Raw genomic sequence first — 56,507 nt, 5'->3', positions numbered from 1 at the left:
TCCAGTTCCGTCAATTTGGCATCAGTCTGGAGTTCGTTCCGACCGTTCTCAGCAACAATCAGATCAATATCCACGTGAAGCCTGAAGTCAGCGAATTGTCGAAAGAAGGTGAAGTCAGCGTCAACGGGATCTCTGTGCCTGGTCTCTCCACTCGGCGTGCCAGTACCGTCGTCGAGCTTGCCAGTGGTCAAAGCTTTGCAATTGGAGGGCTCATTAGGCGCAATTTCGACACCGACATTGGTGCCTTTCCTTGGTTAGGCGATGTGCCGATCTTAGGCGCGCTGTTTCGCTCATCGTCATTTCAGAAGCAGGAGACGGAGCTGGTCATTGTTGTAACGCCCTATATCGTGCGACCAGCATCGAATCCGGGCAAGATAATCGCCCCCACCGACCGTATCGGACCGCCCTCGGATGCAGGCCGCACTTTGACAAACACATTGGCAAATTCGCGGCGAGGCCGCGTCCCTTCCCCCACGGCAGTACCCGGCGCGGCCGGCGGTGCATTATCGAATGAGGACCGAGAATGATCTTACGACAGCTGTGCTGTTTGATCGCTATTGGCGTAGCCTTGGACGGATGCACAAATCGTGCTTCGATATCTTCTGAGCCGCCCGAGCAAGCAATCGAAGTGGCGCAGAAGACCAGTGTCTTGTCGCTACAAGGTCTTCGTTGCGCCGAGAGATATCGGCTGCGGAATTTCATTGCGAATGCAAGTCGCGGTCGGCGGGATGCCCTCCATCTCGACGTCACTGGCTCACCCCGGCTCATTGCTCAAGTGGCGCATGAGGCCCGCGCAATGGGCGTTGCCCCTTATAATATTCACTTAGCCGCCTCCCCCGTCGATCTACCCGCCCATTTCGGGGTACGGATCGAGGCAATTATCTACGAAGCATATCCTCCCGTTTGCCGGTCGCTTTCGATCGTCGGCCCTTCAACTGACGATAATTCCTTTGACCCGACGCTGGGCTGCTCGATCCGGAATAATCTCGGAGTCATGATCAACGATCCTGGCGACTTGCTGGGGAATAGTGCTGTCATGCCAACCAGTGGTGATCGTGCGGTGCGTCCCCTTATCGCTCGTGGGATCTCCACACCGGGCAACGGCAGCAAATCGGAAGATGCAATTCATGACACGGCTCCGCCAGAGTCCCCATGAGCGGCTCACGAGCCCATACTCGCAGCAAGACATGCAGTGTTGGCTGATATTCTGGTCACTAGGTTCGCGATAAGGACCAGCCACTTCTGTGATTACTGCGCCGCTTGTCGATCAAATTCTGTATTTGACCAGGATCCTCCGCATCAGCCTTGCGCGAAGTTAGACCAGGCCGGCAGCAAAGACTGCCTTTGCGACCCGCTCAAAACACGCAATCGGAACGGCCCTCCCCATCGTCGCCTTTTGGATCAGCTCACGCGCTAAAACATGGTCCTGGACAATACTCAGATGCAGGGCCCGCGCCTCTTCAAGCAGCCGCGAAGCAAGTTCGCCCTCAGCGCGGCATACCAACACTGGCACTCCGGTCTCGCCGCGAACGTAGCGCAGCCCGATCACCGTCGCGGGCCCCGTCAGTATCAATGTGGCTCGACGAATGCCGATCGGGGATTCGCTTGCCGCCTCGCGACGGATCCGGCGGTGTTCGCCCTTGATCTGCGGATTGCCCTCCTGTTCCTTGGATTCGCGCTTCGCTTCGCTCTCTGTCATGCGCATGTCGCGCAAAAATAGCCAGCGCTGAATGAGCAGATCAGCCAAGCCGCCGATCAGAAAAGCCCCGGCCGCAATCTCGATCAGGACTTTGAGCTCTTGAAAGACGAAGCCGAAACATCCCATTCCGCAGACAGGCAAGTATACCAGCGCCTTCCAGCTTGCGATCACAGTAAGAAGAAGGATTGCGCCGAGGCTGAGCACCTTGATGAGCGACTTACCAAGCTCTACAAGCGATCGCTGAGAGAAAAGCCGCTTCAACCCTTTGATGGGATCCAATTTCTCAAGGGTTGGCTTGAGCGGCTCGACAGAAAACGTCGGCCCGCCAGTGGCCACGAAACTGGCCAGAATGGCTGCGGCCGCGGCCGCCCCAATAATTGGGACGACGGCGGTCATGGTGAGTTCGACCAATCCGATCAGCGCCTGCGCGACCGCGCCGTTGAAGGGCTGTTCCTGTAGCTTGTCGATGAGCCGCACCGCTTCATGCCACCCATCTTTGATCGAGCCTGCTCTGAGGCATAGACAGCCGAAACCGGCGCAAATGCTGAGCGCGCTCACGAAGTCGCCGCTGCGCGCGAGCTGCCCTTTCTTACGGGCGTCCCGTAGCTTCTTGGCAGTTGGTGGAAGCTTCTTCTCCTCGCTCGAATCGTTCATTTCAAGAACTTCTCGAGCCACTCCAGTACACCGTTGAACTGGGTGATCTCCGCTCTCATGTATTCGATGAGGTAGACGGTGTAGCTGACCATGATGATGCCAAACGCCGCGTTCTTGATGGTCGGGGAAAGATCGTTCAGCTTGATTTGCGGCGCAAAGCGCCCGAGCAACATGAGCGATACCTCGATCAGGAGCAGCAGAGCCAGCACGGGCCCCGAGACCAGCAGGGTCGTATGCATGATATGATCGAGAAGCGCTACGAATTCCATTGCCCCTTGCTGGGTGAGGGGTGGTAGTAGCCGATCCACGGGCCAGATCAGATAGCTGCCATAGAGGCACCTGACCATCGTCTGCAGACCTCCAGATAGAACGAAAATCGTAACTGCAGCAGTCCCGAGAAAAAGCCCCGTCGCCGAGGCTTGGCTGCGTGTCGCAGGATCGTCCACCTGGCTCGAAATACCGCGCTGGGTGTCGATGATGTCACCAACTGCCTGAATGCTCCATAGTGGTATACTGAGCAGGATGCCGAACAGTAGGCCGATGAATATCTCCTTGAGACCGAGGAGCGCGACTGCGACCATACGAGTGTCCGGATTTAGCATCTGCAGGCTGTCCCTGATATGAGCCAAGCATGGCAGCCCAAGCGCGATCGTCAAGCTTCCGCGGATCATCCCGCTAATGTGCGGCCGCGTGAACACGGGATGCACCAACATAATGCCGAGGGCCCGGGCTGCACCAAGGCCGGCTGCAACAATGAACTCGGTAGCAGTCTGGATCAGAATTTGCGTCTCGGTGAAGGACAAACTATGCATTTGAAGGTTTGTTGATCGTTCGCTTCGGCCAATCGAACCAGCCACGCTCGCCGCGCCATGATGTTAGAATTCAAGAAGGTCGCAGATATTCAGCCGGTTCGCTCCAGACTCTACAGGATGACGCGCCCATGATGTGAAAGGCACATCACTTCGGCCCAACTGCCTCCCATCGCTTCCCCCGCGACGAGACATGGCCAGTTTCAAGGATAGCACCAGCCGACCTCAGGCCCTGCAGGGCCGACAAACCAAGCTCTATTGACCTCTCACGCCGAACGCATCGTTCGAGTGTCTGCCAACCGTCCTAGCCTTCATCGATCTTGACGCCTCGCTTTCCGGTCTCGAGCAGCACTCTTTCGAAGGCGAAATCGACAAGGCCGCTTGCGATCAAAATAGCAGTCTTCCTCTCATGCTACTGAGGCTCGCTTTCGATAAGCTGACGGACTATCTCCTCGTGATTCACACGAGCGATGGCGATGGCGACCCTGTGCCGGACGCTCACCCTTGCGTTCCACTTACCAATACCTCGTGAGAGTTGGGAACTCCGCGAAGATCTGCTGGGCTTGTTCGATAAGTGGCGCGCTCAGCACCGGAGAAAACAGAACAAGCACGGCGACAACAACAAGGAGTTTCACGGTAAGCGGCAAGCTTTGATCCTGCAGCTGCGTTGCCGCCTGGATGATGCCGATACCCAATCCGACGACGAGAGCTGCAATGAGCGGCGGCAGAACCCAAATCATGAACAGGACGAGCGATCGGCTCAGGTGAGTGAGAATACCGGCATCATCCATCTTAACCTCCCCGCGTTGCGTAACTTAAGACTAATCCGTGCATGAGCCGCGACCAGCCGTCGATCGTAACGAACAGAAAGAGCTTGAAAGGGACGGAAATCAGCGTTGGTGAAACCATCGACATTCCCATTGCCATCAAGATCGTAGTTACGATCAGGTCGATCGTGATGAATGGAAGATAGAGAAGGAAGCCGATTTCAAAGGCGCGCTTGAGTTCCGATATCAGAAAGGACGGTATCAGAATCACAAAGTCATCGGCCGTTGTGTTGCTGCGCATTTCCTCCGACCAGACATGTTCTGTCGACGAGAGGAAGAACGAACGCTGCTCCTCATTGGTGAACTTCTTGAGATGGGCGCGCAGCGGCTCGCTCCCTTCCTTGGCAGCGGTCACCCAGTCATCGAACGTTTGATATCGAAGTTGCGGTTCGGTCAGACGATTGTAGGTCTGCTCAAATACTGGAGCGCCAATGAAGACGGTAAGGATCAATGCAGCGCCATACAGAACGATGTTCGGGGGTATCGACTGTGTCCCGAGCGCGTTACGGACCAGGAAGAGAACAACGGAAACCTTTATGAAGGCGGTCGTTGTGACCACCGCGAACGCGAGCAGGCCAAGGCCGACCGTCACCGCGAGAAGCGCAACGATGCTTGGTTGAATGTCACTCATTGACCGCCAACCTGTCGCGTAACCTGACGGCCAGTTTCTCACCGACACGCACGATGTCGCCGCGGCCGATCAATCGACCGTTCGCGAGAATGTCGACCGGACCATCAAGCGGTCGCCCGAGGTCGAACACATATCCTTCGTTGACGTTTCGCAACGTACCTAACGGTATAGGCCAGCGACCGCATTCGAACACAAGCGTGATCTCAATGTTGTCGATGTCGGCTTCCGATGACGGAACCAGCTGCTGTGCTTGAGGTCGTGGCGTCATATGGGCACACTCTAGAGGATGGGGTTGCAGGCGGAACGGCCCCTGCAGGACCAGTCTGGCACCGGCCACCTGAGCCGGAGCCCATAGCTTGTCCGCATTGAGGATGACTATGTGCTGAGCGAAGGGAGTGATGTCCGGCAGTAGCGCGTCGCCGCTCTGTGCTTGACGAAGGAGTGCGATGCTCACGCGAAGCGAGCCGATCGCTATCGCGACCGTGACAGGAAACTCCGGAGAAAGCCTGGGCATTTCCGGCGGCAGTTGGCCAAGCAGCTGGGCTAACACCCGGAATGCAGGGGGAACCCGGCGATCGAGAGACGAGAACAGGAACAGGCGCGCCTTGTCAGTGAGCGGTCCGTAGGCAGTGTCGAATTCTAGATAAGGCCCTTCTGTCCGTGCTTCGTCGATGCGGACAAGTTGTAAATCTCGCGCGAACAAGTCCTCTAGTCGCGTGAGCCACGTTTCAAGCGCGAGCTCGAGAAGGAGCGAACTGGTTGGGTCGGAAGGTAGAGTAAGGCCCTGCTGCACCGTCGAAATCAGTGCCTCGGCAAGCCGACGAGGCAAAGACAAGATCGCCGTTTCGTCCCCGACGCGAACTACGCAGTCAAGCATCGAGACGGCAGATGGCTCTGCATGCCAGACAAGCCGGCTCATGCGCACGAACAGGGGCTTGTCGCCAAGGCGGCTCCGTAGAACTACGCGCGGAGCGGCGACCTCATTGACCCACGAGACTACCTCGTGGGTCAGCGTTAGCGGTGGCTCGAATGGTAAGAGTTCGCCCCGAGCATTTGCCGACCCCATTTCTACAGAACCGCAAGCTGGCGCCGAGATCAGTGAATCAGCCATTAGATCGAATCGCCTACCGCTCGCCCAGGCGAGCCGCACTGATAGCGAAGCAAAACCTCATCGTCGGCCTCGATTTCGGCCGCTGACTCCAAACGAGTATTGGTTGTACTGTGAACATCAGATTCGATCTGTTCCCATTTACGGCGCGCCGCCAAACGCCTGGTCCACAGAGCCCGCGCGTCCACCACTTCCGCCTCGGCCTGCTCTCGAGCGACGCACGCCTCCTCAAGCGCCTGACGTGCCGATGCGATGCCGGCTGCGAGCCGTTCAATGACGATGTGGCGGCGACGATCGAGTTCTGCGACAGACATCGTATCGATGGATGCCAGCTGCAGATAAAGTTCGGCTTCGACGCTTGCGCGATGTTTCTCGGCGCTTGCAAGCGTGTCGGAAGCTCGCTTTACCCGTTCATCGGCGATGCGGCGCTTGCCTTCCCTGTTGGACAACTCCCGAAGCGCACTTCGCTCCCTCATGTCCTTCACGAGCCGCAATTTGGAGGCTTGAACGAGATTCAGGCGGTCAGACGCGACATCCACGTGACGGCCTCCTCAAAACTGGACGGCTCATGCTGCCCTTGGCGCAGGAATGCCCGCAGCTCCTCGATTGAGCCGATCGCCCGGTCCGTTAGCGGATCGCTACCCGGCTTGTACTCACCTACCTTGATCAGGAACTCCGCCTCATTGTAGCGCGAGAGCAGATCGCGGAAGAGGGATGCCGCCTGGCGATGTGACACCGAGACGACCGCATCCATGACTCGACTCCGGCTCAACAACACGTCGATGGCGGGAAAATGCTCTCGCGCCGCAAGCGAGCGCGACAGAATGATATGACCATCGAGAATACCGCGCGTCTCTTCGGCTATTGGATCGCCTGTACCGTCACCTTCGACAAGAACGGTATAGAAAGCCGTGATCGAGCCGCGCTCGCCCATACCGGCGCGTTCCAACAGACCGGGCAGTAGCGCAAATACCGAGGGAGGAAAGCCTCGTCGTGTGGGAGGTTCGCCCGCGGCAAGGCCGATTTCGCGCATCGCGCGGCTAAAGCGCGTCAATGAATCCATCATCAAAACGACGCGCAGTCCTTGATCACGAAAATACTCGGCGAGTGCCGTCGCCGTATGGGCGCATTGCGCCCGCTCCATCGGCGAACGGTCGGATGTCTCAACGACAACGATCGTGCGACCGAGCGCCACGCCAATGTGACGCTCGATGAATTCACGTACCTCACGTCCACGCTCGCCTATTAGCGCGACCACCGTCACGTCGGCGGCAGCTCCCTTTACAATTTGCGACATCAGCGTCGACTTGCCGCAACCGGCGTCTCCATAGATTCCGATTCGCTGGCCTTCACCACACGTCAGAAGTCCATCCAGCACGCGGATGCCGAGCGGAAACGGCTGCTCGATACCGCGCCGCGTCATTGGATTGGGCGCCGCGCCACGCAGCGGGCGAGTGTGCGCCGCCTTTATCGGGCCCTTGCCGTCGAGTGGACGGCCAAAGCTATCGATCACGCGGCCGAGCAAATCGCGACCGACCGATACTTCCTGCATTCGCCCGGTCGGAACCACCTCAGCACGGCTAGATAAGCCCACCATGTCGCCGATTGGCGTGAGTAACACGCCGTCCGGCAGCAGCCCGATCACCTCGGCCTCAAGCGACCATCCCGTGCCATGATCCTGCAACACGCAAATCTCTCCAACACGAGCTCCTGGTAGCACGGCGTGAAGCAACGTGCCGATTGCCCGTTTGACTCGTCCGCGCACGGCACGCGTATCGATCTGCATTGCCGCAGATCGCAGAGACGATAACGCAGCGTGGACGGATTTTTCTCCAGCTGCACCGTGGTCGCTTGATCGTGACACGGTCACGGTTCGCCCATCCGAAAAGACGAGCCAAGTTCGAAACGCAAGGTGCGGAGCTGCGCGGCAAGCCCCACATCGACATTGCCAAACTCGGTCCACAAAACGCACTGGTCCGGCGTCAGCGCTGGATCCGGATCAATTCTGATTTTGGGCCGCCCATCCGTTCCATCAAACGCTGCGAACTCACGGGTCAGTGCATCGGCATTCAATGGAGCCACATGAAGACATACTTCGGCACCGCCACAGTTTTGTTCGATGGCATGGCGAACGCTCCTGATCAGCATCTCGCCCGGATCGAAGGAGCCTAGCAAATCGCTCAAGATCTCAATGACGAGCTGTGGCAACTCCTGTTCCAGAACGGCCTTTCGCCGCGCCAACTCCGAAGCAGCGCGGGCGACGATCCGCGCCATTTCGTCCGAGCCTGCCTTCATGCCCTCGGCGTGGCCACGCATACGCTCGCGCTGATAGGCTTTGCTCGCCCAGCTGCGAGCCTGCTGTAGATACCGCTCTGCCAGTGCGCGCGTCTGTATTGCATCATACCATATGCCGAGTTCCGCGGCCGGTATGAGTGGACCAAGAGGACGTATCTGGGACGCCTCTGGCAACGCTGGGTCAGTGACAATCATGCCGCTGGTGTCTCCGTCGCCAGGTGCTCCATCACCAAAGACAGCAATTGGCTTGCGGCGTTGCGGTGTTCGCTGGCAGGGGTCTCCGCGGCGGACCCGACAGGCAAGCGGAGAATCACGCGCGCACGGTCGAGCTCTGACGCACCTTCGAGCCAAGCGCCAAGACAGGCATATCCATCATGTTCAATCTGCCGCGAAAGTTGCTCAGGATCGACAATCGGTGTGGTCGCGACGGCGCTGCATAAGTGTCGGATGCCGAAGGCATGTGCTTCAGCCCCGATGTGTCCGACCAGAATCGTGAGATCGTGCTTTGATACCAGCTTCAGGACTGAACGTGCATGCCAGACGCTGCCAGTGAGCAAGGCCACCCGACGCGGATCGTGCCCGACTAGAACGTCCCTCCCCCAGCTACTTCCTTTCGCGGCAAGTTCGCTGCCTAGCAGCAATTCGGCCAATCTTTTCTGCAGCCTGTAAGAATTTTGCAACTTTAGCACTGTTGCGGCTGACAGCAGCGCATCAAGATGAGCGGCAAAACGGCTCGGATGGATCAAGGCAGCAAGCTCGCGCAGGCGATCGGAATGCGAGCCGAGTGAATGATTTGGTTCGGCGGACGTCGATACCGACACTGCATTTTTACCTATCTCGCATCGGAGGTTAGCTTTTTGCCGACGGCTTGGACCACCGGCATACTCGAAGCTCCACCGAGATTTGTCAGTTTGCGCAATGATTGACCGAGCTGGCGCCCTCGTGTGCTCAGCAGCACGTAAGCCACAATGCCGAACGCCGCGCCCACGCCTCCGACGCCGATGGCAAGCAAGAAAGGCGCTGACAAGAACTTGGCCGGCTGGGCCGAAGTAGCGGCAGCCGAAGGCGACAGCTCATGCTGAGCCCGCTCAACTGGCACGAACACAACTGCGACCTTGTCGTAGGAGAGCCCTTCGATGCTATTGGCCACGAGCATCTTGATTTGCGGCAGCAAGGCCGAGAGCTTCGCATCGGAGCCGTGACGAATGAAGACTGACGCCGAGGACGGTGTCGAATCCTGTCGCAGAAGATCATTCTTCGGCAGAACAATATGGACACGGGCGGAGAGCACCCCATCGATATCGTTGATCGTGCGCGACAATTCTTCACTTAGGGCGTAGACGTACCGGGCACGCTCCTCAACCGGAGAGGCAACCAAGCCCGCCCCCTTGAACACTTCACCGAGGTTCTTGTAAGGCTGCCGAGGCAACCCCCGATCGTTCAGCATCTCGATCGAAAAGGCGAGCTGCTTTTCTTCGACTTGAATCGTGCTCGTCCCATCCTTAGCGACAACACGGACAGCATCGACGCCTTTGCCAAGGAGAAGCGTCAGCATCTCGTTGGCTTCACGCTCCTGGACTTTAGTGTAGAGATCGGCCTTGCAACCGGCCAGCAACAGCGGCAGCACGAGGAAAACATGAAACCACCTTCCCGCCAGCACGTTGCGACCAACCTCTCTTTGCATCGAAACGTCCATCGAGGTCGCTCAGCCCGCCGATAGCAGCTTGTTCAAGGATGAACTCACTGTGCCGGCACTCTTGGAGATGAGCGAAACCTCAATGACGCTATTGTAAACATCCCGCAAATTCGCCAGCATCACCTCGAAGTTATCCACGCCTTCCGGCATTCCGACGGAATGAACATGCATTTCGTGCGAACGCATGACGGGCTGCGCGGCCGGCCCAAGCTGGAGACTTTTCGCAGGAATAGGTTCGCCACCGATCATCGAAGGGATTTCACCCGAGGGAAATGGTTTGCCCTGGTGCAAGGCAGATAGATTCTGAAGGATGCGATCGCCGACTGCATTTGCCGACGCAACGGCACGCTGAAGTTCCACGGCTTGTGGAGCCAACGCGCCATCGGTCACGGAAGAGGCGACACCTTGATGCAAGGTTACCTGTGCAAGTTTCTGCTGAAACTCGGCCTGCGTCGATGAGCAAGCCCTGGAGAGGCATTCGACAGGGCCGGCGAAGATCGGAGTGACGCCAAACATGAAATCATAGCTCTCACGTGATGCGATTAGCCGCTTATAACCGTGAACGTGCCCAGAACCCTAGACAGGAGAGCTGACGAAAAGCTGACGAGCATCACCAAGATCGTCATCTAAAGACCACGCTTGGTCTCCAGTGTGGAAGAAATTTCGATTTCCGACTTTGGGCGAGTTTCGATGGCTGTTCTCAAGCGCAAATTCCAAGCACACCCACTCGAGCCACGAGGCTACACATCTTGAAGACCATTCTATACGTTTGGGTTTTCATTTCGCTGGGTATCGTTAGGGCCCTCGGCGCTGACCTACATCTGCCATCGACTCTTTATAGCTATACAATCCTGGATCAGGACCTCGCTGCGGCACTCCAGGAGTTCGGCAACAACTTGAATATTCGTGTCAACGTCAGCGCCGAGGTGAAGGGTAGAATTCGGGGGCGGATGCCGGATCTCACTCCGAGAGAGTTTCTCGACCATTTGACCAATCTCTACAATCTTCAATGGTACTACGATGGATTGGTGCTGTACGTATCCGACGCGCGCGAAGTGCAAAGCCGCCTGCTCTCCTTGAATCCGATCACTTTCGATGCATTCAAGGCGGCGCTCGATGCACTTAAGATCTCTGATGAGCGCTATATCCTGAAAGCTGCACCGGGAGATGGCCTCGTCCTCGCGTCTGGTCCACCTCGCTTTGTCGCGCTTGTGGACCAGACGCTCAAGGCCCTGGTGGCGGAGGTGGAGGCGCGGCGAACCCCGATCGTCGAAAAGCCGTCGCACGATACGGTTTTAATGCTGTTTCGCGGATCCTCAAGCGTGGTGGTTCGTGATGGGCGACCAGAGGCCCCTATGTCACCCACCGTGCCGCATCAAGGTGGCGTCGTCCACGCACCGGGCCCAGACCACTGATGACAAGGGTAGCCTACGAGAAAATTCAAAGCGCCTCTGCATCCTTCAGAAAGCTGATCCTGCCAGCATGAGAGCGCGGACGAGTGCCGCAATAGACGTATGTCGGGATGACAGACGATCGAACCGGAAACACTGTGAGCATCATTGTTGACGGTAAGTTGAGTTTCGCTCTTTCGCTCCCCGCGCCCCTTGCGAACAGGTCTCCCAACCTCGAGCCCGTCCGTGATCTGAAATGCGGAACAGGATGGACTTTAACTCGATAAGCCGGGCAGACCCGAGCCTGGCGCCCAACTCCTCCTCATCGCGCCCAGATCCGAGCGACTCTGAGCGCGAACTGTTGGCGCTGCATGAAGGGGCCGATGTAAGCCAGAACCCGATCTGGTAGGAACACGAGGCCGGACCTTTGCACCCCGAGCCATCATTGGGCGCGGCGTTCGCTCGAACTCCCACCAGCTGATTGCTCATTTCCTCGCTGACGGCTGCGACTTCGGCAAGAATCCAGTTTGGCAAGATCGTGAACCTAGGCCAATGGCCAGCCAGCTCGGTCCGAACCATCGCAAGCCGGGGTGTCGTGCCGCGCGGCAATCAGGGCGGAAGCGGCTTCCCAGCCAGATTGACTGTCGTCACGCGCCGAGGGTGCGACGCCAGAACTCGGAGATTTTGCCCTGGGGACGGACGTCGCGCCAAGGACTACTGGGTCTTCACTGGCCAAGCCGCAACGCGATCTCAGGTCGACATGCTAAGAAGCCGGGCCAAGCAAAGCCTCGCCGATGACGACTTTCACTATCCTGGGTGTTCGCCACACAGCAGAATGGCGAGAAGATGGGGTTCTTCGTCTTACACCATGACTGGACCCTGGCTTTTGGCCTGCAGAGTCGAGCGAAGGTAGGTCGAGCGGCCAAAACATAGCTGATAAGGAATAGATGCTGAGCACATTTCAGCTTGAATGCGCTCGAAGCCACCGTCGACCTACACTCAACATGTACGACGATGGCAATAATATTGTGGAATATGCACCGGCAAACGGTATCTGGTCGCGTTACTTCGCCGCGGCAATGGAGCAGATTTCCATAGTCTTGTGGCGGAGACGCCGGCGTAGCCACGCGGTTAACTCCGACATGGGATGTCGGCGGTCCGAGCTTGTCGCGCGAATCGCCGAACGCGACCATCACGGGATAGCAGCCGCGAGTTCTTGATTCCGCCAAAGTGCCGCGTCAGGACACGATCAAGCACCACGAGGCTAACGTACGCACACCATGCGCCGTAGCCGTTGGCTACTCCTGTTTCATTGGCTCGTTGCGAATTCTTCTGAGAGCCGTCAGCTTCTCAAAAGCTAGTCCCCCTACCACAACAGCGTGAACATCTAGACGGCGATGTGCCGACAGATTGTAGCGGAACCAAGCGCGGGGACCCGCTGGGCAACCGGAATGGCTCTTGGACTCCGCCTATCGATCTTCTTGCTCGTTGTCCGTCGCGATTTCCCGCTGCGCCATTGACCGGCTTGTGGTGCAATCTCACATCAGAGGAAGTATAATGTCAGTCAACAACCTATCGCTAACCGCCAGCTCAACGGGAACATTGTCCGGGCTTGCTCCGGGCCTTCCGTCAGCCCGCGAACTCTCAAGCTTCGAGGCGGTTCTGGCCGGTTGCTCCTTGAAAGATACAACCGGCGATCACTCCGCACCGCAGGATACGGAGGCGGCAGAGGCAGCCAAGCAACTGGCGGAGGAGCTCACGCAGGAGACGCGAAATATCTTGCCGCCGGACTTGAGAGCAGCACTGGATGCACTTGGGCAAGCTCCACAGCCCGCCCCGGCTGCGGGTAACGTTGGAATTGCGGCGGCGCCAGTACCAAGCTCAAGGATTACATGGAACAGCGGCACTCTGACTGATACGGAGTTGCAGATTGTGTCGATGTTGAACCGTCACAAAGACAAGTGCCCGCTCGATTGGAAATCCCTTGGAGATTTGGCCAATGATCCCTCCACACCGCCGGATCTCAAGGCGGCGATCGAAGCACTGCAGCAGGACCCGGAACTCTTCTATGCGATAGGGTCGCAAGGCGACGGCCGCTGCGGTGGCAAGATCAAGGCAGATGACCTCTCCAGCTTCTCCGATCATCACTCACAGGTTGCCGTATTCCAGGACCAGCAGGCGCGACGCTACGAGCAGAACTACATTCCATCCGACGGCACCGGAAGCGGTCAGCCATCGGTTATGAGCGAGAATGATGCATTGCGCGAGCTCTATCGGTATTCCGATAACCTGCCCAAGAACCTAAGCCTTGCGGATTTCAAGCAGATCGTCGACGGCGAGGCCAAAACGGGCAAATGTCCGCCGCAGGTTGTCGCAGCCGCGCAATACTTCCTCGATCATTCCAACGAATGGAAACAGTTGTACGGTGGCTCGATAGATAAAGTCCATAAGGAGGACTTCCTGCAGGTTGCCTCATCGTCGATGAACCTTTCGCAGACCGAGCTGGATACGCTGAACACGATCAACAAGAATCAAGCCGCTTTCTTCGGAAAGGGCGACCTCACGCGGGACAAGCTCGCCAGCATGGTCGATGACAAGAGCCTCGCTCCCGAGGTACGAAAGGCGGCCTCACAGCTGCTCTCGGATCCTCTGTTGTTTGGGCTACTGAACAATTCGATCACAGGCTACAAGACCCACCATAAGTTCTTTGATTTCGGCGGCGGTCATACGGTCGATTCCGGCAACATCAGCAATAGCGACTTCACTCACTTCTTCAGTAACATGTCGGCTGCCAACCGCACGGCTCATCAGTTGAGGACGCATGTCGCCAAAACGGCTGCCGATCAGTCCGCTGTCGCAGACATGATGATTGGCGCGGAGGATCAGCCCGATATCAAGTCTTCCAAGAAGAACGGGGGTGCCTTCATGCACGTGCTTGACGACGTGCTCAAGGTGGGCTCGAAGGTGATCGACTGGGCCGCAACGGCGGTTGGTACACTTGGCTTCATTCCAGGCTTGGGTGAATTGGCCGATCTGGCGTCAATGGTGCTCGAGAGCGAGGCGCAAGCAGCAAATCTTCTGCACACGGCCATCACAGGCGGCAACTTGAAACAAGCGCTGGAAGAAGCCGGCCTCAGTCTTGCGGCTCAGGCGGTCAGCTGTATAGCCGGCCCTGAGGTCAAACTGGCCATGCGCGAAGGCTTGGTGAAGCAGGCCATTCAAGAAGCGGCGACAGCCGGCATCAACCTACCGGTTTCGATGGCGCAGTCCTACGCGGAAGATTATTTGAACGACCTGAAGGCTCGCATCGAGTCCGAGCGGACGCAAGCTGCCGGCGTTTACAGCTAGTCGGAGCGACACGCCGTTATCTCGAATCATGGAAAGCTGACGTTGTCGAGACCTTAATCACCGGCGGAAGACGCGGATGGACATGGAATGAAACGGTTACAATGTGAGATGGAGAGCCCGTTCTGCAGTTCGTGCAGACCAGGCCGGAGACTGCCTCACGAGGGTCGGCGCCGGCTCGATACCACGCGAAACCGGACTGATCGATATCGTCGTGAAGAATCACGATTACGTCAGCTTGTCGAAAGCTAATGCATCCACAATGAGGACAGTAGAGATTTGCCTCCATTGGCTTAACTGAAATGACATAGGAGAACCCGATGCGGATTACGAACGCACGCGCCGGTGGGCACGTTGATGCCGACGTGCATACGAATCGTGGCGGTAAAGAAGGGGCACAGGGCAATCATCGCGAATCGCCTGGCGCGCGCACCCCCATCGATAGCGCGGCCAATCCAGCTGGCAACTCGCAGGATGCCGCTTTGCGTCAAGCGTTTAACGTCGCTCTCGGCACCATCGCTGCCCAGATGGCAGGTAGTGAGATGGGCCGTTTTGAGGACGTAATGGCTGAGACAGCCGAGGATTCCTGACGTCGCGCGTTGCGACGTCGGCGAATGGGAGCCGCAATTTGCGGTAACACCCAACAAATAGGAGAAACAACATGACTAATGGTACGGTTGGTGCGTCTCATACCTCGACTGCAGGTGGAGCAGCAGGCATTGTCAATTCTGCAGCTGGTTCCGCTCTTACTGAGGCCACCGGAGAGGCGGCCTTCAATCGGCAACTCGCTGCCCTGACCGCCACCAGCACGAAGGCTGCGGAGAGGGACGTGGAACTGCGCGTCGTTTCAACTGAGCTTTCAGCCGTCAAGAAGGTCGCCGACGAGCGGGTGCAGTAATAGTTGAAGTGGGACGACGCTGTCGTCCCACTTTTCCCGGGTGAGTAATCTGCGAACTCGAAATGAGTCGTACGGCGTTGCCGTGCGGCTCTCTTCGCTCTTCAGGAGGCCGACCGTGAGTGAACAGAATTGCCCCCGTTTCGAAGTGCTGTCGGGACTGTATTGCGGGCTTACGGGCACAGCAGAGGCCGGGCCAATCCTGATTGGCAGCGGCCTCGATGCCGATTTTGTATTTATCGAGCAAGGTCTCGAGCGGCATCACCTGCGCGTCACTCCACATTGCAATGCGATCGAGATCGAGGCTCTTGCCAGCGAAATCCGGGTTGATGGAAGTGAGAACATTTCACCGAATGAGCGCGTTGTCGTCCCTCTTCCCGCCGTCATTCATCCGGGCACGATGTCCATTCGCTGGTCGATAGAAGACTCTCAACCAGTCCGCCGTAGCGACCGCTGGCGTGTATCGATCGTCGCGCTCGCCTTGGTCCTGCTCAGCTCTGTCGCGGCCGGCACAATCTCAAGAATTTTCGCTCGTACCGGCAGCGCCGTGGCGCCCAGCTCCGGCTCCTCCCCTGTCGTGGAAGTTGCGCCACGATCGGCGCTTAACGCAGCTGATGCTCTGACCACGGCTGCAGCTGCCGAACGTCTGCAAGAGGAAGTTGATAGAGCAGGCCTTCTCAACATCAAAGTGGGTTCTGGACCGGGCGTTGTCACCACTAATGGCACCCTTGCGCCCGCCTCTCGCGCGAAATGGGAGGAAGTCCAGAAATGGTTCGACCGCCACAGCAACGGCGCTTATACGCTTGTCAATGCAGTAGCCGTCAGGGAGGAAAAGACGCCGTCGTCCATTGCTGTCCAAGCTGTTTGGCGCGGAAGCGCCCCTTATCTCGTCATTGCTAGGCAAAAGTATTTCGTGGGCGCGCTCTTGAATAATGGATGGACAGTCAATGGGATCGAAGAAGGGCGTGTGCTGCTGAGCCGGAATGGCCAAGTTGCTACTCTGCCTTATTAAAGTTTCAGCCCCGCAGATAAGGAAACTGTCATGACGAGGCTGCCCCAGCATTCTATCGAGCCTGGCACCTCCTTTCAGGCGCCCAATGTCGACGATCATGGACCTTCCATTACCCCGCTCATTCCTCGAGCAAAGAGCCTCGAGATCGGGAACACGGATGCGCATGGAGGCACGAGCCGTTCGCCGGTTTTTCAGGATTCGCTCGCACGAGATCTCCCCGCTGAAGCCGCGATCGAAAGCGAACTGGCGCTCGACCCGATCGACCCAGTTTCGCGCATCAATCCTAGCAGTACGCCCGCTCAGTTAGGTGAGGTGGCGCGTAGCGCGGAACTGGCTTGCCTCAATGGCCCCACTCTCGCTGGCAATCTGATCGCCTTCGTCACGCCCCGCCTACGTCATTCGGACGTTTTGCGCCCAGAGAAACACGGCCCTCTTCTCGAGCGTTTGGTCGATGCGCTATCGAACGCGGCAGAGGGTGCAGCCTCACGCGAAGGGATAGCCCTTCTGCAGCTGGAGCTGCGGAGGTTGATTCTGCTCCGCCAGAATCACAACGGCTTGATCAAAGGTTAGCAATGTCCAATTCGGATGGAGTGCAACAGCTTCCACCTAGTCCACCGTCAAACGTTCCAAAAGCCGGTGAGGCCGTGCTCATCTCCGGGCAGGAGCGTGATTTACTTTGCGCACTTTCCTATGTCCATCTTGCGTGCGGGCAGAGTGCACAGAGCTTGGCCTTGTTGCGCATCGTCGCTCACGATCATTCTCGGGACATCGACCTGCTACGCATGCTGGCCTACGCTCTCATCTCAGAGCGACAGGGTCACGAGGCGCTGGCAGTTTTGGATAGGCTTGACACGCTTGACGACCAGCCGTCTTCGCGACTGCCTTTAATGCTATTGCGCAGTCACGCCCTGCGTCAGGCTGACCGCATGGCCGAGGCGCAATCCACCTTCAAACGCTATGTCTCGTTGCGGGCCAGCAGAGCTTTAATCAAACAACAATAAGGCTCTTCATGGCCAACGTCTTACGCAGTCTCATCATGCGCGCCCCTGCACGCCCGGATTTGATGGTCGCGTTGATGCTTCTTCTGGCGATCGGGATGATGATCATGCCGATCCCCATCGTCGTGATCGACACGCTGATCGGCTTCAACCTGGGCTTTGCCATATTGCTGCTTATGGTCGCGCTGTATCTCAACACCCCACTTGACTTCTCGTCCCTGCCGGGCGTCATCCTGATCTCAACCGTCTTTCGCTTGGCTCTCACCGTCGCGACAACGCGGCTGATTCTCGCTGAAGGCGACGCCGGCAGCATCATCCAAACGTTCGGCCATTTCATCATATCAGGCAACATCGCGGTCGGAATTATCATATTCCTAATCGTGACCATGGTGCAGTTCATGGTTCTTGCCAAGGGCGCCGAACGGGTCGCAGAAGTGTCGGCACGTTTCACGTTGGACGCGCTGCCTGGCAAGCAGATGGCGATAGACGCGGAGCTGCGCAACGGTCATATCGATCAGCACGAAGCTCGCAGCCGGCAAGCCGTACTGCAGCGAGAAAGCCAACTTCACGGCGCCATGGACGGCGCCATGAAATTCGTGAAGGGCGACGCCATCGCCGGGCTCATAGTCATCTGCATCAATATGCTCGGGGGCATCTCGATCGCAATACTCTCCAAGGGAATGTCCCTTGAAGAGGCACTGCATCAATATACGATCCTGACTATAGGTGATGCGCTAATTTCGCAGATCCCGGCTCTTCTGCTGTCAATTACGGCCGCAACTATCGTCACCCGTGTCAACGGTCCTTCCAAACTCAATCTTGGCGCCGATATCGTCAACCAACTTACGGCCAGCACACAAGCGCTACGATTGGCTGCGTGCGTCCTTGTTGTGATAGGGCTCGTCCCCGGTTTCCCTTTTCCTCCGTTCGTCATGCTGGCCGCACTGTTTGCTGCGGCAAGCATCGTCAAGGTCGGCATACACGGCGGCAAGCCCGCTGCCAAGCCGGACGCCGGCATCCGCGGTTCGGCTCCGGCTCAGGCACAAGCTCAGAAGCAGACCGTGCCCGCGGAGGCGCTTCCAATCGCGGTAGTCCTCGCCCCGAATCTGACGCATGCAATCGACAACGACGAGCTTGAGCAACGCATCGCACAGATCTCGGCAATGGTCTCCTCAGATCTTGGAATCACGGTTCCACGCATTCCCACCCAAGTCGACCGACACTTAAATGAATCCCAATTCCGGGTCGACGTTGAGGGAGTGCCGGTTGAAGGCGATTTCGTTGACCCGACGCAACTCGTGCTTAACGATGACGTGACGAACATCGAATTGAGCGGCATCCCCTTTCGGCAAGATTCCGAGGCGAATCGAATCTGGATCGAACAAGGTCACGCAACGGCTCTCAAAGCCGCTGGAATAGGACATCACCATCCGAGCGACATCATCGCCTTGCGCGTCCACGCGGCCTTGACACGCTACGCACAGCGTTTGGTGGGCATTCAGGAGACGCGTCAACTACTCGGCCGGATGGAGCAGGAGTATGCTGACCTGGTAAAGGAGGTGCTGCGCACAACACCGGTGCCCCGGATCGCTGACGTCCTACGTCGCCTATTGGACGAGGGCATCCCCATTCGCAATACCCGTCTGGTCCTGGAGGCGTTAGCAGAATGGAGTGAACGGGAGCAGAACGCCGTGCTGCTCACCGAATATGTTCGCTCCGGTCTGAAACGGCAGATCTGCCATCGCTATGCAAACGCGCACCGTGTGGTGGCCGCCTTTATCATCGAACGTGAGACCGAGGATATCGTGCGTGGTGCGGTGCGCGATACTGCCGTCGGTCCCTACCTGGTGTTAGAGGATTGGCAGAGCGAGAAGCTGCTCTCACAATTCCGCCAGATTCATTCCAGCATCGCGCGGAGCAAGAGCCGGCCGGTTGTTCTGGGTTCAATGGATATCCGGCGCTTCGTGCGCGGCTTTCTTACCCGCAACGCGATCGATCTGCCTGTTTTGTCCTACCAGGATCTCGCCTCGGATTTCATCGTCCAGCCAATCGGATCCGTCCAGCTCACTGCCGCCAAGGACAACGCTTCACCAGGAGAGGCTCGTGACCGATCCCCGCAGGCAGTTAACAGTGCGCAATAGTCGCAAAGAGATAGCATGAGCCCAGATGAGATAAAGGGGTTGACGGCACTTATGTTCGTGGCGTCCTCGGGCGTTTTCAGCCCTCCTCACCTCACTTGCCATCCTACTGCTCGGACGCTGCGCTAGCATCTATAACCCAGGCCCCTCCCCAGAGACGTCAGCACGAGAGCCGTTGAACTCCAAGGAGACTGACGCTGCTACGCGAGAACGCATTGCAACAGCCCTTGGTCAGGAGGCGGACGAGGACGCCTTGCGCGGGCAGCTCCACGACCGTATTCCCTGGTTTCCGATCCGCCTGTGGTAGAGATCTCACAATCTTCATTTGAGACGAAAGTGAAAGACTTCTATGGCCATGGGATACCGGATATCGCCGCAAGACCGCAGAGATACTCGCGTTCAGTGTCGTTGAAAGCCGAACGAGTAGCGGACGTTGCTTACAACCACGGTCGAACGAGGCGTCGACGCGCGTGCCGAGCTCCGCCTGGGGATCTCTCATCTCGGGCAGCAGGGCCACGGGATCGAGCGTGCGATAAAGCTCTCGAAGACGCCGTTTGACGAACTTGCTCAACCTCGCCAGTGCTCGTTGATGGCGCGTGGCTGGCACGTGATAGCGCTTGATCACCTTCGCGCCCTCGCGTCGCTTGTCCTTCAGCTTGAAGGACGGCTGGAAGAAGTTGGTATGTAGCCGAGATGCAGCCTACAAACATTCAAGCACGCGCGTCGTCTCGACACCATCAAAGCGACCGTATCCCACGAGTCGCCGGACGACCGCACCGTTCTTCTGCTCAACGAAAGCCTGATCGTTCTTCTTGTGGGTGCGCGAACGTGTCACCTCGATCTTTCGCGTACGGCACCAGGGCACGACGACGTCGTTCGTAAACGCGCTGTCGTTGTCGAAGTCGGCGCCACGAATGAGCCAGGAAAACAGGTTCTGTGCGCTCTCCATGGCTCGCACGACGAGGCCGCTCTCGCGCGTCACCAGCGGCATGCATTCGGTCCAACCAGTCGCGACGTCGACCATTGTCAACGTTTGAATAAACGAGCCAGCGACAGATGTGCCGCCATGAGCCACCATGTCGACCTCGCAGAACCCCGGCGGCGGATTTGCCAATCGTTGAACGTCCGGATCGGAACTTTCCGCCGTACCGCCGAATAAAAGCCGACCCGCCAGCGCTTACCGCCGGCCGCGTTTTGGCCTCGACCAGCAGGCGATCAATCGTGGCTGCGCTGACGCCGAGCACCAACTCTCGATCCGCCTGGTCGAGCTTGAGCCGGCCATGCCGGTCAAGCGAAGGAAGCAACGTCGGAATCAGTAACCTGAGCCGCTTGCCTCAGATCCGATCCGATGACTCCCACAGAGCCACCGGCGCATCCCTGATAGGGGCACCGCCTGGCCTCCGGCGAAATTGCGACATGGCCGGCAAGCGCCCGGACCGCGTGCTTGCGGTGCCAGCCCGTCACCGCGCAAAGCTCGTCGAGCATGCGCCCCTTATCTGCCCGCCCCGCTGATCGACAGCGCTCTACCACCGCCGCCGTGAGTTCGCGCCGAGCACCCATGCTGATCCATTCTACCATCGGCGACACCGATCCGATTCGGTATCGCCGCCCCAATCCTGACGGTCAGTTCTCCGGTAACATTCTTGATGAGGCAATGCGCTAGTGTCCAGCAATGGCGCGCACGCCGGCAGTCTGCGCTGCATCGCGGCATAGAAACCCTGGCACCAGGGATGCGCATCGATGTTGCCGCTGGGGTCACGCCGGTGCATCGGCGCGAACCGATCGGGGCAGTCGAGAGGGTGTTGCTGATGTCGTTGTGGCGCAGCGCGACGGCGAAGATCGCGGCGAACTGATGGCCTCCGCCTGCTTCGATTGGGAGAAGAGCACATTCGCATGGGTAGTCGAGCATCATCGCAAGCTGCGTCGCACTGAGATGCACAATGCCGTCGCGGGTCGGCAGCCAGGTGAAGCGCCCCTGGTGCAGCCACTTCGTTACCAGCACCATGCCGCTGCCGTCCCATGCCAGAAGTTTCGCTCGGTCCATGCGCTTGCTGCGGAACACGAAGACGTCGCCACAATACGGGTTCGCGCGTAGTGCTTCGCTCACCAGCGCCGACAGCGTGTGCACCGACTTACGAAAGTCGACCGGCTGTGCCGCCAGCACCACTTTTAGGTCGGACCTCAGTGCAATCACCGGATGCCCTCAAGCGCCGACAGCACCGTCGAAAGCGTCGCCAGTTCCACACCCGGCTCGATCCGGATGCGCGCCCCGCTCAGCTCGATCTCGATCACCCCGCAGGCCTTGTCGGGGGCGCGCTGATCTCCTGCGCCGACGAAATACGCTCGTCGGTTGTGCCGCTGCTCTCGGCACCAATTTGGATTGGCACAAAGCTCGGCGCCTTGCCCGCTACCGCTGCCGCAACCTGGCGTCGCCACACCGTGAGCAGCCCGCGGGCAACGCCATTGCGCCGCGCTACCTCGAAGATGTTTACACCTTCCTCAAAGCTCTCCGCCACGATCCGGGCCTTCTCCTCGCCCGTCCATCGTCGCCGCTGACGTTCCCCGGTGATCACCTCGACGCAACGATAGGAATCACCTTCCTGCCTGGCATCAAGCATGGCATTTGCCATCGTTCCACCTCCGCCGATCCGCTCATGCCGGGCTGTATCGCGCGCGCTAGCCGAGGGCTAGCTAGGTGGGGGCCTCACGGCGGTCACAATCTATACGAGTACCAACCCAACATGTCCCTTTTGTACGCTGCGCTATCTTTTTCGACGGCTTGCCCGCTGTCGTCATTCCAAGCGCTGCCGGGGATCTGCATCATACATCGCCACCTGAAGAACAAATTCGGCGCCGATTTCGACAGGTCCACATTCCGACTCTTTGTGATGCCGCGTTCTGCCATTATTCCAGCCGGTTCCTGGCCGCGCCGTATGCCAGCTGCAATCGCAGCGGGATATTGCGGAGAGCCGACCGTCGAAGCATTTCTAAGACGGGTCGGCACGGAGTATCCTCAACCACGCGTGAAAGAAGGGAGGCGTCAGCTGTGGTTGAGAGACGATCTGGACCGAGCTATTGCGCCGGACATCGTGCTGGGCGACCTCGCCGAGGATTTGTGACGTTGGAGCGCCCACTTCCACGCTTCGTGGAGGTACGGCGGCTTGCCCGCGGATCGACCGCATTCTACTTCCGCATCCCCACACATTACAGGAAGCTCGGCTGCCAGATGGCGAATGAGCCACTTGGGACGAGCTACGAAACCGCATGCGGCGGTGATGGCAAAGGCGGACGCGCTGCCACCCTCAATGCCTTGTTCGATGAATGGAACAACCACCGCAGAGGGCAGCCGGGCGACCAGGGGAAGATCGCGCGCTATGGCACGATCGATTGGCTGTTCCGGCAATACAAAACGGAGAAGGCGTATACCGAGAAGGTCTCACCTCGGTCCCGCCCCGATTACGAACGAATCATGCAAATGATCTGCGACACTGTCGATAAGAACGGACGGCGGATTGGCGAACGGCAGATCATGGAAGTTACGCCACGAGCCGCTGATAAGATCTACGATAAAATCATCAACGGCCCGAACGGCATCAGATTGCGGCAGGGAGAAAAGGTCGTCGGCCTCTGCCGAAAGGCGTGGCGGATCATGCGTCGTCTACACCCGGAGTTGTTCGATAAGAAGCATCCGAACCCTTGGGACGATTTCACCCTCAAGAGCCGCACCAAGACCAAGAAGCACGCGGTCACTCGAGAAGAGGTCTATAAATTTGCATGGGGCTGCATCAAAGAAGGGCGGCCTGAACCCGCAGCCGTCGCGGTGATCTGCTTTGAATGGCTGCAACGGCCGGAGAACGTAGTGCATGGGTTTTTGACTTGGCCGGACTACCGCAGCAAGAACTGGCCAAACGCTGTACGCATCGAGCACCACAAGAATAAGGCGCTGGTCTGGCATCCGCTCGAAGAGACTCTCGATGGAGAGACCGTCAAGTTTTATGCCGAAGCGGAGGACGTTTTGAGTCATCTGCCAAAGCTTGGCGTCCCGATGATCATGCGTCGGATCCAAAAGGGTGAACGCAAGGGCGATGCCAAAGTGTGGTCCTACCCTGGCATGGAGAAAGTAGTACAGCAGATGCGCAAGAAGATCGACGGCGTGTCAAAGCTGTTCACGCTTGATTCCTGTCGACACGGCGGCATGACCGAACTCGAGGAAGCGGAGCTGACAGACGGCCAAGGTCGTGCGCTCTCGGGCCACAAGACCGCACAGGCCTATCGCGGCTATGCCAAGGAAACAATGATGCGAGCGTTGGCTGCGACCCGTAAGCGGCATGCACACCTTTTGGCTCAGAAGGAGCTCGATCAGCAGAATGCTGATGGAGCAGCATCAGTTCGGGACGAAATGCAGACCTCCCCAAGTTCAAAGACTAGCGTCCGATCCCAAGGATAGACTTCGCGCCTCGTTGAACGCTGCAAAAGACGGCGGGGTTCTGCAGTTGTCGATCCCGCATGCGACGTCAACGGCAGAGGTCGGAAGCTTGCAACGCGCAGACGGCGTTTGTCCGCTCAATTCGTATTTTGATAAGTTGAGCGACGTTCAACGCGCGACGACTTTCATCTAGCTTCCGGCAAAAAAACGAAACCAGCACAGAATTTCCAAATGGGAGGCAAACGGAATTTCCAAATGCGCGAGAAATTCTGCCTTAGGCAAGGCCATTTTCGCAACAAAATCAGCGCGTTACCTCTGGCTGGGGCGGGAGGGATCGAACCTCCGAATGGCGGAATCAAAATCCGCTGCCTTACCGCTTGGCTACGCCCCAACGCGCCGATCGAGGGCAACGTCGGTCTATAGGGTGCAACAGGCCATTTCAACAGGGCGGCGATCGAAAAGGCAGGAAAGCCGCAGGTTGATGCCGCCGCTCTTTCTATAGGCCGCCGCCGCGGTGGCCGAAACAGACCGCGCGGTGTCCGCTCGGACAGTTGAGAGGCCGCCGGTTTCATGGGAAGACAATTTCCAAACGCCTCGTCGGGAGTAACGCCATGACCTACCGCGCACCGATCAACGATATCCTGCTGTCCCTCAATCACGGCGCAGGGCTCGCCGCCGCCGTCGAGGCCGGCCACTACGGCGACTTCGACGGCGATATCACCGCCGCGGTATTGGAAGAAGCCGGCAAGTTCGCCTCCGATGTGCTGGCGCCGCTGAACAAGGTCGGCGACGAGCACGGCATCAAGCTCGACAACGGCAAGGTGACGACCGCACCGGGCTGGCCCGACGCCTATCAGCGCTGGACCGCGGCCGGATGGAACGCGGTGTCGGGACCGGAAGCGTTCGGCGGCCAGGGCCTACCGCTCGCGATCAACGCCGCCTGCACCGAGATCTGGAGCGCGTCGAATGTCGCGTTCGGCCTCTGCCCCCTGCTGACGCTGTCCGCGATCGAGGCGCTCGATGCCCATGGCAACGACGAACTGAAAAAGATCTATCTCGAGAAGCTCGTCACCGGCGAATGGACCGGCACGATGCAGCTCACCGAGCCCAATGCCGGCTCCGACGTCGGCGCGCTGCGCACCCGCGCCGAACGCGCTGATGACGGCACATACCGCATCAAGGGCACCAAGATCTTCATCACCTATGGCGAGCACGACATGACCGACAACATCGTGCACTTCGTGCTCGCACGATTGCCCGATGCGCCTGCCGGCACCAAGGGCATTTCTCTCTTCCTTGTCCCCAAATTCCTGGTCAATGCCGACGGCTCGCTCGGCGAGCGCAACGACATCCATGCCTCTGGCGTCGAGCACAAGCTCGGCATGCACGCTTCGCCGACCTGCACCATGACCATGGGCGACAAGGGTGGCGCGATCGGCTACCTGATCGGCGAGGAAAATGCGGGCATGCGCTGCATGTTCACGATGATGAACCAGGCGCGCCTCGGCGTCGGCCTCGAGGGCGTCGGCATTGCCGACCGCGCCTATCAGCAGGCGCTGGCCTATGCGCAGGAGCGCCGCCAAGGAAAAGCTATTGGCAAGGCGCTCGGCCACAAGGGCGACGGAATGGATCCGATCATCGTGCATCCCGACGTCAAGCGCATGCTGATGCAGATGCGCAGCATGACGGCGGCGGCGCGCACGATCTGCTACGCCACCGCGGTCGCGCTCGACGTCTCGGTCCGCGCCAAGGACGCCAAGGTCCGTGCCGACGCGGCCGCACGCGGCGCGCTCTTGACCCCGATCGCGAAGGCCTTCTCCACCGATATCGGCAACGAGGTCGCCTATCTCGGCGTCCAGATCCACGGCGGCATGGGCTTCATCGAGGAGACCGGCGCCGCGCAGCATTACCGCGATGCCCGCATCACCTCGATCTACGAAGGTACCAACGGCATCCAGTCGATCGATCTCGTCACCCGCAAGCTCGGCGCCAATGGCGGCGCCTCGGTGTGGGTGCTGCTCGACGAACTCGCCGCCACCATCAAGCAGGTCGAGACCTCCAACGATCCGGCGTTCGGCACCACCGGCGCCAAGCTGCGCGACGCCCACGCCGCGCTCGCGCGCGCCAGCAAATGGCTGCTCGAGCGGCTCGCCGCCGCGCCGAACGAGGCGCTGGCAGGTGCGACGCCCTATCTGCGGCTGTTCGGCGCCACGCTCGGCGGCTGCATGCTTGCCGGCGAGGCGCTGGCCGCCAAGGCCAACGGCGAAGCCGAGCCGCAGCGCTACGTCGCGCTGGCGCGCTTCTTTGCCGAGAACATCGCCGTGCAGGCGCCGTCGCTGGAGAAGACGGTGACCGAGAGCGCCGAAGCGGTGACCGGCGCGGATGCGGTGCTGGCGGGGTAATTCGCCGGCGCCCTCTCCGCCGTCATTGCCATGTCCGCAGCCCGCGTGTTTGGCGCACAGGTTGCGCCTCAACCATCGCCGTCGTCCCTGCGAAAGTGTTTCGCAGGGACGACGCTGAGTGTGTTGCTAGCGATACGATCAATCGAGAAAACGATCATCGCGCATTTTGCCTGGCGCCGAACCGCCAACACCTGTCGGTCACCGTGCACCGGCCGCGAGTGAAGCCGGTAGTAATACGCACGACCCGCTGGTTCGAATGTTCGCAACCAACAGCGCCGTAAGCCTCGCGTCAGCAATCCGTAAGCTTCGTGTAAGCAGATGGCGAAAAACTTTGCACTCGCGCGCATCGACGCAAAATTTCTATGACCCTATCGAGATTCATAGAGGTGCGTAAGCATTGCTTAATGGCTCCATCCTCAAAACTTCTGACAGCACCGGATACCTCCGACCGCTCACGTTTGCCGCAAATCGCTTTGTTGAAACCGATAGTGGAAGATGAAGCTCATGATGCACTCCGGGTTGTATCGCTTCGTCACAGACCGCCGGGGCAACGTTGCAATCATCTTCGCGCTGGCGACAGTGCCGCTGATCTACCTGCTCGGCATGACGACGGACTACACGCAGGCCCTGCGCAAGAAAAATCAGTTGGACGCCGCAGCGGACGCAGCCGCCATTGCAGCCGTCAGACCCGCGATGCTGCTGCAAACGGATTCCACCGCCAAGGCAGCGGCCGCAGCGGTTTTCGCATCGACCGCAAACGCCATGTCAGGCCTGACCTCGGTGCCGTCACCGACAATCAACGTCGTCGACTCCGGGCTCCAGCGTACCGTGACGGTTTCGTATAACGCGGCATCGATCAACAATTTCGGCACCCTGCTCCGCAGCGCGGCCTGGCCAATCAATGGCAGCTCGACGGCGCGTGCAGCAAGCGCCCCCAACATGAATTTCTACCTGGTGCTTGACGACTCGCCTTCCATGGCGATCGGAGCGACCCAGAACGACATCAACAATCTCATATCCTACACGTCCGGTCAGCCGTCGGCCTCGAAGAGCTGCGGCTTCGCCTGCCATGAGACGCATCCCAATCTCGACAGCGGCGCCAATTCTTCGAGCGTCGACAACCTGACCATCGCGCGCAACAAGGGCGTCACCCTGCGTATCGATCTCGTGGTGAACGCCGTCAATCAGCTGCTCGTGTCATGGTCGAACTGCCCACAGACGAGCGTTTCGGGCGGCGTCATGCAATGCATGTCGGCCTTGAACAACACTACCTACAAAGCCGGCCTCTACACCTTCGACTACAACTTCAATACGCTGCAGTCGCCGACCAGTCCGACCACGGCGGGACAGGCCATCTCGAACATTCAGCTGATGACGGTCGACCACCAGAACTGCGTGATCTCGGGAAGCTGCAGCACCGACTATGGCACGGACATCGAGAATGCACTGACCAGCGTCAATGGACTGATGCCCAATCCCGGCCTCGGCAGCAACCAGTCCGGAGATACGCCGCAGGAGGTCGTGTTCCTCATCACCGACGGCGTCGACGACAAGATCATCTCGATGAGCTCGTCCTGCAACGCCAACGCGACCTTGCAGACGGTGGGTTCGAACTACCGATGCCAGCAACCGCTCGACCCATCGATGTGCACGACGATCAAGAACCGGGGGATTCGAATTGCGATTCTCTACACGGAGTATCTGCAACTTCCATCCGACAGCTGGTACATGAGTCACATTTCCCAGTTCAACAACCCATCCTCGTCAAGCGGCCAGATCGCGCAAAACCTGCAAGCATGCGCTTCGCCGGGGCTGTTCTCCGACGTTCAAACCGGCGGCGACATCTCGGCGGCATTGACGGCCCTGTTCATCAAGGTCGCCTCAAGCACCGCCAGCCTGACGCAGTAGGAGCAGCGCGGTGGCCCGGTTGAAACTCCGATCGACAAGACAAACTCGCTCCGGCGCCTTCGTCAGGGATTGCCGGGGCGTCACGGCCGTCGAGTTTGCGCTGATCGCGCCGGCCTTCATCGCCCTCCTTGTCGCGATCCTGCAGACGTTCCTCGTCTTCTTTGCGCAGGAAATGCTCGAATCGGTGGTGCAGCAATCGAGCCGGCAAATCCTGACTGGGCAGACGCAATCAGCACAGGCGACACAGGCCGCTTTTCACCAGACCGTCTGCAGCCAGGTCTCTGTGCTGTTCACGTGCAGCAAGATATTCGTCGACGTGCGGGTCGCCACCAGCTGGTCGACCGCCGACACCTCTGCTCTCGTTCCGACGTATGACAGCCAGGGCAACGTCAACAACATGCAATTCAATCCTGGAAACGCGGGAGATATCGTCGTGGTCCGGGTGATGTATTTGTGGCCGGTCTTTGGCGGACCTCTCGGATTCAATCTTTCAAATCAGCCCAACAATACGCGAATGATTCTGGCTACCGCCGCTTTCCAGAACGAGCCGTCCTCCTAGAAGGTGATTTCCATGACCAGCCCGTCATCTCGAATGCGGAAGTTCTGGATCGATACCGAGGCCCTGGCAGCGATCGAGTTCGCCATGGTGTTGCCGTTCATGCTGCTGCTTTATGTCGGCGGCATCGAGCTCGCCAACGGCATGGCCATCAACGTCAAGGTCACCGCGGCTGCCCATTCCGTCGCCGACATGGTCTCGCAGAACACGCAGGTCAGCGCGACCCAGCTGCAGAACATCCTCGGCGCGTCGACGGCGATTCTCGCGCCGTATCCAACGACGAGCAACGGCAGCTCGGTCGCTATGGTGACCGTTTCAGGCATCTCCACCGACAGCAACGGCAATGCGACCGTGCAGTGGAGCGAGTCGTACAATGGAACGAGCTACGGAACGGGACGACCGGTCGGGCAGAAAATCACACTGCCTGCTTCGCTCGCCGGGACCCAGAACTACAATGTCTCGTTCGTCCTGGGCGAAGTGTCGTACGGCTATATGCCCCACCTCGGCTTCACGATCAGCGGGACTCTGACGCTCGCGGACAGCTACTACCTGTTTCCGCGCTGCTCGACCAACAGCCCTGCCAATGCAAACTTTCCGTACTATGACGTCAAGCTGACGGCCTCGACGACTTGTACCTGCATCCAGCATCTACAGCAAAAGACCTGCTAGCCGGCACGTTGGCGTCAGAGCGACCTCTGGCGGCGGTTACCCTCTCCGATACGGCGAGGCCCTGCCGAATCCCAGCCGGCTTCGCGGTCACGGAAGAGCCGATCAAGCCATCGCGGGACTGCTTGGTCAGCGATCCCGGCGGGACGAGCGAAACTCCCCGGGGCCGTCCAGCAAATCACGCTTGCGGGCAGACTGATCGATCCGGCTGGCCGAATGATCCGTCATTGCGTTGATGGCCGCGCCGGCCAGATTCTGCGCACGCTGTCGTCGCTTTTCGTCCTTCGATCGGACATGCCGATCCTGATCCCGCCGACGACAAATTTCATCGGAGAGACGTTCCTGGAGGCATCCGTTGCCTCGATAAGGTCGCTGCTTCATCTCGCACGCTCCCTCCAACGGGATTGCGGTACCGACTAACGCTCCGGCGAGCCGTTTGTTCGTGGTGGCGATTGCCCTGGCGCTGAGAATTTTGGCGCCGTCAGTTTGGGCTTCCTCGGCGGAGCCGCAATCAATCCCTCGCGGATCGCCTGCTTGCGGGCAAGCTTGCGCGCTCGCCGCACGGCCTCGGCCTTCTCTCGAATCCGTTTCTCCGAAGGCTTTTCAAACGATCGGCGGCGCTTCATCTCCCTGAAGACGCCCTCACGCTGCAGCCTCTTCTTCAGAACGCGCAGCGCCTGGTCGATATTGTTGTCCCTGACAAGAACCTGCAAATGGATCACCTCTCGCGGCGCTGGAGCACTTTCGGTTCTGATTGAATCAGAACTGAAGCTCTAGCTTCTCGTTTTGACGCGTTTTCTTCACGCGAACCGTTACCCGCTTCGCTCGAAAACGCTCCGGGTACGTTGAACGAACAAATACGAAAGCCCGCTCTATCGGTGACAGAGCGGGCCGCACTGCCATTCCAGTACATCCGTGAAACGGCAGCCGATCAACAACATGACGAAAGCTTAGCCGCAGTGCTGCAAGCACTGCGTTCTCATCTTCATCCGACGATGTCTTTGGAAAAGGGTCCACGCGGACCGATCTACAAGGCTCAAGGCCAGTCGATTTAACACAAGTATACACTTATCTCAGCTATGCAAGCTGCAATTGCCGAGTCCGGGATATCTCTCGCGGTTCACGCGCACTCGAGATCGTAGCCGGAAGACGATAGCGGGTGACCCGAGCGAGCGCGTGAGCGGTTCCTTGAACCGATATCATTGTTGAGTAGCAAATTCGGACTTCCTGACGCAGAGTGCGGCGCTGCCGGGCGAATTCAGAGCGCGCCGGCACTTGAGAGCCTGGGCAGCTCCCACCGCAACGAGGGAGCCGCAAATGGCAACCCGCTACTATTTCGACATCCGCAACGGCGAGGAACTCTATGCCGACAGGCAGGGCGTCGAGCTGCACGACGAGGAGACCGCCGCTCACGAAGCGATGCAGTCATTACTCAGCATGGCGAAAGACAACCCGCCGTTGGACCAACACAGTCTGTTGGCGTTCGAGGTCCGCACGGACGAAGGGCCATTGTTTCAGGTCAGCCTCAACCGGGGCATAACGCGGCGCTAGAAAGTCAGTCAATCCACTGAGGACCGATATGCCCGCGAACCTCGTCCAGACCTTTCGCGCCTTTGCCTACAACAATGCCTGGGCCAATCATCGCCTGCTTACTGCATGCGCCGGTCTCAGCCAGGCGGAATTCGCCGCGGCGCGCACCGGGTTCTTCCCGAGCCTGCAGGCGACGCTGAACCACATCCATGTCGTCGACCTCTTCTACATCGACGCGCTCGAAGGCGGCTGGCTCGGGCCGAAGGCGTGGGCCAATGAAGTGCCCTACCCGTCAGTCGCCGAACTGAAGCGCGCGCAGCGCGCGATCGACCAGCGATTGATCGTTCACTGCGACGCGCTGACGCCCGAGCGGCTCGACGATGTCGTCAAGGTCAATCGCGACAGCTCCGTGCAGACCGAGCGTCGCGACCGGCTCCTGATGCATCTGTTCCAGCACCAGATCCATCATCGCGGCCAGGCCCACGCGATGCTCTCCGAGACCGCGGTGAAGCCGCCGCAGCTCGACGAATTCTTCTCCGCCGGCGAAGCCCCGTTCCGCGCAGCCGAGTTCACCGAGCTCGGCTGGAGCGAAGCCACTGTGTGGGGCGGTTGAAAGCCAGGTTCTACACAATCGGGTGATCGAGCAGGTTCCCGATTCTGACCGCGGGCCTTGAATACGCCGGTCTCTGCGCTCACCTCTGGTGAAACGTGGGGAACCCTATCAATGCCTTTTGCCAATCATCGGGGCCAGCGCATCCATTACACCGTCGAAGGATCCGGGCCGCTAATCGTGCTGCAGCACGGCCTGCTGCTCGATGCCGCGAGCTGGAAGCAGTGCGGCGTGGTCGATGCGCTTGCCGATCGCTTTCGCGTGGTCTGCGTCGATTCGCTCGGACATGGCCAGAGCGACAAGCCCGCCGATCCGGAACTCTACGATCAGGAGCAGCGTGCCGGCGACATCGTCGCGGTCATCGACGATCTCGGCGGCGAGCGCGCGCATGTGGTCGGGCATTCGATGGGCGGCTGGGTCGCGGTCGGCGTTGCGCGGTTTTTCCCGTCGCGGCTGTCGTCGCTGGCGATCGGCGGCTGGGATTTTCTCACCGGATTGCCGCGCGGCAACGCCGGCCCGCTGACCTATGGCGCATTCATCACCTTCGCCCGCCGCACCGTGCCGGAGCTCGCCGAATGGGTGACGTCCGATCTCGAAGGCGGGGTGCGCGCCTGCTTCAATGCGCTCGGCCAGGTCGACGGCGCCAGGGACGCGGTGCTGTCCTCGCGGGTGCCGGTGCTGCTCTGGAACGGACAGGACGACACCCCGCATGCGCCGATGCAGCGATTTGCCGCGGAGAACGGGCTGTACGCGATGTCGGTCCCCGGCGATCATCTCGGCGCACTGTTGCAGCATGGCGATGCGATCGGCCGCGGCATCGGCTCGTTCGTCGGGCGCGGCTGAGCGGAGCACTGCCAGAGCACTGCATTGCGCCGTTCTCATACGCGCCCACTGCGAAAAGCAACCCGGATCGCTTGGGGCTTGCACGGGATCATGTAGGATAGCGGCACGATGTCCGCCGGCGACGATGCCGGCCGAACCTGGGACCGTTTGATGACCGCGCATGTCATAGTAACCGACGAAGCCGCCACGCGCGTGATCCGGCTGCGCAGGCCCGAGAAGAAGAACGCGATCACCCAGGAGATGTTTCGCGCGATCAGCGATGCGATCGACAAGGCGCAGAACAATCCGAAGATCCGCTGCCTCATCATCACCGGCGGCTCCGGCGTGTTCACCGCGGGCAACGACATCGAGGACCTGCTGGCGCAGGGCACCTCGACCGGCGAGACGCCGCCCGCGTCCGACCTGGTCAAGTTCCTGTATTCACTGGCGCACAATGTGAAGCCGATCATCGCTGCCGTCGACGGCGTCGCGATGGGGATCGGCACCACCATGCTGTTTCACTGCGACTATGTGCTGGCCAGCAAGACCGCGCTGTTCTCGACGCCGTTCTCCAATTTCGGCCTGGTGCCGGAAGGCGCCTCCAGCCTGTTGATGCCGCGCATGATGGGCCACCAGCGCGCCTTCGCGATGCTGGTGATGGGCCGCACCATGTCGGCCGACGACGCCCGCGTCGCCGGCTTCGTCAACACCGTGGTGGCGCCGGGCCATGCCGAGGTCGAGGCCCACAAGGTGGCGCGCGAGATCTGCGCGCTGCCGGCCGAGGCGGTGGCGATCTCGCGGCGCCTGATCAGGCTGCCGCCGGAGGACGTCACCCGCCGCATCGAGCAGGAGAACCATTTGTTCACCGAGCGGATGCGCTCCAAGGAGGCGGTTAGCGCCTTCAAGGCCTTCATGGCGCGCACAAAAGATTGAAACGAAGCGTCGGGATTGAAACGAAGCGTCGCAAAATTGTAGTGGCGTCGCGCCATGATCGTGTGCTCCATGATCGTGGACGCCATGGACAGGTCATGAGACAGCCCCGCCTCACGCTTCGCGCCGCGCTCTGCGCGCTTGGCCTCGCCGCAGCAAGTCCCTGCCTGGCGCAGGGCGCAGCCCCGGTCGACTTGCGCATTCTCGCGATCAACGATTTTCACGGTTACCTGCGGCCGCCGCCGGGCGGCATCCGTATCACCGATCCCGCCGACACCTCCAAGAAGATCATGGTGCCCGCCGGCGGTTCCGAGCGCGTGGCAACCGTCGTCAAGCAGCTGCGCGAAGGACACAAGAACAACATCTTCGTTGCCGCCGGCGACCTGATCGGCGCGAGCCCGTTTCTGTCGGCGATGTTTCACGACGAGCCGACCATCGAGTCGCTCTCGATGATGGGGCTTGCGATCTCCTCGGTCGGCAACCACGAATTCGACGAGGGCAAGGACGAGCTGCTGCGGATGCAGAACGGCGGCTGCCACCCGGTCGACAAATGCCAGGGGCCGCATCCCTTCACCGGCGCGAAATTCCGTTATCTGGCGGCGAGCACCTTCGACAAGACCACCGGCAAGACGGTGTTTCCACCTTACGAGATCAGGGAGTTCGACGGCGTTCCGGTCGCCTTCATCGGGCTCGCGCTGAAGAACACACCGAATTTGGTGTCGCCGGCCGGCGTCGCCAGCCTCGACTTCCGCGACGAGGCCGACACCGTCAATGCGCTGGTCCCCGAGCTGAAGGCGAAGGGCGTCGAGGCGATCGTGGTGCTGATCCACGAAGGCGGCTTTCCGACCGGCGACTACAATGAATGCCCGGGGATCTCCGGCCCGATCGTCGACGTCGTCAAGAAGTTCGATCACGCGGTCGACGTCGTGATCTCCGGCCACACCCACCAGGCCTATGTCTGCGAGATCGACGGACGGCTCGTCACATCAGGCGACAAATACGGCACGCTGGTCACCGCGATCGACCTCCAGCTCGATCCGAAGAGCCATGACGTGATCAGCGCCAAGGCTGACAACACAATCGTAAAGATCAGCGGCACGGCCAAGGACCCGGAGCAGAGCGCGCTCCTGGAATCCTATGACCGGCTGGCCGCACCGATCGCCAACCGTGCGGCAGGCTCGGTCACGGAAACGTTGTCGCGCACGCCCGCTGAAACCGGCGAAAGCCCGCTCGGCGATATCGTCGCCGACGCGCAACTGCGCGCGACCGGCGCGGAGCCGAATGGCGGCGCGGTGATCGCCTTCACCAATCCCGGCGGCGTGCGCACCGACATCGTCAAGCGCGAGGACAGCGCGGTCACCTATGCCGACATCTTCGCCAGCCAGCCGTTCCGTAACCAACTCGTCACGATGACGCTGACCGGCAAGCAGCTCAAGGACGTGCTGGAGCAGCAATGGGCCGACCCGAAGCGGCCGCGCGCCCTGCAGGTCTCGAAGGGCTTTGCCTATGCGTGGGATGCGAGCAAGCCAGACGGCGCGCGCATCGTCGCCGCGCGGATGTCGCTCGACGGCAAGCCGATCGACCCCACCGCGAGCTACCGCGTCACCGTGAACAATTATCTCGCCGAGGGCGGCGACGGCTTCACGGTGTTCAAGGAGGGAACAGCGCAGCAGTTCGGCATCTACGACGTCGATGCGCTCTATGCCTACTTCAAGGCCAACAGCCCGGTCGGCCCGCCGGCCGGAAAGCGGATCGAGCGGATCAATTGAGACTCCGCATATGAAATGCTCCTGTTCCCCCGTCATTGCGAGGAGCGAAGCGACGAAGCAATCCATCCCTCAGCATGCTGGGTGGCCGTGGATTGCTTCGCTTCGCTCGCAATGACGCTGAGGGAGCTCGGCTCCTGGCGGCATTTGGACGGACGGAAACCTAGATAAGTGGGGCCTTTCCGCAGGGCCGGTAACCGCCTACATTAGGGCCTTCCTCGCACGCGCCTCCATTGCGCCGGGAATTTGCATGACACTGCTTCTGACGCACACCGCCTGCCTCAACCATTTGACCCCTCCCGGACATCCCGAACGCCCCGACCGGTTGCGCGCGGTCGCCGAGGTGCTGGCTGAGGATCGCTTCAAGGGACTGGTGCGCGACCTCGCGCCGGAAGGCGACCTCGACACCGTGCTGCTCTGTCACGGCGAGCACTATGTCGGCGAGCTACGCCACATCGCGCCGACCTCGGGCATGATCTATATCGACGGCGACACCTCGATGTCGCCGGGCACCTGGGAAGCCGTGATGCGCGGCGTCGGCGGCGCGGTGGCCGCCACCGATGCGGTGATGGAGGGCAAGCATCAAAACGCCTTCGTCGCGGTGCGGCCGCCCGGGCATCACGCCGAGAAATCGACGCCGATGGGCTTCTGCTTCTTCGACAATGTCGCGATCGCCGCGCGCCACGCGCAGCGCAAATACGGCATCAAGCGCGCCGCGATCATCGACTTCGACGTCCATCACGGCAACGGCACGCAGGATATCTTCTGGGCCGACCCGACCGTGATGTATTGCTCGACGCACCAAATGCCGCTGTTCCCCGGCACCGGCGCTGCCGGTGAGCGTGGCGAGCACGACACCGTCGTCAACGCGCCGCTGGCGCCCGGCGACGGCGGCGCCAAGTTCCGCTCCGCCTTCGAGAACCTGATCCTGCCGCAGCTCGAGAAGTTTTCCCCCGAACTCGTCGTCATCTCGGCCGGCTTCGACGCGCATCACCGCGATCCGCTGGCCTCGATCAACCTGACCGGCGAGGATTTCGGTTGGGTCACGCGCAAGCTGATGGATCTCGCCGACAAGAGCGCCGGCGGCCGCGTCGTCTCCGTGCTGGAGGGCGGCTACGACCTCGAGGGTCTGAAAGAATCGGTGGCATCTCACGTCACCGCATTGATGGGCGCCTGAATACCCGCCACAATACGCCCGCAAAAATTCGATTGATTCTGCGCCGGGGCAAGCATGGCCTGCGACAGGTCATGTTTGGACGACAAGATCAGGTTGCGATCTGATCCACGCAATCGGGAACGCAAAGAATGGCCGAAAACACTCAAGCCGACGTCAAGAAGCTGACCTTTGAACGCGCGATCGAGGAACTCGAATCGATCGTCAAGCGGCTCGAGGACGGCAAGGTCCCGCTTGAGGAATCGGTTACGATCTACGAACGCGGCGAGGCGCTGAAGCGGCGCTGCGAGGAATTGCTGCGCCAGGCCGAAGCCCGCGTCGACAAGATCACCACCGACGCCTCGGGCCAGGCGACCGGCACTGAGCCGCTCGACGTGCAGTAGGGCCCGTTCCGATTCCATCGGAGCGGAATAGGCTCTAGGAGCCCTCGATCGTGCGACACGATGTCCGCCAGGGCGGGCAATTGTTGCTGCGTATTTCCGGCTGCCCAGAATGCCGCGGGGCGCCTGCGGCGATGGAGTGTGGCCGCGAATCAGGCCGATCCGGACCGGCCGGCTGCCGCTAAAATGGCCAAATTGGAACCCGCTTCCGGCCCCAAGCATTGAAAAGTCTCGGTTTTTCAAGATAGCGCACAGGAACCCTGCGCCGCCTATCGGGTTGGCTTTGGTTACGGCTTTGGTGTAATGCTTCCAGTTCTATGGGCATTTGAGGGTGGCGGGCGGCCCGAATTATTCGGGCGGCATGCACCTCAAATGGTTCGACAAAACTGAACCGGGACGGGTGAAGAGCGACCAAGGTGATGCGTATCACGTGGTCCAATCCGGAGTGAATCTAGGCTTACAACCAGGCACGGTCGGCCGGGGCGGCACCCGATGTCTGGCATTCGCTGCGCGATGTGCGCGCCAACCCATCTCGCGTCGGGCGGTTCGTTCCGACAGGCAAAAATTGGAAATTCGCTGTGACCACATTTAGTAAAACGCCGCTTCTTGACACTATTCACACGCCCGATGACCTGCGCAAGTTGAAGGTCGAGCAGGTTCGGCAGGTTGCCGACGAGCTCCGCCAGGAAACCATCGACGCCGTGTCGGTGACCGGCGGCCATTTCGGCGCCGGCCTCGGCGTGGTCGAACTGACCACCGCCATCCACTACACTTTCGACACCCCGCGCGACCGCCTGATCTGGGACGTCGGCCACCAGGCCTATCCGCACAAGATCCTGACCGGGCGCCGCGACCGCATCCGCACCCTGCGCACCGCCGGCGGTCTCTCCGGCTTCACCAAGCGCACCGAGAGCGACTACGATCCGTTCGGCGCCGCGCACTCCTCGACCTCGATTTCGGCCGGCCTCGGCATGGCCGTGGCGCGCGATCTCTCCGGCGGCAAGAACAACGTTATCGCCGTGATCGGTGACGGCGCGATGTCAGCGGGCATGGCCTACGAGGCCATGAACAACGCCGGCGCGATGAACTCGCGCCTGATCGTGATCCTCAACGACAACGACATGTCGATCGCGCCGCCGGTCGGCGCGATGAGCGCCTATCTGTCGCGCCTCTACTCGGGCAAGACCTACCGCTCGCTGCGCGAGGCCGCCAAGCAGATCAACAAGCGCCTGCCGAAGATCCTCGCCAACCGCGCCAACCGCGTCGAGGAATATTCCCGCGGCTTCATGATGGACGGCGGCACGCTGTTCGAGGAGCTCGGCTTCTATTATGTCGGCCCGATCGACGGTCACAACCTCGACCATCTGCTGCCGGTGCTGAAGAACGTCCGCGACATGGAGACCGGGCCGATTCTGGTTCACGTCGTGACCCAGAAGGGCAAGGGCTACGGCCCGGCCGAAGCCTCCGCCGACAAGTACCACGCCGTCGTCAAGTTCGACGTCGCGACCGGCACCCAGGCCAAGGCCAAGCCGAACGCGCCGGCCTACCAGAACGTGTTCGGCCAGAGCCTCGTCAAGGAGGCCGAGAAGGACGACAAGATCGTCGCCATCACCGCGGCGATGCCGTCGGGCACCGGCGTCGACATCTTCAACAAGGCGTTCCCGGACCGCACCTTCGACGTCGGCATCGCCGAGCAGCATGCGGTGACCTTCGCCGCCGGCCTCGCCACCGAAGGCTACAAGCCGTTCTGCGCGATCTACTCGACCTTCCTGCAGCGCGGCTATGACCAGGTGGTCCATGACGTCGCGATCCAGAGCCTTCCGGTCCGCTTCGCGATCGACCGCGCCGGCCTGGTCGGCGCCGACGGCGCGACGCATGCCGGTTCGTTCGACAACGCCTATCTCGGCTGCCTGCCGAACTTCGTGATCATGGCGGCCTCCGACGAGGCGGAAATGGTTCACATGGTGGCGACGCAGGTTGCAATCAACGATCGTCCGAGCGCACTGCGCTATCCGCGCGGCGAGGGCCGCGGCGTCGAGATGCCGGAAGTCGGCGTTCCCCTGCCGATCGGCAAGGGCCGCATTATCCGCGAGGGCAAGCAGGTCGCGCTGCTGTCGTTCGGCACCCGCCTCGCCGAGTGCGAGAAGGCCGCCGACGAACTCGCTGCCCACGGTCTCTCCGCTACGATCGCCGACGCGCGCTTCATGAAGCCGCTCGACGAAGAGATGATCATGAAGCTCGCCCGCGACCACGAGATCCTGATCACGATCGAGGAAGGCTCGATCGGCGGCTTCGGCTCGCATGTCATGCAGTTCCTGTCCGACAACGCCATGCTGGATAGCGGCATGCTCAAGTTCCGCTCGATGATCCTGCCCGACGTGTTCCTCGACCACGACTCGCCGGCGGCGATGTATGCCCGTGCGGGTCTCGACGCCAAGAGCATCGTTGCCAAGGTCTTCGAAACCCTCGGCAAGGACTACAAGACCGAGACCGTCAAGCTCGCGTAATCGCTTCGGGCGGCGCCCACTGGAGCAGTTTCGGTTCTGATTGAATCAGAACCGGAGCTCCAGGTTCTTTTTTGGACGCGTTTTCTTCACGCGAACCGGTGTCCACTTCGCTCGAAAACGCTCTAGCCCCGGCAAGTCCATGAAAATCTATCTGGCAGGTCCTGACGTGTTCCTGCCGGATGCCGTGGAGATCGGCCGCCGCAAGGCGGAGGTGTGCGCCTATCACGGGCTGACCGGGCTCTATCCGCTCGACAACGGCATCAATCCCACGGCCGCCGGCGCTTCACTTACCATCTTCAAAAGCAACGAGGCGATGATGGAGTCGGCCGACGCCGTCATCGCCAATTTGACGCCGTTTCGCGGCCCCAGTGCCGACGCAGGGACCGTCTACGAACTCGGCTACATGGCGGGACGCGGCAAGCTGTGCCTCGCTTATTCGAACGATCCCACGTCCTACGCCAATCGCGTGGCGCGGCTGCAGCAGGTCGTGCCGGCATTCGACGGACGCCTGATCGACGCGGAGGGACTGACGGTGGAAGAGTTTGGCTTGCCAGACAATCTGATGATGATGCACGCGCTCGATCTGCACGGCAGTCCGCTGGTGACGCCGAGGGAGCCTGCGGCCGACCTCTGGCACGACCTCACCTCCTTCGAGACCTGCGTGCGGCTCGCCGCCGCGCAGCTCCGGCAGGGCGCCAAGTGACCAAGCACGTGACCAAGGCAGGCGACAACGACAACAACGCATCCGCCGGCAAGCGCATCGACGTGCTGCTGGTCGAGCGCGGCCTGTTCGAAAGCCGGGCCCGGCCGCGCCGCGATCGACGCCGGCCTCGTCACCGCCGACGGCAAGTCAATCGCGAAGGCATCCGAACTCGTGGCGCCCGGAGCCGCACTCACGGCCGAGCCGGCGCATCCCTATGTCTCGCGCGGCGGCGTCAAGCTCGCCGGCGCGCTCGAGCATTATCCAATCGACGTCGAGGGCCATGTCTGCCTCGATGTCGGCGCCTCGACCGGCGGCTTCACCGAAGTGCTCCTTGCCAATGGTGCGAGCCTCGTCTTTGCCATCGATGTCGGCCACGGCCAGCTGCATCCCTCGCTGCGGGGGCATCCGAAGATCGTCTCCATGGAGGAGACCGACATCAGGAATTTCGAGGGCAAACGCCTGCCGGCGCGGCCCGACGTCGTCGTGATCGACGTCAGCTTCATCTCGCTGAAGCTGGTGCTGCCGGTGGCGCTGTCGCTGGCGGCCGCACCGATGCATCTGCTGGCGCTGATCAAGCCGCAGTTCGAGGCGGCGCGCAAACATTCCAAGCGCGGCGTCATCCGCAACGCGATGGTGCACCAGGAAATCTGCGACGATATCGCAGCCTTTGCCGCCTCGCTCGGCTGCACCGACATTCAGGTGTTCCCGTCATCGATCACCGGTGGCGACGGCAATATCGAATTCTTCCTCGGCGCGCGCCGTGGCTGAGCAACTCACCATCGACCATGTCGGGCATCGCGGCGACGGCGTCGCGACCGAAGGCGCGCAGTCGATCTTCGTGCCCTACACGCTGGCCGGCGAAACCGTCGAGGTCGAAGACGTGCCCGGTCACCATCCCGACCGGCGGCGGCTGGTCCGGGTGACGCAGCAAAGCCCCGAGCGGATCACGCCGTTCTGCCCGCATTTCGGCGTCTGCGGCGGCTGCGCGATCCAGCACTGGAATGACGCAAGCTATCATGCCTGGAAACGCAACATCGTGGTCGAGACGCTGGCGCAGGCGAAGATCGCTGCCGACGTCGCACCGTTGCTCGACGCCCACGGCGTGGGCCGCCGCCGCATCACGTTGCACGGACGCATCGGCGCCCATGAGGTCCTCAAGGTCGGCTTCGCCGCTGTCGGCTCGCACGACATCATCCCGGTCGATCGCTGTCCGATCCTCGATCCGGCGCTCGACGGCGCACTTGAAGCCGCCTGGGCCGTTGCCGAGCCGCTGATCTCGATCGGCAAGCCGCTCGACATCCAGGTGACCGCGACCCTCAACGGCCTCGACATCGACGTGCGCGGCTCCGGCGCGCTGCCGACGAGACTGATCAGCACTTTGTCCCGCATCGCGGAGAAACACCGACTGGCGCGGCTGACCCGGCACGGCGAGCTGGTGCTGCAGCGCGGCTCCCCTGACGTTGCGATCGGAAAGGCCAAGGTCGTGCTGCCGCCGGGCTCGTTCCTGCAGGCAACCGTCAAGGGCGAGGAGACGCTTGCCGCATTGGTTCGCGAGCGTTGCGGACGCGCCAAGCACATCGCCGATCTGTTTTGCGGCGTCGGCCCGTTCGCGCTTCGCCTCGCGGAGAAGGCGCGGATCGCGGCCTTCGACAACGACGCCGGCGCGATCGCGGCGCTGCAAAAGGCCGCACAAACGACGCCGGGGCTGAAGCCGCTCAAGGCCGAGGCGCGCGACCTGTTCCGCCGTCCCCTGATGCCGCAGGAATTGCGCGACTATGACGCCGTGGTGTTCGATCCGCCCCGGCAGGGCGCGCAGGCGCAGGTCACCCAGCTTGCGGCTAGCAAGGTGCCGGTGATCGTCGCGGTGTCCTGCAACGCCGCGACGTTTGCGCGCGACGCGAAAATCCTGATCGATGGCGGCTACAAGATTGCTGATGTCACGCCGGTCGATCAGTTCCGCCACACTCCGCATGTCGAACTGGTGGCGCGGTTCACCCGCTGAGACGACGCGGCGGCTATCGCGGCACGCGGCGGTCTCGCTATAATCTGCGCATCATGACCGATGATCCGCTGCTCGCACGCATCATTCCTATCCTCGCCACCGTGCCTGGTGTCGCCGCCATCGTGCTCGGCGGCTCGCGGGCGCGCGGCACGGCACATGACACCTCCGACTATGATCTCGGCATCTACTACAGGGACAGCGCCGCACTCGATATCGATCGGCTGCGCGACGCAGTGACGGGCCTGGTCGATGACCCCTCTGCCATGCATGTGACGCCGGTCGGCGAATGGGGGCCCTGGATCGTCGGCGGCGCCTGGCTCAGGATCGGCGGCCGCAAGGTCGACCTGCTCTATCGCAGCATCGGGCAGGTCACCGACGTGATCGACGCCTGCCGGAACGGCGACATCAGCATGCACTACCAGCCGGGCCATCCGCACGGCTTCTGCTCGGCGATCTGGATGGGCGAGGTCGCGCTGTGCCGCGTCCTGCATGATCCCGACGGTCTCGTCGCGGCACAGAAGGCGAGAACCGCGCCCTACCCGCCGGCCCTGCGCGATGCCCTGGTGCGACGCTTTCAATGGGAAATCCTGTTCAGCATCGAGAATGCCGCACTAGCCGTGCCGCGTGGCGACAGCACACACATCGCCGGCTGCGCCTATCGCGCGCTCGCCTGCATCGCGCAGGTGCTGTTTGCGGTGAACGGGCAATACCTGATCAACGAGAAGGGCGCGCTGGCGCAGGCGGCGAATTTTCCGGTGACGGTTCGCAACCTCGCCACGCGTGCTGCCGAAGTCTGGCGGCGGATCGGAGCAGCGGAGCACGCGGCCGCGTTGCAGACGCTACGCGCGTTGGAGAATGAGCTAAGCGATATCGGCCGAGTCGTAAGAAGGGTATGATCGCTATCGCCCCCAGCGATCCTGCCAGATCTTCTCGCCGATCATGCAATTGACCCGCGGGTCCTTCTCGGCGGTTCGCACGATCGGGCGCTCGGGGGTTCGGCCGGCGACTTCGAGCAGCAGCTTGGTGCGGATCGCCTCCTTGAATTTCTCGCGATCCTTGATCGTCACCACGAAGGAGCCGGGTCCGCCGATCACGCAGTCCTCGTAATAGTAGTCGAGATTTTCGATATCCATCGTCGAATAGGACGGCTCCTTCACCATGATCGGCAGGCCGTTGATGACGATGCCCTTGTCGAGGGCCGCATCGCGCGCAGGCGTGATCGGCGTGCCGTTATTGTTGGGTCCGTCGCCGGAAATATCGATCACGCGGCGCAGGCCGCGATGCGGGTTCTCGTCGAACATCGGGATCGCGAAATAGATCGCACCCGAAATCGAAGTGCGCGAAGCGCGCCGCACCGGCGTCTTCATGATCTCGGCAGAGACCGCATCGGCGGATTCGGGGCCGTCGATCACGCGCCAGGGAATGATGACCTTCTGGTCGTTGGAGGCGGCCCATTCGAAATAGGTGACCGAGATCTTGCCGTTCGGCCCGGCCTTCAGCGCCTGCAGGAAATCCTTGGAAACGATTGCCTGCGCATAGCCCTCGCGCTGGATCGCGAGCTCGTCCATGTCCATCGAATAGGAGACGTCGACTGCGATGATCAACTCGATGTCGACGCTCGGCGTGGATTCCTTTTCAGCCAGCCGGCCAGTCTGTGTTCCCGGGCCGGGCGCGGCAACACCGGCCACATCGCCGCTGGCCAACATGCCCGCGACAAGCACCGCTCCGATCGAGACATACCAGCGCATTGCGGCCCTCCCGTCGTGTGCCTGTCATGGTGACACGCAAATCACGCGGCGAAAAGCGCTGATATCATCTGTCCTTCACATTCAAGTTAGACACGTCGAGGTTAGACGCGCGTGCCGCGAATGCGGCAACACGCGTCGTGCCGTTGCCGCAATGACGCCGTGCAAATCGAACGGTTCCAACACACGACGGAAGACGGTATTCTTACGGGGCAATCGCGAGGGAGTGCCGGGCGATGCCCGATACGGTCGTCAAGCCGAAAACCAGGACGAAGACCAAGGTCGAGCGGCCCCGCCTGCACAAGGTGATCCTGGTCAACGACGACTATACGCCGCGCGAATTCGTCGTCACCGTGCTGAAGGGTGAATTCCGCATGACCGACGACCAGGCCTACAAGGTGATGCTGACCGCACACCAGCGCGGCGTCTGCGTGGTCGCCGTCTTCACCAGGGACGTCGCCGAGACCAAGGCGACGCGCGCCACCGACGCCGGCCGCGCCAAGGGCTATCCGCTGCTGTTCACGACCGAGCCGGAAGAGTAGCAGGCATCACCGCCGCGCTGGCTCGACGCGCTGGCTGATCGCAATGTCGGCGACGACTGCCCCCATCACCAGCGCGCCGCCAACGAGGGCGCGCAGCGACGGCACTTCGGCAAACGCCAGCCACACCCAGAACGGCATCAGCGGCGTTTCGAGGGTTGCGATCAGCGAGGCCTGCGCGGACGGCAGCAATCTGGAGCCGACCGTGAACAGGGTGAGACCGAGCCCCACCTGGCACGCCCCGAACATCGCGAGCACACCGAGATCGGCGCCGCTGACCGCGCCGATGCCCTGCCCCAACGGCAAGCTGATGGCGCTGCCGAGAAAGTTCGAGAGCGCCGCGGCGGCGATCATCGGCGTGCCCCTGTGTCGTCGGATCACCACCGTCATCAGGGAGATCGCGAGCACCATCACGCAGGCAAGGCCGATGCCCCTGTAATCCGTGATGCCGACGGCGCCGCTGACGGTGATGGCCACACCCGCGAGCGCGACAAGACTTGCCAGCAATGTGCCGCGCCGCGCCCGCTCGCGCAGCCAAAGCCAGGCGATCGCGGCCGCCACGAACGGCTGCATCGCGATCAGGATCGCGACATTGGCGACGCTGGTCAGCTGCAGCGCCGGGATGAACGTCACCATGCCGAAGGTCGAGAGGCCGGCCACCAGCCATCCGCTCGCGGGCATCGCGACGAGATCGCGCACGCCGCGCCGGCCCTGCGTCGCGACCAGGAACAGCGCGATCGCGCCGCCGCCGAACAGCCCGCGCCAGAATAGGATGGTCCAGGAATCGAAGTGCAACAGCCGAGTGAAGAACGGCGCGGTGCTCCAGGCCGCTGCGGCCGCAACGACCAGCGCGATCCCGGTGCGGTGCTGCGCGTCACTGTCAGTCACCACCCGCCGCCGTCAACCAGCAGCCGCGACCGGCGCCTCGTCGAACAGGCCGTAGACCCGTTCGGCCTTGGCAAATCCCGCGATCGGAAACTCGCCGAGATCGCTCCAGCCGCCGTCGTGAATGCCGGCGAAGCGCTCGGACGCCACGACGGTGCGGCCGAGACGGCCGGCGATCTTCTCCAGCCGCGCGGCGAGATTGACCGCCGGACCGATGCAGGTGAAGTCGAGCCGATTGCCGCCGCCGATATTGCCATAGAGCACGCGCCCGAGATGCAGCGCGACGCCGAAGCGGAAGCGCTCGACCGCATCGCCGTTGGGAAACTGCAGCGCCTCGACCCCGGCGCGGGATGCGCGCGCAGCCTCCAGCACCCGCGAGCAGACCTGTGCCTCGTCGCCGAGATACTCGTCGACCGGGAACACTGCGAGCAGGCCGTCGCCCATGAATTTGAGCACTTCGCCGCCTTGGTCGCGAATGGCAGTGACCTGACAATCGAAATAGAGGTTGAGGATCTCGACGACCGTCTCGGCCGGCAAACGGTCCGACAGCGCAGTGAAGCCGCGCAGGTCGGACAGCCAGATCGCGGCATCCATCGTATCGGCGTGGCCGCGCCGGATCTGGCCGCCCATGATGCGCTCGCCGGCACGGTTGCCGACATAAGTGTCGAGCAGCAGCGTGGCGGTGCGGCGCAGCGTGACGATCTCGATGTAGCGCGACAGCGGGACGGTGATCGAGCGGATCGCGTTGAGCTGCTCATCGGTGAAGCCACCCGGCTGCCTGGTGGTCCAGCTCGACGCATTGGGAAAGCCGTCGGTGTTGATCAGCGGCACCGCGATGTAGTCGGTGACGCCCTCTTCCTGCAAATCTACGACGATCGGAAAGCGCTTGCTGGCGGGATCGTCGAGCCGCGCACGCACCTCGACGCCCTGCTTGAAGACGATCGACAGCGGGCTGACGGCATATTCCGGGGAGTCCTCGATGTTGTGGCCGACGGTGCCGGTCTCGACCTCGGAGCCTGGCTTCCAGAAGAAATGCCGGCCGTAGATCTCGGGATGCAGCGTGCGCACGAAGACGCCGACGCGCCACAGCGGCAGGCCGGCCCGCACCAGGCGTTCGCAGCACTCCGCCATCATCTGCTGCGGGGTCGGCGCCGAGCGCGCGCCGCCGATCATCCATTCGATGATGTCCCGAAGCTCCGACGCGTTCATGGCATTCCCCGAGGGCGGTCTGGCGACCGCCACTATATAGGGGATCAGCGCCCGGTCTGCCCGCGGTCGCGCAGAAAATGATCCGCCAGCACGCAGGCCATCATGGCCTCGCCGACCGGCACCGCGCGGATGCCGACGCAGGGATCGTGGCGGCCCTTGGTCAGGATGTCGGTGTCGGCGCCCTTGCGGTCGACGGTGCGGCGCGTGGTCAGGATCGACGACGTCGGCTTGACCGCAAAGCGCACCACCACCGGCTGGCCGGTCGAGATGCCGCCGAGCACGCCGCCGGCATGGTTGGAGAGGAAGCGCGTGCCGTTATTGCCGGTCCGCATCTCGTCGGCGTTCTCTTCGCCGGTGAGCTCAGCGGCGCCGAAGCCGGCGCCGATCTCGACGCCCTTGACCGCGTTGATGCTCATCATCGCGGAGGCCAGATCGCTGTCGAGTTTTGCGTAAATCGGCGCGCCGAGCCCGGCCGGCACACCTTCGGCGACAATCTCGATGACGGCGCCGATCGAGGAGCCGCTCTTCCTGATGCCGTCGAGATAGCTCTCGAAGAACGCCGCCTTATCCTTGTCGGGACAGAAGAACGGGTTGTTGGCGATCTCGTCCCAGTCCCACTTCTCGCGATCGATCTTGTGCGGGCCCATCTGCACCAGCGCGCCGCGCACCTTCACCTCGGGCAGGACCTTGCGCGCGATCGCGCCGGCCGCGACACGGGTTGCGGTCTCGCGCGCGGAGGAACGTCCGCCGCCGCGGTAGTCGCGCAGGCCGTATTTCGCTTCATAGGTGAAGTCGGCGTGGCCGGGGCGGAACTTGTCCTTGATCTCGGAATAGTCCTTCGAGCGCTGATCGGTGTTCTCGATCAGCAGCGCGATCGGCGTGCCGGTCGTGACCTGCACGCCGCTCTCCGGATGCGGCATCACGCCGGACAGGATCTTCACCGCATCCGGCTCCTGGCGCTGGGTGGTGAAGCGCGACTGGCCGGGCCGGCGGCGATCGAGGTCGTGCTGGATCTCCTCCACGGTCAGAGGGATCATCGGCGGGCAGCCGTCCACGACGCAGCCGATCGCGACCCCATGGCTCTCGCCGAAGGTCGTGACGCGGAACATATGGCCGAAAGTATTGAAGGACATGGCGTGTCGTAACGCGCAGGGTCGACACCGTCAAACGGGTTTCATGCCCCCGAAGACGTGGCTGCCCCGGCGCCCTTAACTATATTTCTGCAGGCCCGCCGCGCCGAACACGTAGACTGCGCCCTGCTCGATATAGAGCTCGGCGGCCGAGGCCGGCGTCTCGAAGCCGAGCGTCACCATCAAGGCCCGCGCTGTGCCGCCATGGGCGACGGCGACCGTGTCGGAGGTCACCGAATGGTACCACTCGGTCATCCGCACCTGCACGTCGACATAGCTCTCGCCGCCCTCCGGCGCCACCGTCCACTTCTCGGCCAGACGGCGGGCATAGACGACGGGATCGGCAGCCTGCGCCTGCGCCAGCGTCGAGCCCTCCCACGTCCCGTAGCCGATCTCGCGCAGCCTGTCGTCGAGGGCATAGTCGCCCGGCGGCAGGCCGAGCTCGGTGCGCACCAGCTCCATGGTCGCGCGCGCCCGGATCAGCGGGCTCGCGACGAACGGCAGCGTCGTCTTGTCACGGCCATCGCGCGCCAGCAGACCGGCGAGGATGCGCCCGGCCTGCGCGGCCTGGGCGCGGCCGCGCTCGTTGAGGGCAATGTCCTGCGCGCCCTGAAGCCGGCCTTCGGCGTTCCACGAGGTTTCGCCGTGGCGGATGTAGTAGATCGTTGGCACCGGCATTCCCGTAACGGCTGGTCCTTGCTGAGCGAGCTGTCGGGCGCCTGATATCAAGGCTTCCACGCTTCGATTTTTTTTCGGCTCCGAGGTACACCAGCGCTTCGGCTGGCGACAAGCCCAAATCGGCCGCAGCTGAGGCGGTATGCGCAGAGATCGGTGCAACCGGAATAGCCACGCCGTTAGGGTGTTATGTTGGGCAAGGCACTGTCGCCGAGACCATCGAAGACTGGATGCATGACCGCGTTTCGTCAAAGTGTCGAAGCCATGATTCCGGCGCTCCGCCGCTATGCGCGCGCGCTGGCACGTGACACGGATATCGCCGACGATCTGGTGCAGGACACGCTGGTGCGCGCGCTGCGCTCGGAGCGGCTGTTTCTCGGCGGCGATGTCAGGAGCTGGCTCTATACGATCCTGACCAATCTGAATAAGAACCGAAGGCGCTCGCTGGCGCGGCGGCCGCCCCTGATGCCGCTGCTCGACAACAATGCCGACGCCAGCGGCACCGAGGCCGAGGGACGCGACATCGAGCGCGCGCTGTCGACGCTGGTCGAGGAGCAACGCTCGGTGCTGCTGCTCGTGATGCTGGAGGGCATGAGCTACCGGGAGGTCGCCGACATCCAGGGCGTGCGATCGGCACGGTGATGTCCCGCCTCGCCCGCGCGCGCGCCCATGTGCGGGCATCGATCGAGGGCCAGCGCCCGGCGCTGCGGCGGGTGAAATGATAATGTGCGCGATGGCAGGTGTTACGCTTGAACGATTTTCAAACAAGATTTGGCAGAGACGACTGATATGACCGACCCGAACATCCCCGTCACCGAAGACGAGCTGCACGCTTACGTCGACAACGAGCTGCCGGCCGAACGCCGCGGCGACGTCGAGGCGTGGCTCGCCACGCATCCTGACGACGCGGCGCGGGTGCAGTCATGGCGCGCGATGGCCGAGACGCTGCATGCGCGCTACGATACCGTGCTGGACGAGGCCGTGCCGAAGCGGCTCGAGCTCGAGCGGCTGGTGCGCCAGCCGCGCCGCTGGATCTATGGCGCGGTGGCGGCAACGCTGATGGCCTTCATCGCCGGCGGCGGCGTCGGCTGGGTCGCGCGCGGCGCTACGGCTGCGCCGTCGACCTTCCAGAGCTTCACGCTCGACGCGCTCGATGCCCACCGGCTCTACGTGGTCGAGGTTCGCCATCCCGTCGAGGTGCCCGGCAGCGAGCGCGACCATCTGCAGCAGTGGCTGACCAAGCGCTGCGGCTGGGCCGTGCGTGCGCCGGAACTCGCCGGGCTGAAGCTGGTCGGCGGCCGCCTGCTGCCCGGCCCGAGCGGGCCGGCGTCGTTCCTGATGTATGAGAGCACGTCCGGCGAGCGCTTCACGGTCTACACCGCCAAGGCGAAGACCGAGGCGACGCAGATGCGTTATGCCGCGCAGGGCAGCGACGGCGCGCTGTTCTGGGCCGATCGGGGCGTCGCCTATGTCGTCAGCGGCGGCACCGACCGCAGCCGGCTGACCCAGGTCGCGCAGGCCGTCTACGATCAGATGGAGAAGAGCGGAGGTTGATCTCCCGTAATTCTACGGGAGATCACGTCGCGAAATTGCGCCGTTTCGAGTAAGTGAATCCAGCCTCACCCGGCGTCCCAATTCCGACATTGAAAACTTCGATTCGCGTCATTGACGCGTCTCATTATCGTACCGGATGCTCACGCGAAGATGATCTGCGCCCGATCCGCCGATCGGCGCACGCGGCCTCGATTGGGGTTTTGTGTACCGCGCTGGTCCCCCTCTCGAGGCCGCACTCCTTTTTCCGCCATCCGGGTCTGCACGCCGCAGACCAGGAGCTGGACGGCCGGTCATCCTTTGACGCGCTCACGGCGCGGCGTCTACCCCGATAGAGTCCGGGGTAGTTGCAGTTTCGCGTCTTCGCGTCTCTGGGGCGCGCCCTCGGCGGTCAGCCGAGATCGCTGCGCGGATTGTAGGGGTTACGCTCCCGCCACGTCTGCATCAATGCCTCAAGCTCGGCATCGTTCCCGTCGGGAAGGACGATGCGGGTCGTGACGTAGAGGTCGCCGGTCACCCCCGCCTTCGACAGCCCCTTGCCCTTGAGGCGGAAGGTGCGTCCGCTCGAGGTGTTTTTCGGGATCGACAGTTCGACCGCGCTGCCGAGCGTCGGCACGCGGACCTTGCCGCCCAGCACCGCCTCATACAGGGTCACGGGCAGGTCGATCCGCAGATCGTTGCCGTCGATCTTGAAGAACGGATGCGGCGCGATCGAGATCGTGATCAGGAGATCGCCGGGCGGATGGCCTTGCGCAGTGTCGCCCTGCCCCTTCAGCCGGATCTGCTGGCCGGCGGTGACGCCGGGCGGAATCTTGACGTTGAGCTCACGGCCGGTCGGCAGGCGGACGCGCTTGTCGCCGCCCCTGACCGATTCCTCCAGCGACACCGTCATCGCGACCGAAAGGTCGAGGTCGACGCCGACCCCGCCGCCGTCGAACTCGAACGGGCTGGCTCGGCCCGCACGGGCGCTGCCGGCACGCGCGGCATTGCCGAACATGCTGTTGAGGATGTCCTCGAAGCTGCCGCCGCCCCCACCGCCACCGGGGCCGCCGCGGAAGCTGTATTCGAATCCACCCGGACCGGCACGGCCGCCGGCGCCGCCGCCGCCGGGGAACCCCTGGAAGCGCGGCTTGCCATCGGCATCGATCTCGCCGCGATCGAACTGCTTGCGCTTGTCCTCGTCGCCGACGATCTCGTTGGCCGTGTTGATCTCCGCAAAGCGGGCAGCCGCCTTCGGGTCGTTGTTGTTGTTGTCAGGGTGATGCTTCTTGGCGAGCTTGCGATAAGCACTCTTGATCGTCGCAGCGCTTGCACTCCGCTGCACCCCCAAGACCTCATAGGGGTCGCGCATCCGTCACGTCTCCTTCACGGGAAAATCAGTCCTGCTGAGAACCCATTCGGGCCCACTTTGCCTTCATGTGGGGGCTCAGTGGCATTTTTGCAACTAGTCCGCTACCGGCTTCTCCGGAACTCTCAGGACTTTCTCCACGGCTTCAGACTATGGATTTCCCACCGCCCCTGTCCAGCCTTGCAAGCAGCACCCTGTAGCCAGCTCTCGGTGGCTCCATTGACATAGCTGGCGAGGAAGTCCCGGCACGTCTTGCCGTCCTCGCCCGAATAGGCCTGGGCCAGCGGCGTCACCGATCCGCGCGCACCGGTTTGAGGGTTTTCCCACGGCTGGCTGGAATCCTTGTCGCCCTTGGTCAGCACGTCGGAGGCGGCGTTGCGGGCGAAAGCGAGATCGCTGTCGGTCGGCACGGCAGCGTTGACCTGGGTCGGGCTGATCGAGCCCGTCACATCCTTGTCGTCCAATTTGGCGAAGGCATCGGTGCGCGACAGGCTGCAGCCGCCTGCGCCGACGCCAATCAGGATCAGTGTCACCACCGCGCCTGCGGGGTGGATCGCCGATAGGCCAACGCGCCCCCATGCCCTATATAGGGCTAGAAACGCGCGCTCGGACGCGGGCGAACGCAAATCGGGACTCCTGACATGACCGACACGACCTCCATCAAACACCCGACACCGTTAACATCGGGTGATTTCACCGCGGCGGAGGAGCCGTTCGCCCTGTTCGGCGAATGGTTTGCGGAGGCGGTCAAGTCCGAGCCGAACGATCCGAACGCGATGGCGCTCGCGACCGTCGATGCCGACGGACTGCCCGACGTGCGGATGGTGCTGATGAAGGGCTTCGATGCCGACGGCTTCGTGTTCTACAGCCACATTGCCAGCGCCAAGGGCCGCGAATTGGCCTCAAATCCTAAGGCCGCTTTACTGTTTCACTGGAAATCGCTGCGCCGACAGGTGCGCATCCGCGGACCGGTCACGCCGGTCACCGATGCCGAGGCCGATGCCTATTTCGCCACAAGGCCGAAGCAGGCGCAGATCGGCGCCTGGGCCAGCAAGCAGTCGCAGCCGCTCGAAAGCCGCTTCGCCTTCGAGCAGGCGATCGCCAAGGCCGGCGCGAAATACGTCATCGGCGAGGTGCCGCGGCCGCCGGGCTGGAGCGGCTGGCGGATCACGCCACAACGCTTCGAGTTCTGGCACGACCGCCCGTTCCGCCTGCACGACCGCATCGAATTCCGCCGCGATGCCGCCGGCAACGCCTGGTCGAAGGTGCGGCTCTATCCCTGAAAAAATGCAACCGTCATGGAAGGGCAAAAGTGCGAAGCGCGTCTTCGTGTAAGGTGACCCCGGCCATCGACGTCCCCGATCTTCAAACATTCGAAGACGTCGATGCCCGGCACGACGCCGCGCATGACGAAAACGAAAGAAACTGTCGATGACCCGCCCTTCCAATGCGCCGCGGCGCACGCTGCTCCTGACCGGCGCGAGCCGCGGCATCGGCCATGCCACCGCGATCCGGTTCTCGTCCGCCGGCTGGCGCGTCATCACCCTCTCGCGGCACGCGTTTCCGGAGGTCTGCCCCTGGGGCGCCGGCCCGGAAGATCACATCGAGGTCGATCTCGGCAGCCATGACGACACGGTGCGCGCGATCTCGGAGATCCGGCAGCGGCTGGATAACGATGAACTGCACGCGCTGGTCAACAATGCCGCGATCTCGCCGAAAGCGCCCGACGGCAGCCGGCTCGGCACCATGGACACCGACATCGAGACCTGGACCCATGTTTTCCACGTCAACTTCTTCGCACCGGTCATGATCGCGCGCGGGCTGATCGAGGAGTTGAAGCACGCCAAGGGCGCGGTGGTGAACGTCACCTCGATCGCCGGCTCGCGCGTGCATCCGTTCGCGGGCGCAGCCTACGCGACGTCGAAAGCCGCGCTGGCGGCGCTGACCCGGGAGATGGCGTCGGACTTCGGCCGCGTCGGCGTTCGCGTCAATTCGATCGCGCCGGGCGAGATCGATACCTCGATCCTGTCACCGGGCACCGAGAAGATCGTCGACCAGCAGATCCCGATGCATCGCCTCGGCACCCCGGACGAGGTCGCCAAGATCATTTACGTTCTCTGTACGGAGACCAGCTCTTACGTGAACGGTGCGGAAATCCACATTAACGGTGGTCAGCACGTCTGAGCTTCGGATGAGCCGCAATTTCGGGGAAGGAAGTTTCGAGGCGATCCCGGCCGCCGCCGCGGCCGTCACATTGGGATTGCTTCACTTGCAGGCGTAACGACGCCGACGAGGCTTCTGCCTCTAGTCGGCGTAAAACCGGCGTGACTTCTTCCCAGGCTGCCGCAGCGCGACGTCGTTCAGTGCGCTGGAGCATTCGTCTTCGTCCTCGCCATCAAGCAGCGCCGCGTCACAGTAACGGCAAAGTCTCGGCGAGATCGCCTGCACCTTGCCTGCTGCGCGATCCTGTTGATAGCGCGCAAAGTCGATGACGTTACGCCGTGGCGTTATGATCTTCTCAACCATTGCTGTCCTCCGGCTTCGAGGCAGGCGTTATCGCAGACAAGTTTCGCCCAAACGTTCAGCGCAACGCTCAAATTTTAGCAGAGGAAATAAGGCAGTTGCCCGAATCCCAAAATGCGACGCGTGCCCTAAAAAAACAGGCCTTAGAGCCACTTCTTCCACTTGAAAATCCAGTACGGCACGATCGCCGCCATCAGCATCAGCACCAGTGCATACGGATAGCCGTGCGCCCATTCGAGTTCCGGCATCGCCTTGAAGTTCATGCCGTAGATCGAGGCAATCAGCGTCGGCGGCATCAGCACCACCGCCATCACCGAGAACAGCTTGATGATGTTGTTCTGTTCCAGATTGACCACGCCGAGCATGGCATCGAGCACGAAAGTAATTTTGCTGGAGAGGTAGGAGGCGTGGTCGGTCAGTGAGGCCACGTCACGCTGCATGGTCTTGAGCTGCTCGCGCATGTCCTTGGACCATTTCACCCCTTCCACGATCGCCGAGAGGAAGGTCACGAGGCGGCCGATCGAGACCAGGCTTTCGCGGACCTTCGAGGTCAAGTCGCCCTTGCGGCCGATCGCGATCAGGATCTGGGAATATTGCTTGGCGTGGCCGTGGCGTTCGCTCTCCGGCTCGAAGATGTCGTGGGAGACCTGGTCGATGTCGGCCCCGCAGCGCTCCAGGATGTCGGCGCAGCGGTCGATCACCGCATCCAGCAGTTCCATCAGCACCTGCTCGCCGGTGATGCTGGGGGCACAGGAGCGGGCCAGCTTGTTCTCGACCAGTGCGAACGGCTTCGGAAGGTCGTAGCGCACCGTGACCAGCCGATGGCCGGTCAGAATGAAGGTGACCGCCGTGGTCCGCGGCATGTCGGTATCGGATTGGCACATCAGCGTCGCGGTCATGTAGCGCGCGCTGTTCTCGATATAGAGGCGGCTGGAGATCTCGATCTCCTGCATGTCTTCGCGGGTCGGAACCGCGATCCCCGCCAGCTTCTCGACGGCCCTGTCCTCCTCAACGGTCGGATTCGCCAGATCGACCCAGACCGCATTCTCCGGCAGCGCCGACAGTTCCGTGGCGACGACCTTCTTGAGGCTGAAATCGGAAGGGACGAACACCGACAGCATTAACGAACTCCACAAAAACGGGCGGGCAGACCTGCGGACTTAGCGCGATTCTGGCTGGGGCTTCATGACCGGGACATTAACCGGACGCCCACCTTTGTGGCGCCCAGGTGGCAGCGACGTGGGCTGGGCTCAGCAAACCGTTGCCTGTTTGCACAAAAACCGGCCCGGCGCCAGAAGACTTGCGGCAAAAAAGCCACAGACGGCGTCCCGCGATGCGGGAACGGCATCTAAACTCTGGGAATAATGCCACGGTTCGGCAATAATGCCCCTCATGGAATCGTGGCGTTTAGGGCGTAATGTTGGCGCTTTCGGGCGCGGATTTTCGATTGGAATGTAATCATGTCGTCGCTCAAAGTTACCCTCGGGATCCTGACCGCGGGCCTGATGTTGTCGGGCTGCATGCAGGCCACGACCTATGAGGCAACCAATACTGCTGCCTTCAAGCCGCGTGACAAGGAACTTCTCGCCAAGACCACCTATGTCAAGACGCCGGTAGCTGAACCGTTCCGCCGCGCGATCGTCGAATATCACCGCAAGGAAGCCCCCGGCTCCATCCTGGTCGATTCCGACAACCATTACCTCTATTACGTGCTGAACGACGGCAAGGCGATCCGCTACGGCATCACCGTTGGCGAAGAGGCCATGGCCTGGTCCGGCATTGCCAAGGTCGGCAGCATGACCGAATGGCCGGCCTGGCACCCGACCCCCGGTGAAATCTCGCGTCTCGGCGTTCCGACCTTCGTGGCACCCGGCCCGGACAATCCGATGGGTTCGCGCGCGATGTATCTCTACTCGGGCGGCAAGGACACGCTGTTCCGCATTCACGGCACCAACCAGCCGGAATACATCGGTTCGTCGATCTCCTCGGGCTGCATCCGCATGACCAACGAGGACGTCATCGACCTCTACAACCACGTCAAGCTCGGCACCATCGTCGTGGTGCTGGAACCGAAGCACGGTGACTCGCCCTACAAGCCGCAGATGGCATTGCAGGGCGGCAGCATGGCCACCTACTGAACCACGTCTGATACGCGGACGAGATCAAAAGCGCCGGCTCTGCCGGCGCTTTTTTGTTGGCTGCGGCTTGGTCTCGACAGCGCGGTCAGAGGCAGCCGCATCATCTGATCCCGCAGCATCCGCCTTGCCGTCGGCAGCCTTGTCTTGATCGCTCTTGCCGTGATCAGCCTTCGCTGCATCCAGCCTGCCGCCATCGGATTTTGCCGCAACCTCGCGCGGCGGCGCCCCTTCGGGCCGCTCGGCCGGCAATAGCGGCGCGACATGCGGCAGAGGGTCGTACACGTTCCACTGGCAGATCCGGTAATTGTTGCGACGCTCCGCAAGGTCGAGATGGATATGGTCCTCGTGGTACCAGTCCGAGCCCGGCCCGAGCACGGTGGAGAAGCGGGCGCAGACCGAGCGCAGCACGGTCTCGCGCAGATCGCGCGCCACGCTGCGGTCGGTCAGCGAGATCGACTTGCCGTTGGCGAGACCAAAGGCGCGCACATCGAGCGCATTGGCGCGGCCGTGCTCGGAGAGCTGCGCGCCGACGACGCGATTGCGGCCGTGGCACTCGAACGAGTCGAAATTGTCGAGATTGCTGATCCCGCCGCCGAGGGTCTGCGCCAGTGGCGCGATATCGGTGCGAACCCAGTCGGCGACCGCGACTGCCATCTTGCAGCGGAGGATCGCCGCGGGTTTGACTGCGACCTTGCGCTTGTCCGGCAGCACGATGGCCTCGAGCCGCACCAGATCCTCGCCGCCGCAGCCGCCGGCGCCGTGGATATCCGGAATGCTCGGTGCGATCGCGATCTCCTCGGTAAGCGCCTGCCGGCAGGCCGATAGCTGCGGCTTGGGCGGCTCGGCCGGCTTGGCCGTCTCGCTGGACCTTGCGGCCTCGGCCG

The 56,507-nt window shown here is 61.7% G+C and carries 58 protein-coding genes, 1 tRNA gene and 2 pseudogenes; 34 read left to right on the top strand and 27 right to left on the bottom strand.

Going from position 1 to position 56,507, the window contains the following annotated elements; all coding sequences use genetic code 11:
- Both H8A95_RS12155 and H8A95_RS12150 read left to right on the top strand, forming a co-directional pair.
- The coding region (locus tag H8A95_RS12155; protein ID WP_476727252.1) for a type II and III secretion system protein family protein at positions 1–527 on the top strand (527 nt) is incomplete at its 5' end.
- Positions 524–1,156: a CpaD family pilus assembly lipoprotein gene (locus H8A95_RS12150; protein ID WP_229166179.1), complete on the top strand. Its 633-nt coding sequence runs from the start codon at positions 524–526 to the stop codon at positions 1,154–1,156. The genes H8A95_RS12155 and H8A95_RS12150, both read left to right, overlap by 4 nt.
- A 159-nt stretch (positions 1,157–1,315) precedes the next feature.
- Here H8A95_RS12150 and H8A95_RS12145 read toward each other — a convergent pair whose 3' ends face one another.
- The 11 genes from H8A95_RS12145 to H8A95_RS12095 form a co-directional block, all read right to left on the bottom strand.
- Positions 1,316–2,353 carry an EscU/YscU/HrcU family type III secretion system export apparatus switch protein gene (locus tag H8A95_RS12145; protein ID WP_229166180.1) on the bottom strand — a complete coding sequence of 346 codons (1,038 nt, stop codon included), beginning with the start codon at positions 2,351–2,353 and terminating at the stop codon, positions 1,316–1,318.
- Positions 2,350–3,165 carry a type III secretion system export apparatus subunit SctT gene (gene sctT, locus H8A95_RS12140; RefSeq protein WP_229166224.1) on the bottom strand — a complete coding sequence of 272 codons (816 nt, stop codon included), beginning with the start codon at positions 3,163–3,165 and terminating at the stop codon, positions 2,350–2,352. Before sctT ends, H8A95_RS12145 begins: the two co-directional genes overlap by 4 nt.
- Positions 3,166–3,677: 512 nt before the next feature.
- A complete protein-coding gene (locus H8A95_RS12135) occupies positions 3,678–3,953 on the bottom strand; it encodes an EscS/YscS/HrcS family type III secretion system export apparatus protein (RefSeq protein ID WP_229166181.1) in 276 nt (91 codons plus the stop codon).
- 1 nt (position 3,954) lies between these two features.
- Positions 3,955–4,620: a type III secretion system export apparatus subunit SctR gene (sctR, locus tag H8A95_RS12130; protein ID WP_229166182.1), complete on the bottom strand. Its 666-nt coding sequence runs from the start codon at positions 4,618–4,620 to the stop codon at positions 3,955–3,957.
- Entirely contained in the window at positions 4,613–5,686 is a 1,074-nt protein-coding gene (sctQ, locus tag H8A95_RS12125) for a type III secretion system cytoplasmic ring protein SctQ (protein WP_229166225.1), read from the bottom strand. Before sctQ ends, sctR begins: the two co-directional genes overlap by 8 nt.
- Positions 5,687–5,730: 44 nt before the next feature.
- Positions 5,731–6,267 carry a hypothetical protein gene (locus H8A95_RS12120; RefSeq protein WP_229166183.1) on the bottom strand — a complete coding sequence of 179 codons (537 nt, stop codon included), beginning with the start codon at positions 6,265–6,267 and terminating at the stop codon, positions 5,731–5,733.
- Complete coding sequence (sctN, locus tag H8A95_RS12115) at positions 6,243–7,514, bottom strand: type III secretion system ATPase SctN (RefSeq protein ID WP_229166184.1); 1,272 nt, start codon at positions 7,512–7,514, stop codon at positions 6,243–6,245. Before sctN ends, H8A95_RS12120 begins: the two co-directional genes overlap by 25 nt.
- 80 nt (positions 7,515–7,594) lie before the next feature.
- Positions 7,595–8,218: a type III secretion system stator protein SctL gene (gene sctL / locus H8A95_RS12110; RefSeq protein ID WP_229166185.1), complete on the bottom strand. Its 624-nt coding sequence runs from the start codon at positions 8,216–8,218 to the stop codon at positions 7,595–7,597.
- Complete coding sequence (locus H8A95_RS12105; RefSeq protein WP_229166186.1) at positions 8,215–8,844, bottom strand: nodulation protein NolU; 630 nt, start codon at positions 8,842–8,844, stop codon at positions 8,215–8,217. The genes sctL and H8A95_RS12105 overlap by 4 nt, the downstream gene beginning before the upstream one ends.
- 11 nt (positions 8,845–8,855) lie before the next feature.
- Positions 8,856–9,719, bottom strand: coding sequence for a type III secretion system inner membrane ring lipoprotein SctJ (gene sctJ / locus H8A95_RS12100; RefSeq protein WP_376711637.1), 864 nt, complete (start codon positions 9,717–9,719; stop codon positions 8,856–8,858).
- A gap of 9 nt (positions 9,720–9,728) precedes the next feature.
- Positions 9,729–10,235 (bottom strand): nodulation protein NolB, encoded by a 507-nt coding sequence (locus H8A95_RS12095; RefSeq protein ID WP_229166187.1) that lies wholly within the window; start codon positions 10,233–10,235, stop codon positions 9,729–9,731.
- Positions 10,236–10,468: 233 nt separating this feature from the next.
- Here H8A95_RS12095 and H8A95_RS12090 point away from each other — a divergent pair, with 233 nt between their 5' ends.
- The 8 genes from H8A95_RS12090 to sctV all read left to right on the top strand — a co-directional run bounded on the left by H8A95_RS12090 (position 10,469) and on the right by sctV (position 19,501).
- Entirely contained in the window at positions 10,469–11,134 is a 666-nt protein-coding gene (locus H8A95_RS12090) for a nodulation protein NolW (protein ID WP_233287016.1), read from the top strand.
- Between the two features lie 1,533 nt (positions 11,135–12,667).
- A complete protein-coding gene (locus tag H8A95_RS12085; RefSeq protein WP_229166188.1) occupies positions 12,668–14,458 on the top strand; it encodes an HrpF/NolX family T3SS translocon protein in 1,791 nt (596 codons plus the stop codon).
- A 317-nt stretch (positions 14,459–14,775) separates the two neighbouring features.
- Positions 14,776–15,045 (top strand): hypothetical protein, encoded by a 270-nt coding sequence (locus H8A95_RS12080; protein ID WP_229166189.1) that lies wholly within the window; start codon positions 14,776–14,778, stop codon positions 15,043–15,045.
- Between the two features lie 71 nt (positions 15,046–15,116).
- A complete protein-coding gene (locus H8A95_RS12075; protein WP_229166190.1) occupies positions 15,117–15,353 on the top strand; it encodes a hypothetical protein in 237 nt (78 codons plus the stop codon).
- 115 nt (positions 15,354–15,468) lie between these two features.
- Positions 15,469–16,362 carry a SctD/MshK family protein gene (locus H8A95_RS12070; RefSeq protein ID WP_229166191.1) on the top strand — a complete coding sequence of 298 codons (894 nt, stop codon included), beginning with the start codon at positions 15,469–15,471 and terminating at the stop codon, positions 16,360–16,362.
- 30 nt (positions 16,363–16,392) lie between these two features.
- On the top strand, positions 16,393–16,932 hold the full coding sequence (locus H8A95_RS12065; RefSeq protein WP_229166192.1) for a hypothetical protein: 540 nt from the start codon (positions 16,393–16,395) through the stop codon (positions 16,930–16,932).
- Positions 16,933–16,934: 2 nt separating this feature from the next.
- Positions 16,935–17,363, top strand: coding sequence for a tetratricopeptide repeat protein (locus tag H8A95_RS12060; protein WP_229166193.1), 429 nt, complete (start codon positions 16,935–16,937; stop codon positions 17,361–17,363).
- A gap of 8 nt (positions 17,364–17,371) precedes the next feature.
- Positions 17,372–19,501, top strand: a complete 2,130-nt coding sequence (gene sctV, locus H8A95_RS12055; RefSeq protein WP_229166194.1) for a type III secretion system export apparatus subunit SctV — start codon at positions 17,372–17,374, stop codon at positions 19,499–19,501.
- 697 nt (positions 19,502–20,198) lie between these two features.
- Here sctV and H8A95_RS12050 read toward each other — a convergent pair.
- The 3 genes from H8A95_RS12050 to H8A95_RS12040 form a co-directional block, all read right to left on the bottom strand.
- Complete coding sequence (locus tag H8A95_RS12050; protein WP_229166195.1) at positions 20,199–20,612, bottom strand: integrase catalytic domain-containing protein; 414 nt, start codon at positions 20,610–20,612, stop codon at positions 20,199–20,201.
- Positions 20,613–20,990: 378 nt separating this feature from the next.
- On the bottom strand, positions 20,991–21,692 hold the full coding sequence (gene tnpB / locus H8A95_RS12045; RefSeq protein ID WP_229166196.1) for an IS66 family insertion sequence element accessory protein TnpB: 702 nt from the start codon (positions 21,690–21,692) through the stop codon (positions 20,991–20,993).
- Positions 21,693–21,786: 94 nt separating this feature from the next.
- Positions 21,787–22,128, bottom strand: coding sequence for a transposase (locus tag H8A95_RS12040; RefSeq protein WP_229166197.1), 342 nt, complete (start codon positions 22,126–22,128; stop codon positions 21,787–21,789).
- 111 nt (positions 22,129–22,239) lie between these two features.
- On the opposite strand from H8A95_RS12040, the gene H8A95_RS12035 reads away from it, so the two are divergent.
- Entirely contained in the window at positions 22,240–22,617 is a 378-nt protein-coding gene (locus tag H8A95_RS12035; RefSeq protein WP_229166198.1) for a hypothetical protein, read from the top strand.
- A 2-nt stretch (positions 22,618–22,619) separates the two neighbouring features.
- Positions 22,620–23,945 (top strand): hypothetical protein, encoded by a 1,326-nt coding sequence (locus H8A95_RS12030; RefSeq protein ID WP_229166199.1) that lies wholly within the window; start codon positions 22,620–22,622, stop codon positions 23,943–23,945.
- Between the two features lie 295 nt (positions 23,946–24,240).
- On the opposite strand, the gene H8A95_RS12025 is transcribed toward H8A95_RS12030, so the two are convergent.
- Positions 24,241–24,315: transfer RNA gene (locus H8A95_RS12025), tRNA-Gln, on the bottom strand.
- Between the two features lie 220 nt (positions 24,316–24,535).
- On the opposite strand from H8A95_RS12025, the gene H8A95_RS12020 reads away from it, so the two are divergent.
- The 4 genes from H8A95_RS12020 (at position 24,536) to H8A95_RS12005 (ending at position 29,459) form a co-directional block, all read left to right on the top strand.
- Positions 24,536–26,326 (top strand): acyl-CoA dehydrogenase family protein, encoded by a 1,791-nt coding sequence (locus tag H8A95_RS12020; RefSeq protein WP_229183324.1) that lies wholly within the window; start codon positions 24,536–24,538, stop codon positions 26,324–26,326.
- A 504-nt stretch (positions 26,327–26,830) separates the two neighbouring features.
- Complete coding sequence (locus H8A95_RS12015) at positions 26,831–28,234, top strand: TadE/TadG family type IV pilus assembly protein (RefSeq protein WP_229183326.1); 1,404 nt, start codon at positions 26,831–26,833, stop codon at positions 28,232–28,234.
- A gap of 10 nt (positions 28,235–28,244) precedes the next feature.
- Entirely contained in the window at positions 28,245–28,793 is a 549-nt protein-coding gene (locus tag H8A95_RS12010) for a TadE/TadG family type IV pilus assembly protein (RefSeq protein ID WP_229183323.1), read from the top strand.
- A 12-nt stretch (positions 28,794–28,805) separates the two neighbouring features.
- Entirely contained in the window at positions 28,806–29,459 is a 654-nt protein-coding gene (locus tag H8A95_RS12005) for a TadE/TadG family type IV pilus assembly protein (RefSeq protein WP_229183322.1), read from the top strand.
- Positions 29,460–29,585: 126 nt separating this feature from the next.
- On the opposite strand, the gene H8A95_RS12000 is transcribed toward H8A95_RS12005, so the two are convergent.
- Both H8A95_RS12000 and rpsU read right to left on the bottom strand, forming a co-directional pair.
- On the bottom strand, positions 29,586–29,837 hold the full coding sequence (locus H8A95_RS12000) for a hypothetical protein (RefSeq protein ID WP_229183321.1): 252 nt from the start codon (positions 29,835–29,837) through the stop codon (positions 29,586–29,588).
- A gap of 35 nt (positions 29,838–29,872) precedes the next feature.
- Entirely contained in the window at positions 29,873–30,169 is a 297-nt protein-coding gene (gene rpsU / locus H8A95_RS11995) for a 30S ribosomal protein S21 (protein WP_229183320.1), read from the bottom strand.
- A 604-nt stretch (positions 30,170–30,773) separates the two neighbouring features.
- Here rpsU and H8A95_RS11990 point away from each other — a divergent pair.
- From H8A95_RS11990 to H8A95_RS11935, 12 genes and pseudogenes are all read left to right on the top strand, one after another.
- Entirely contained in the window at positions 30,774–31,007 is a 234-nt protein-coding gene (locus tag H8A95_RS11990) for a DUF6894 family protein (protein ID WP_229183319.1), read from the top strand.
- A gap of 28 nt (positions 31,008–31,035) precedes the next feature.
- Positions 31,036–31,599 (top strand): DinB family protein, encoded by a 564-nt coding sequence (locus H8A95_RS11985; protein ID WP_229183318.1) that lies wholly within the window; start codon positions 31,036–31,038, stop codon positions 31,597–31,599.
- 111 nt (positions 31,600–31,710) lie between these two features.
- Entirely contained in the window at positions 31,711–32,439 is a 729-nt protein-coding gene (locus H8A95_RS11980) for an alpha/beta fold hydrolase (RefSeq protein WP_229183317.1), read from the top strand.
- A gap of 150 nt (positions 32,440–32,589) precedes the next feature.
- Complete coding sequence (locus tag H8A95_RS11975) at positions 32,590–33,351, top strand: crotonase/enoyl-CoA hydratase family protein (RefSeq protein WP_229183325.1); 762 nt, start codon at positions 32,590–32,592, stop codon at positions 33,349–33,351.
- A 95-nt stretch (positions 33,352–33,446) separates the two neighbouring features.
- On the top strand, positions 33,447–35,117 hold the full coding sequence (locus H8A95_RS11970) for a bifunctional metallophosphatase/5'-nucleotidase (RefSeq protein ID WP_229183316.1): 1,671 nt from the start codon (positions 33,447–33,449) through the stop codon (positions 35,115–35,117).
- A gap of 247 nt (positions 35,118–35,364) precedes the next feature.
- Positions 35,365–36,291, top strand: coding sequence for a histone deacetylase family protein (locus tag H8A95_RS11965; RefSeq protein ID WP_229183315.1), 927 nt, complete (start codon positions 35,365–35,367; stop codon positions 36,289–36,291).
- Positions 36,292–36,419: 128 nt separating this feature from the next.
- Positions 36,420–36,671 (top strand): exodeoxyribonuclease VII small subunit, encoded by a 252-nt coding sequence (locus H8A95_RS11960; protein ID WP_163158068.1) that lies wholly within the window; start codon positions 36,420–36,422, stop codon positions 36,669–36,671.
- A 575-nt stretch (positions 36,672–37,246) separates the two neighbouring features.
- Positions 37,247–39,175, top strand: a complete 1,929-nt coding sequence (gene dxs / locus H8A95_RS11955) for a 1-deoxy-D-xylulose-5-phosphate synthase (RefSeq protein ID WP_229183314.1) — start codon at positions 37,247–37,249, stop codon at positions 39,173–39,175.
- A gap of 139 nt (positions 39,176–39,314) precedes the next feature.
- Positions 39,315–39,878: a nucleoside 2-deoxyribosyltransferase gene (locus tag H8A95_RS11950; RefSeq protein ID WP_229166213.1), complete on the top strand. Its 564-nt coding sequence runs from the start codon at positions 39,315–39,317 to the stop codon at positions 39,876–39,878.
- Positions 39,879–39,886: 8 nt separating this feature from the next.
- Positions 39,887–40,646, top strand: a pseudogene (locus H8A95_RS11945) (TlyA family RNA methyltransferase).
- Positions 40,639–41,880 (top strand): class I SAM-dependent RNA methyltransferase, encoded by a 1,242-nt coding sequence (locus H8A95_RS11940; RefSeq protein WP_229183313.1) that lies wholly within the window; start codon positions 40,639–40,641, stop codon positions 41,878–41,880. Before H8A95_RS11945 ends, H8A95_RS11940 begins: the two are co-directional and overlap by 8 nt.
- A gap of 53 nt (positions 41,881–41,933) precedes the next feature.
- Positions 41,934–42,776 (top strand): nucleotidyltransferase domain-containing protein, encoded by an 843-nt coding sequence (locus H8A95_RS11935; protein ID WP_229183312.1) that lies wholly within the window; start codon positions 41,934–41,936, stop codon positions 42,774–42,776.
- Between the two features lie 3 nt (positions 42,777–42,779).
- Here the strand turns inward: H8A95_RS11935 and H8A95_RS11930 are convergent, their stop codons facing one another.
- A complete protein-coding gene (locus H8A95_RS11930; RefSeq protein ID WP_229183311.1) occupies positions 42,780–43,628 on the bottom strand; it encodes a DUF1194 domain-containing protein in 849 nt (282 codons plus the stop codon).
- Between the two features lie 233 nt (positions 43,629–43,861).
- On the opposite strand from H8A95_RS11930, the gene clpS reads away from it, so the two are divergent.
- A complete protein-coding gene (clpS, locus tag H8A95_RS11925) occupies positions 43,862–44,167 on the top strand; it encodes an ATP-dependent Clp protease adapter ClpS (protein ID WP_021076758.1) in 306 nt (101 codons plus the stop codon).
- A 6-nt stretch (positions 44,168–44,173) separates the two neighbouring features.
- Here clpS and H8A95_RS11920 read toward each other — a convergent pair whose 3' ends face one another.
- From H8A95_RS11920 to H8A95_RS11905, 4 genes are all read right to left on the bottom strand, one after another.
- Positions 44,174–45,052 (bottom strand): DMT family transporter, encoded by an 879-nt coding sequence (locus tag H8A95_RS11920; protein WP_229183310.1) that lies wholly within the window; start codon positions 45,050–45,052, stop codon positions 44,174–44,176.
- Positions 45,053–45,064: 12 nt separating this feature from the next.
- Positions 45,065–46,258 carry an adenylate/guanylate cyclase domain-containing protein gene (locus H8A95_RS11915; RefSeq protein ID WP_229183309.1) on the bottom strand — a complete coding sequence of 398 codons (1,194 nt, stop codon included), beginning with the start codon at positions 46,256–46,258 and terminating at the stop codon, positions 45,065–45,067.
- Positions 46,259–46,302: 44 nt separating this feature from the next.
- Positions 46,303–47,391: a chorismate synthase gene (gene aroC / locus H8A95_RS11910; protein ID WP_229183308.1), complete on the bottom strand. Its 1,089-nt coding sequence runs from the start codon at positions 47,389–47,391 to the stop codon at positions 46,303–46,305.
- A gap of 75 nt (positions 47,392–47,466) precedes the next feature.
- Complete coding sequence (locus tag H8A95_RS11905; protein WP_229183307.1) at positions 47,467–48,066, bottom strand: histidine phosphatase family protein; 600 nt, start codon at positions 48,064–48,066, stop codon at positions 47,467–47,469.
- A gap of 231 nt (positions 48,067–48,297) precedes the next feature.
- Here H8A95_RS11905 and H8A95_RS11900 point away from each other — a divergent pair.
- Together H8A95_RS11900 and H8A95_RS11895 are read left to right on the top strand one after the other, a co-directional pair.
- A pseudogene (locus H8A95_RS11900) lies at positions 48,298–48,785 on the top strand (sigma-70 family RNA polymerase sigma factor).
- Positions 48,786–48,852: 67 nt separating this feature from the next.
- A complete protein-coding gene (locus H8A95_RS11895) occupies positions 48,853–49,617 on the top strand; it encodes an anti-sigma factor family protein (protein WP_229183306.1) in 765 nt (254 codons plus the stop codon).
- A gap of 388 nt (positions 49,618–50,005) precedes the next feature.
- Here H8A95_RS11895 and H8A95_RS11890 read toward each other — a convergent pair whose 3' ends face one another.
- Positions 50,006–50,965 carry a DnaJ C-terminal domain-containing protein gene (locus H8A95_RS11890; protein WP_229183305.1) on the bottom strand — a complete coding sequence of 320 codons (960 nt, stop codon included), beginning with the start codon at positions 50,963–50,965 and terminating at the stop codon, positions 50,006–50,008.
- Positions 50,966–51,087: 122 nt separating this feature from the next.
- Entirely contained in the window at positions 51,088–51,495 is a 408-nt protein-coding gene (locus H8A95_RS11885) for an RT0821/Lpp0805 family surface protein (RefSeq protein ID WP_229183304.1), read from the bottom strand.
- 108 nt (positions 51,496–51,603) lie between these two features.
- Here H8A95_RS11885 and pdxH point away from each other — a divergent pair, with 108 nt between their 5' ends.
- Together pdxH and H8A95_RS11875 are read left to right on the top strand one after the other, a co-directional pair.
- A complete protein-coding gene (gene pdxH, locus H8A95_RS11880; protein WP_229183303.1) occupies positions 51,604–52,245 on the top strand; it encodes a pyridoxamine 5'-phosphate oxidase in 642 nt (213 codons plus the stop codon).
- 148 nt (positions 52,246–52,393) lie between these two features.
- Entirely contained in the window at positions 52,394–53,146 is a 753-nt protein-coding gene (locus H8A95_RS11875) for an SDR family NAD(P)-dependent oxidoreductase (protein ID WP_229183302.1), read from the top strand.
- Positions 53,147–53,266: 120 nt separating this feature from the next.
- On the opposite strand, the gene H8A95_RS11870 is transcribed toward H8A95_RS11875, so the two are convergent.
- Together H8A95_RS11870 and H8A95_RS11865 are read right to left on the bottom strand one after the other, a co-directional pair.
- Positions 53,267–53,488: a hypothetical protein gene (locus H8A95_RS11870; RefSeq protein WP_229183301.1), complete on the bottom strand. Its 222-nt coding sequence runs from the start codon at positions 53,486–53,488 to the stop codon at positions 53,267–53,269.
- Between the two features lie 140 nt (positions 53,489–53,628).
- The gene (locus H8A95_RS11865; protein ID WP_229183300.1) at positions 53,629–54,606 is read right to left on the bottom strand and encodes a magnesium transporter CorA family protein; all 978 of its coding nucleotides are present in this window, start codon (positions 54,604–54,606) and stop codon (positions 53,629–53,631) included.
- 339 nt (positions 54,607–54,945) lie between these two features.
- Between H8A95_RS11865 and H8A95_RS11860 the strand changes: the two genes are divergently transcribed.
- The gene (locus H8A95_RS11860; RefSeq protein ID WP_163156657.1) at positions 54,946–55,623 is read left to right on the top strand and encodes a L,D-transpeptidase; all 678 of its coding nucleotides are present in this window, start codon (positions 54,946–54,948) and stop codon (positions 55,621–55,623) included.
- A gap of 24 nt (positions 55,624–55,647) precedes the next feature.
- Here H8A95_RS11860 and H8A95_RS11855 read toward each other — a convergent pair.
- Positions 55,648–56,507 (bottom strand): extensin family protein (locus H8A95_RS11855; RefSeq protein ID WP_229183299.1); only part of this gene is annotated, 860 nt, incomplete at its 5' end.

It is taken from the genome of Bradyrhizobium oropedii, from assembly GCF_020889685.1.
In the GTDB taxonomy this organism is placed as follows: Bacteria; Pseudomonadota; Alphaproteobacteria; order Rhizobiales; family Xanthobacteraceae; genus Bradyrhizobium; species Bradyrhizobium oropedii.
The sequence above is the reverse complement of the archived record's forward strand: the minus strand, read 5'-3'. Positions and strand labels throughout refer to the sequence as shown.

What these genes read in the sequence shown, in the direction of transcription:
- H8A95_RS12150 (WP_229166179.1), top strand. Translation starts at nt 524, where the DNA reads ATGATCTTACGACAGCTGTGCTGTTTGATCGCTATTGGCGTAGCCTTG.
- H8A95_RS12145 (WP_229166180.1), bottom strand. Translation starts at nt 2,353, where the DNA reads ATGAACGATTCGAGCGAGGAGAAGAAGCTTCCACCAACTGCCAAGAAG.
- sctT (WP_229166224.1), bottom strand. Translation starts at nt 3,165, where the DNA reads ATGCATAGTTTGTCCTTCACCGAGACGCAAATTCTGATCCAGACTGCT.
- H8A95_RS12135 (WP_229166181.1), bottom strand. Translation starts at nt 3,953, where the DNA reads ATGGATGATGCCGGTATTCTCACTCACCTGAGCCGATCGCTCGTCCTG.
- sctR (WP_229166182.1), bottom strand. Translation starts at nt 4,620, where the DNA reads ATGAGTGACATTCAACCAAGCATCGTTGCGCTTCTCGCGGTGACGGTC.
- sctQ (WP_229166225.1), bottom strand. Translation starts at nt 5,686, where the DNA reads ATGGGGTCGGCAAATGCTCGGGGCGAACTCTTACCATTCGAGCCACCG.
- sctN (WP_229166184.1), bottom strand. Translation starts at nt 7,514, where the DNA reads ATGCAGATCGATACGCGTGCCGTGCGCGGACGAGTCAAACGGGCAATC.
- sctL (WP_229166185.1), bottom strand. Translation starts at nt 8,218, where the DNA reads ATGATTGTCACTGACCCAGCGTTGCCAGAGGCGTCCCAGATACGTCCT.
- sctJ (WP_376711637.1), bottom strand. Translation starts at nt 9,719, where the DNA reads ATGGACGTTTCGATGCAAAGAGAGGTTGGTCGCAACGTGCTGGCGGGA.
- H8A95_RS12095 (WP_229166187.1), bottom strand. Translation starts at nt 10,235, where the DNA reads ATGTTTGGCGTCACTCCGATCTTCGCCGGCCCTGTCGAATGCCTCTCC.
- H8A95_RS12085 (WP_229166188.1), top strand. Translation starts at nt 12,668, where the DNA reads ATGTCAGTCAACAACCTATCGCTAACCGCCAGCTCAACGGGAACATTG.
- H8A95_RS12080 (WP_229166189.1), top strand. Translation starts at nt 14,776, where the DNA reads ATGCGGATTACGAACGCACGCGCCGGTGGGCACGTTGATGCCGACGTG.
- H8A95_RS12075 (WP_229166190.1), top strand. Translation starts at nt 15,117, where the DNA reads ATGACTAATGGTACGGTTGGTGCGTCTCATACCTCGACTGCAGGTGGA.
- H8A95_RS12065 (WP_229166192.1), top strand. Translation starts at nt 16,393, where the DNA reads ATGACGAGGCTGCCCCAGCATTCTATCGAGCCTGGCACCTCCTTTCAG.
- H8A95_RS12060 (WP_229166193.1), top strand. Translation starts at nt 16,935, where the DNA reads ATGTCCAATTCGGATGGAGTGCAACAGCTTCCACCTAGTCCACCGTCA.
- sctV (WP_229166194.1), top strand. Translation starts at nt 17,372, where the DNA reads ATGGCCAACGTCTTACGCAGTCTCATCATGCGCGCCCCTGCACGCCCG.
- H8A95_RS12040 (WP_229166197.1), bottom strand. Translation starts at nt 22,128, where the DNA reads ATGGCAAATGCCATGCTTGATGCCAGGCAGGAAGGTGATTCCTATCGT.
- H8A95_RS12035 (WP_229166198.1), top strand. Translation starts at nt 22,240, where the DNA reads ATGTCCCTTTTGTACGCTGCGCTATCTTTTTCGACGGCTTGCCCGCTG.
- H8A95_RS12020 (WP_229183324.1), top strand. Translation starts at nt 24,536, where the DNA reads ATGACCTACCGCGCACCGATCAACGATATCCTGCTGTCCCTCAATCAC.
- H8A95_RS12015 (WP_229183326.1), top strand. Translation starts at nt 26,831, where the DNA reads ATGATGCACTCCGGGTTGTATCGCTTCGTCACAGACCGCCGGGGCAAC.
- H8A95_RS12005 (WP_229183322.1), top strand. Translation starts at nt 28,806, where the DNA reads ATGACCAGCCCGTCATCTCGAATGCGGAAGTTCTGGATCGATACCGAG.
- H8A95_RS12000 (WP_229183321.1), bottom strand. Translation starts at nt 29,837, where the DNA reads ATGAAGCAGCGACCTTATCGAGGCAACGGATGCCTCCAGGAACGTCTC.
- H8A95_RS11990 (WP_229183319.1), top strand. Translation starts at nt 30,774, where the DNA reads ATGGCAACCCGCTACTATTTCGACATCCGCAACGGCGAGGAACTCTAT.
- H8A95_RS11985 (WP_229183318.1), top strand. Translation starts at nt 31,036, where the DNA reads ATGCCCGCGAACCTCGTCCAGACCTTTCGCGCCTTTGCCTACAACAAT.
- H8A95_RS11980 (WP_229183317.1), top strand. Translation starts at nt 31,711, where the DNA reads ATGCCTTTTGCCAATCATCGGGGCCAGCGCATCCATTACACCGTCGAA.
- H8A95_RS11975 (WP_229183325.1), top strand. Translation starts at nt 32,590, where the DNA reads ATGACCGCGCATGTCATAGTAACCGACGAAGCCGCCACGCGCGTGATC.
- H8A95_RS11970 (WP_229183316.1), top strand. Translation starts at nt 33,447, where the DNA reads ATGAGACAGCCCCGCCTCACGCTTCGCGCCGCGCTCTGCGCGCTTGGC.
- H8A95_RS11965 (WP_229183315.1), top strand. Translation starts at nt 35,365, where the DNA reads ATGACACTGCTTCTGACGCACACCGCCTGCCTCAACCATTTGACCCCT.
- H8A95_RS11960 (WP_163158068.1), top strand. Translation starts at nt 36,420, where the DNA reads ATGGCCGAAAACACTCAAGCCGACGTCAAGAAGCTGACCTTTGAACGC.
- H8A95_RS11950 (WP_229166213.1), top strand. Translation starts at nt 39,315, where the DNA reads ATGAAAATCTATCTGGCAGGTCCTGACGTGTTCCTGCCGGATGCCGTG.
- H8A95_RS11935 (WP_229183312.1), top strand. Translation starts at nt 41,934, where the DNA reads ATGACCGATGATCCGCTGCTCGCACGCATCATTCCTATCCTCGCCACC.
- H8A95_RS11930 (WP_229183311.1), bottom strand. Translation starts at nt 43,628, where the DNA reads ATGCGCTGGTATGTCTCGATCGGAGCGGTGCTTGTCGCGGGCATGTTG.
- clpS (WP_021076758.1), top strand. Translation starts at nt 43,862, where the DNA reads ATGCCCGATACGGTCGTCAAGCCGAAAACCAGGACGAAGACCAAGGTC.
- H8A95_RS11915 (WP_229183309.1), bottom strand. Translation starts at nt 46,258, where the DNA reads ATGAACGCGTCGGAGCTTCGGGACATCATCGAATGGATGATCGGCGGC.
- aroC (WP_229183308.1), bottom strand. Translation starts at nt 47,391, where the DNA reads ATGTCCTTCAATACTTTCGGCCATATGTTCCGCGTCACGACCTTCGGC.
- H8A95_RS11905 (WP_229183307.1), bottom strand. Translation starts at nt 48,066, where the DNA reads ATGCCGGTGCCAACGATCTACTACATCCGCCACGGCGAAACCTCGTGG.
- H8A95_RS11895 (WP_229183306.1), top strand. Translation starts at nt 48,853, where the DNA reads ATGACCGACCCGAACATCCCCGTCACCGAAGACGAGCTGCACGCTTAC.
- H8A95_RS11890 (WP_229183305.1), bottom strand. Translation starts at nt 50,965, where the DNA reads ATGCGCGACCCCTATGAGGTCTTGGGGGTGCAGCGGAGTGCAAGCGCT.
- pdxH (WP_229183303.1), top strand. Translation starts at nt 51,604, where the DNA reads ATGACCGACACGACCTCCATCAAACACCCGACACCGTTAACATCGGGT.
- H8A95_RS11875 (WP_229183302.1), top strand. Translation starts at nt 52,394, where the DNA reads ATGACCCGCCCTTCCAATGCGCCGCGGCGCACGCTGCTCCTGACCGGC.
- H8A95_RS11870 (WP_229183301.1), bottom strand. Translation starts at nt 53,488, where the DNA reads ATGGTTGAGAAGATCATAACGCCACGGCGTAACGTCATCGACTTTGCG.
- H8A95_RS11865 (WP_229183300.1), bottom strand. Translation starts at nt 54,606, where the DNA reads ATGCTGTCGGTGTTCGTCCCTTCCGATTTCAGCCTCAAGAAGGTCGTC.
- H8A95_RS11860 (WP_163156657.1), top strand. Translation starts at nt 54,946, where the DNA reads ATGTCGTCGCTCAAAGTTACCCTCGGGATCCTGACCGCGGGCCTGATG.